This window comes from Streptomyces sp. CA2R106 (assembly GCF_037034245.1).
GTDB lineage: Bacteria > Actinomycetota > Actinomycetes > Streptomycetales > Streptomycetaceae > Actinacidiphila.
The window spans coordinates 1-57671 of sequence record NZ_JBAGKC010000029.1 but is presented as its reverse complement, the minus strand read 5'-3'; the positions used below and the strand labels follow the sequence as shown (position 1 = coordinate 57671).

Sequence of the window (57671 nt, the reverse complement as noted above, 5' to 3'; positions counted from 1 at the left end):
GGGGCCGCGGTGGTGTACGACCCGGCAGCCCGGCGCCGTACACCACCGAGGCCCGTACGGCCGGTACGCCGCCCGCCCTGGCCGCCACCGTTCGCACCCTGAGCCCCGCCCGCCCCAACTCCCGCACAGCATGCGGAAGAGGGCTCCCCATGCTTCCTCCACAACCTTCACGACATCGCCACGACCTGTGAAGCGCCAGGCCAGCACCCCGCAGGTGCCCTTGCACGACGGGCCGCTCCGCACCAGCGACTTCAAGAACTGTTGACACCCCCGAACCGGAAGCGCAACATGCCGTGACGCGGGAGAGCGCTCTCCGAACTCTTCACCGCGTTGTCGGCCGCACCGCGGGCACCCTCGGGCGGAGCGGCCGCGCGAGGACATCCACCGGAGCCGGGAGGACGAGGAGTTCCCATGGCACGCAGGTCCAGAAAGCTTCCAGGGCTGCTCATAGCGCTCGCGATGACCGCGGTGGGGGGTGCGGTGGCACTCACCGGAAACGCTTCCGCCGCACCGTCGTCGCACACCGCGGCGCACCACGCCGGCACGGCGGCGGCGATGGACATGCCGGTGTCCACGCAGACGTCGGGCGACGACCCCGACGGGGACGGCTACATCATGGCCGACCCGCCGGTCACCGGGGTGACGCCGTCGACGTACGACCCGCCGCACGCGTACTTCCACGAGTTCCAGGCGAAGTGCGCGCCGTCCCACACGCTGCCGGACGACCCGATCGTCTTCCCCGGGCAGCCGGGCAAGTCGCACGACCACACCTTCATGGGCAACGTCAGCACGAACGCCGACTCGACGACCGCCTCGCTGGAGGCGGCGAGCGGCACCACGTGCAACGCGCCCGGCGACAAGTCGGCCTACTGGATGCCGAGCATGTTCAACGGCGACCAGAAGATCCTGCCGATCGGCCCGCAGACGATCTACTACAAGTCGGGCGTCAACGACTACACCAGCGTCCGGCCGTTCCCCAAGGGGCTGCGGTTCGTGGTCGGCAACCCGATGCAGACCAAGGAGCAGTTCCAGAACCTCAAGGGCACGGTGGAGGGTTGGGAGTGCGGGAACAGCTACGGGAACTTCGACATCCCCGTCTCCTGTCCCGACACCCCTGACGTGCAGCTCAACATCCGCCTCCAGGCGCCCAGCTGCTGGGACGGCATCCACCTGGACACGCCGGACCACCAGAGCCACATGGCGTATCCGGTCCCGTCGGGCGCCAACCAGAACGTCTGCCCGGCCGACCACCCGGTGGCGCTGCCGATGATCGAGTTCAAGATGGCCTTCCCGGTCAACGGCGACATGTCGCAGGTCCACCTCGCAAGCGGGGCGGGCTTCTCCTTCCACTACGACTTCTTCGCCGACTGGGACGACGCCACGCTGGCCGCCATGGTCACCCACTGCATCAACGGCGGGTTGCAGTGCGACGACCACGGCTACGACCAGAGCCAGCCCGGCAAGGGCGCCGTGCTCGACAGCAACTACGAGTTGATCCCGTAACCCGTGCGCGGGTCTCTCCCGGAGGGCGCCGTTCCACGCCCTTCGGGAGAGCGCTCTCCCAGTGTTTCGTGCCGAGCTCGTACCAAAGCTCGTACCAAGGAGGAAGACACATGCAACGACCCTTCCGGAAGGGGCGGGCGCGACGCGCGGTCGCCCCGCTCGCGGCGACCGCGCTCGCCGTCGCCGGGCTCGCCGTGATCCAGGCGCCCGCCGCTCACGCGGCCGGGTCCGTGGTCAAGGTGACCGGCTCGCAGGGCCACTGGCAACTCACCGTCGACGGCGCCCCGTACGAGGTGAAGGGCCTGACGTGGGGGCCGGCCGCGACCGACGCGGCGCAGGACCTGCCGGACCTGGCGAAGGCGGGCGTCAACACGGTCCGCACCTGGGGCACCGACGCGACCAGCGCGCCGCTGTTCGACGCGGCCGCGGCCAACGGCATCAAGGTGATCGCCGGCTTCTGGCTCCAGCCCGGCGGCGGCCCGGGCTCGGGCGGCTGCGTCGACTACCTGACGGACGACACCTACAAGAACGACATGCTCGCCGAGTTCCCCAAGTGGGTGGACACCTACAAGGACAACCCGGGCGTGCTGATGTGGGACGTCGGCAACGAGTCGGTGCTCGGACTCCAGAACTGCTACAGCGGCGACGCGTTGGAGCAGCAGCGCGCCGCGTACGTCAGCTTCGTCGACCAGATCGCGCAGAAGATCCACGCCGTCGACCCCGACCACCCCGTGACCTCCACCGACGCGTGGACCGGCGCCTGGCCGTACTACAAGAAGTACGCGCCGGACCTGGACCTGTACGCCGTCAACTCCTACAAGGACGTCTGCAACGTCAAGTCGGCCTGGGAGGCGGGCGGCTACGACAAGCCGTACATCGTCACCGAGGGCGGCCCGGCCGGCTCCTGGGAGGTGCCGAACGACGCGAACGGCGTGCCCGACGAGCCGACCGACCAGCAGAAGGCCGACGGCTACACCACCGCCTGGAACTGCGTCACCAGCCACCAGGGCGTCGCACTCGGCGCCACCCTCTTCCACTACGGCACCGAGGACGACTTCGGCGGCATCTGGTTCAACCTGGTGCCCGACGGCCTCAAACGCCCGTCGTACTACGCGGTGAAGAAGGCGTACGGCGGTGACACGTCCGGGGACGACCAGCCGCCGCTGGTCTCGGACATGACCGTCAGCGGCGCCACCGACGGGGTGCCCGCCGGCGGTGACGTGACGATCAGCACCGACACCACGGACCCGGAGCACGAGCAGATCAGCTACCAGGTGCTCTACAGCAGCATCTACCTTGACAACAACGGCGCGCTCACCCCGGTGGCCGCCACCGTCAACGGCAACACCCTCACCGCCAAGGCACCCGACCGGCCGGGCGTGTGGAAGGTCTACGTCAAGGCCACCGACGGCCACGGCAACGTCAGTTACGGCGCGAAGTCGCTGAAGGTGGTGCCCCCGAAGGTGTCCGGCACCGATGTGGCGCTGAACAAGCCCGCCACGGCGTCCTCGTTCCAGACCGACCCGACCGGCGGCTGCCCCTGCACCGCGGCCGACGCGGTCGACGGCAACACCGCCACCCGCTGGTCCAGCGACTGGAGCGACCCGCAGTGGCTCCAGGTGGACCTGGGCCAGCACACCGCGTTCACGCATGTGCAGCTGTACTGGGAGGCGGCGTACGCGAAGGCGTACGACATCCAGACCTCGGACGACGGCGTCAACTGGACGACGGTGAAGTCGGTCACCGACGGTGACGGAGCGATCGACGACATCGATGTGAACGGTGCCGGGCGCTACGTCCGGGTGCTGGGCACCCAGCGCGGGACCGGATACGGCTACTCGCTGTACGAGTTCGGCGTGTACGCGTGAGACAGGGCGGCCGAGCGGTCGCCCGACGGCTCCGCGGGCGCGCTGCCCGCGGGGCCGTTGCCCGGTGGGCCGGTCGCGAGCGGCCCGGCTGATCTACAGTGCTGAGGTCAGGACCTGCCACCCGGTGATCTGTGAAGGACCAACGGACGATGTCGACCGAGACGTTCGAGTTCCAGGTGGAGGCGCGCCAGCTCCTCCAGTTGATGATCCACTCGATCTACTCCAACAAGGACGTGTTCCTGCGGGAACTCGTCTCCAACGCCTCCGACGCCCTCGACAAGCTGCGGCTCGAAGCCCTCCGCGACGACTCGCTCGGCGCGGACGTCTCCGACCTCCACATCGAGCTCGAGGCCGACCCGCAGGCCCGCACACTCACCGTGCGGGACAACGGCATCGGCATGTCGCGCGACGAGGTGGTCCAACTCATCGGCACGATCGCGAACTCGGGCACCGCGAAGTTCCTTCGGGAGCTGAAGGACACCGAGGGCGCCGCGGCCACGGAGGGCCTGATCGGCCAGTTCGGCGTGGGCTTCTACGCGAGCTTCATGGTGGCCGACGAGGTGACGCTGCTGACACGGCGCGCCGGCGAGTCCCAGGGCACCCGCTGGGTGTCCGACGGCGAGGGCACGTACACCGTGGAGACCGTCGAGGACGCGCCGCAGGGCACGTCGATCCTGCTGCGGCTCAAGCCGGAGGACGCCGAGGACCAGCTGCACGACTACACGTCGGCGTGGAAGCTCCGCGACATCGTCAAGCGGTACTCGGACTTCATCACCTGGCCGATCCGGATGGCCGCGCAGCCGGCGCCCGCGGCGGCGGAGTCCGGCGACGGTGACGGGGACGCCGAGACCGGCGACGGCGAGTCGGGCGGGGAGTCCGCGGCTGCCGCCGAGCCGGAAGTGCTCAACTCCATGAAGGCGCTGTGGGCCCGGTCGCGGGATGAGGTGACCGACGAGGAGTACCACGAGCTCTACAAGCACATCAGCCACGACTGGATCGACCCGCTGGAGGTCATCCGCCTCCAGGCCGAGGGCACCTTCGAGTACCAGGCGCTGCTGTTCATCCCCTCGCACGCCCCGCAGGACCTCTTCATGCAGGGCTACCAGCGCGGTGTGCAGCTGTATGTGAAGCGCGTGTTCATCATGGACGACTGCGAAGCGCTGATGCCGTCGTACCTGCGGTTCGTCAAGGGCGTCGTGGACGCGCAGGACCTGTCGCTCAACGTCTCACGCGAGATCCTCCAGCAGGACCGCCAGATCCAGCTGATGCACCGCCGCCTGGCGAAGAAGGTCCTGTCGACGGTGAAGGACATGATGTCCGCCGCGCCCGACCGGTACGCCACCCTGTGGCGCGAGTTCGGGCGGGTGCTCAAGGAGGGGCTGCTCGACGACACCGACAACCGCGAGGCGATCCTCGGGGTGTCCTCCTTCGCGACCACCCACGACAAGGACGCGCCGACCACCCTCGCGCAGTACGTCGAGCGCATGAAGGACGGCCAGGAGCACATCTTCTACCTCACCGGCGAGTCCCGGCAGGCCATCGAGAACTCGCCCCACATGGAGGCGTTCCAGGCCAAGGGCATCGAGGTGCTGCTGCTCACCGACCCCGTCGACGAGGTGTGGGTGGACGCCGTGCCCGAGTTCGACGGGAGGAAGTTCCGCTCGGTCGCCAAGGGCGAGGTGGACCTCGGCACCGAGGAGGAGAAGGCCGAGGCCGGCAGCGAACGGGAGAAGCAGCAGGAGGAGTTCGCCGGGCTGCTCACCTGGATGACGGCCGAACTCGGCGACAGCGTCAAGGAGGTGCGGCTGTCCTCGCGGCTGACCGTCTCGCCCGCCTGCATCGTGTCCGACACCAATGACATGACGCCCGCGCTGGAGAACATCTACCGCGCCATGGGCCAGGAGCTGCCCAAGGTGAAGCGCATCCTCGAACTCAACCCCAAGCACGCCCTGGTGACCGGCCTCAACCGAGCCCACGGCGAGCGGGCGGACGACCCGGCCCTCAAGGAGACGGCCGAGCTCGTCCACTCCATGGCGCTGCTGGCCGAGGGCGGCGAACTCGCCGACCCGGCCCGCTTCGTCAAGCTGATGGCCGACCGCCTCGAACGCACCCTCTGACCCCCGCGTCGCGCCGGGCCGCCGCCGAGGGCCGCCCTCACCCGCCCCAGGCGGCGCCCAGCGCGACCAGCCGCTCGCGGTATTCCACGCCTGCGCCGACGCGGTCGACGGCGGTCAGGAGTGCCAGCGGTCGCGGCCGTCGGAACCGGGGCCGCAGACCATGGCGGTGCCGTGGTCGGTGACACCGGTGGCTCCGCGCGGCGAGCAGAACGCGCCAGGATGCACCGCGCCAGCGCTGCCGCCGCCGGTGGTGGACGAGGAACCGCCCGTCGAGGTGCCGGCTGCGTGGGATGTGCTGCCACCGCCGGTCGAGCCCGACGAGTCGGAACTGCTGCCCGGCAGGCTGCTGTCACCGGCGTGGTCCGGATCGTCCTCAGGGTTCTTGTAGGTCGTGTCCTTTGCCGACGGGCAGTGGTCGCCTGTGTCGGACGCGCTCCACCTGCCCAGGTCGAGCCGGACGGTGGTGGTGGATGTGATCTCCTCGCCGCTGCCCGGGTCTTGGAAGCAGACCCGCCATTCGTCGCCGTTCTTGGCCGCCTCCGTGGCGGTGGGTGGGGTGACGTCGAGGTAGACGTCGTCGAGCGTGGCGCGGGTGAGGTCGATGTGGGCGTGTTCCAGGATCTTGACGGCCGCGTTGTAGGTGTGGCCCACGACCTTCGGCATGTCCGGCCACGGGAGCGGGCCGCCGTCCTTCGCCGGACAGGGCTCGTCGGTCTTGACCGCGGCGAAGTCGATGGTCTTCGCGGTCGGGTCCGCCTGCTGGAAGCACACGTTCCACCCGCCGCGGATGATGACGGTGCGGGCCTTGTCGGCGGCGTCGTGGTCGATGGTGGTGAATCCGGCGGACCGTGCCTGCTCCTCAGCCGTGTCCAGCGGCTCGCCCGTGTAGTCGACGGTCCGCACAGCCTGGGTCGTTGCCGCGGGCGCGGCGGCCCCCGGGGCGGCTTTCGGCTTGGCATCGGTCGTGCTGGCGCTCGTGTCGCTTGCCTGGCCCGTGAGCGCCGCACCGAGCGTCATGAGCGCGATGGCCCCGAACATGGCCCCCAGCTTCGCGAACCAGCGCCAGGGCGGCAGCACCCACACCAGCACCATTGCCGCGATCATGACGAGGCACCCGAGGACCGCGTTGACCGCGCTGAAGACGGCGATCAAGGCCAGTACGCCCAGCGTGGCGGGAGTCTTCCTCCACCAAGGCCGACGTGCCGCCGGGGAGTTGTACGGGTTCACAGGTGTCCTCGGTGCTCGGGGGGAGAGACGGGTTTCGCCATCGGCGGGTAGCCGACGAATCCTACCGAAAGTGTTCGCATCATCGCGTTGGGTAACGACGATCTTCCTTGACGCACCCCGCGGTGCGTGCCGCACGCTGCTTCCGCGCTCCCGTCGCCGGGCGCAGAGGCGGAGGCGGGGGTCCAGGGGGATTGTCGGTGGGGGTGATTAGCCTGGTGGGACGGATGGAGGGGGGGTCGGGGTGCTTGAGGTGGTGGAGGTGGAGCGGGGGCGGTTGGGGGCCGCGGTGGCGGGGTTGGCGGGTGGGGAGGCGCTGTTCGTGGTGGGGGAGCCGCCGGGGCGGGGGCGGGTGGTGTTCTGGGGCGCGGAGGGGGTGGCGGATGTGGGGGTGCCGCCGGAGTGGGTGGCGGTGGTGTGCCCGGACGGGGAGGGCGGGCTGCGGGAGGAAAAGGTGGTGGCGGTGGCCGTCGGGGTGGAGCAGGCGGTGCCGGTGCTGACCCGCTGCCGGGGGCTGGGGGCGAGCGGCCGGGCGTCGGAGGGGATGGCGTTCTGGGGCGCGGCGGCGACGCTGGGCCTAGGCCTGCTGGCCCGGGGGCGGGCGGTGGCCGGGGTGACGGCCGAGGGCCACGACGGGTGGCGGATGGGTCCGTTGGACCGCGCCGACGAGGAGCGGCTCGCCGCACTGGCCGCCGCGATGCCGCACCGGGCCAGGGCCGTACCGGTGGCGGACGGGGCGCCCGTGGCGGTGCCGAGCGCCGAGGTGACGCTGCGGGGGTTCCTCGACGCGATGGCCGACGCGTTGACGCGCAAGCCCGCGGCTCGGGAAGCGGCCGGCGGCGCACCGTACGCGTCGCGCCCGCCGCGGGCCGTACGGGAGCGCGGCGCGCCGCCGGAGCCCGAACGGCGGGAGCCGGCGCTGCGGGTGTCGCTCCGCGTCGAGGTGACCGGCGGGGCCGTCGGGGACGGCGGGGACGTGTCCTTCCGCGCCGTGGTCCAACTGCACAGTGCGGCCGACCCGTCGGTGCTCGCCGACGCCGCCGACCTGTGGGCCGGTACGGCCGCGGCGCCCGAACGGTTCGGCCCGTACCCGCGGTTGGACGCGCGGGCGCTGCTGCGGGAGGCGGCGCGCGGGTGGCCGCCGGCCGCGCGCCTGCTGGTGCCGACCGCGCCGACCGCCCTCGACCTGACCGACGGCGAGGCGCGGGAGCTGCTGGGCGCGGCCGCCGAGCGGCTCACGGCGGGCGGCATCGCGGTGCACTGGCCGAAGGACCTGGTCCGCGGCCTGACCGCGACCGGCGTACTGGAACCGGCGGACGCCGCGCGCCGCGCCACGACCTCCGCGGCCGCGTCCTTCCTGTCCGGCGGGCTGCTGGACTTCCGGTGGCGGGTGGCGCTCGGCGGCGAGGAGCTGACCGGCGCGGAGGTCGAGCACCTGGTCCGTACGCACCGCCCGGTCGTACGGCTGCGGGACAGGTGGGTGCCGCTGGAAGCGGAGCTGGTACGGCGGCTGCGGGCGGCCGCGCGCCGAGGCGGCACCCCGTCACTGACGCCGGTGGAGGCGCTGGGCGCGGCGCTGACCGGCAGCGTGGACGTGGAAGGGGAGCGGGTCGAGGTCACCGCGGGCGCGGCGCTGGAGGAGCTGCGCGCACGGATCGCCGACCCGGAGGCCCGCGCGTCCCGCGAGCCGCGCCACCCGCCGAAGGCCCTCGCGGCCACCCTGCGCGGCTACCAACTGCGCGGCCTGGACTGGCTGCACCGGATGACGTCCCTCGGTCTGGGTGCCTGCCTCGCCGACGACATGGGCCTGGGCAAGACCGTCACCCTCATCGCGCTCCACCTGCGCCGCCAGGAGCGCAAGGCCACCGCGGGCCCGACGCTGGTGGTCTGCCCGGCCACGCTGCTGGGCAACTGGGAGCGCGAGATCCGCCGGTTCGCGCCGACCGCGCCCGTCGCCCGCTTCCACGGCCGCGGACGTGAACAGGCCATCCAGGACGCGGTGGCCGCGGGCGGCTTCGTGCTGACCACGTACGGGACGATGCGCCGCGACGCGGAACTCCTCGCCGCGCGGCCCTGGTCGCTGGTCGTCGCCGACGAGGCCCAGCACGTCAAGAACCCGCACGCGCACACCGCGCGGGCCCTGCGCCGTATCCCGTCCCGCGGCCGGGTGGCGCTGACCGGCACCCCGGTGGAGAACAACCTGTCGGACCTGTGGGCGCTGCTCGACTGGACCACGCCCGGGCTGCTCGGCACCCTCGGCGCCTTCCGGGACCGCTACGCGCGGGCCGTGGAGGGCGACCGCGACCCGCGGGCCGCCCGCGAACTGGCATCGCTGGTACGGCCGTTCCTGCTGCGGCGGCGCAAGTCCGACCCGGGGGTCGCGCCGGAGCTGCCGCCGAAGACCGAGACCGACCGGCCGGTGCCGCTCACGAAGGAGCAGGCGGCGCTCTACGACGCGCTGGTCCGGGAGCTGATGGCCGAGATCGAGGGCGCGGACGGCATGGCCCGGCGCGGGCTGGTGATGAAGCTGCTGACCGGCCTGAAGCAGGTGTGCAACCACCCGGCGCAGTACCTGAAGGAGCCCGAGGGGGTGGGACTCGGCGGCAGGTCGGGGAAGTTGGCGCTGCTGGACGAGCTGCTGGACACGGTGCTCGCCGAGGACGGCTCGGTGCTGGTCTTCACGCAGTACGTGGCGATGGCGCGGCTGATCGAGCGGCACCTCGCCCGGCGCGGTGTGCGGGCGCTGCTGCTGCACGGCGGCACCCCGGTCGGCCGGCGGGAGGAGATGGTGGACGCCTTCCAGAGCGGCGCCGTACGGGTGCTGCTGCTCTCCTTGAAGGCGGCCGGGACCGGTCTGAACCTGACGCGCGCGGGCCATGTCGTGCACTACGACCGGTGGTGGAACCCGGCGGTGGAGGACCAGGCCACCGACCGCGCGCACCGGATCGGGCAGACCCGTGCGGTGCAGGTGCACAAGCTGGTCGCCGAGGGGACGGTGGAGGAGAAGGTCGCCGCGCTGCTGCGGCACAAGCGCGAACTCGCCGACGCCGTCCTGGGTTCGGGCGAGGCGGCGTTCAGCGAGCTGAGCGACGGGGAACTGGCCGAGCTGGTCGCGCTGTGCGGGCGGATGCCGCGCCGGAAAGGCTGAATTCATTCGAACGAGGGGTCGGCGAGGGGTCGGCGAGCGGCCGGTTCACTCGATCGAGTGTGGTTGCCGGTCATATGCGGGGGGAGAATTCCTGATGTGGCCGGGCGGTCATTCCGGGAGGGTGGAGGGGCATGATGGGGGCTTTGCTGGACCGTAAGTACGAGCGGCTTTTCGCGCTCTTGGACGTGAATGGCGACGGCGTCATCGCGGAGGACGACTTCGTGTTGATGGCCGGTCGTGTGCGCGCCGCGTTCGGCGAGGAGCGCAGCCTCGCCAAGGGCCGGCGGTATGCCGACGCGATGACGCACTACTGGCAGGCGCTGCGCGCTACCGCCGACACGGACGGCGACGGCGTGATCGACCGGGACGAGTTCCGCCGGGCCGTGCTGCACGTGAGCGCGGACTTCGACACCCTGATCGGCCCGCTCTACGAGGCGGGCTTCCACTTCGCCGACCGCGACGACGACGGGCTGGTCGGGCGGGACGAGTTCGCCGCGGTCATCGCCGCTGTCGGCGTGCCCGAGCGGCACGCGGCACAGACCTTCGACCTGCTGGCCGGCCCGGACGGCACGCTGACCCTGGAGCGGCTGATGGCCGCGGCCGCGCAGTACTACCGCGGCGACGGCTCGGCCGACGACGCCGGCGACCAGCTCTTCGGACCGCTGTGAACCCCTACCCCACGGTGACCCCGCCCGTGTGGATGCCGACGGCGCGGCTCGCGGACGGGCCGGGCCCACCGGGTGCGCCGGGCCGACCGGGCCCACCGTCCGGCGCGGGCGGGGCGGTCCCCGTGGACACCGTCCCGGTCGAGGCCGTCCCGGCGGGCGCGGTGCGGGCCGGACCGCTGACCGACGCTCTCTTCGACGGCGGCTTCGAGGCGGCGCACCGGCCGTGGACCGAGGTGCTGCGCCGAGAGGTATTCCGTTACCGCGACGGATTATCGCTTTCCGAGCGGGCGGAATCCGCCTATGAACGGCTGCGGGAGGTCAATGGCGCCATGGGTTCGGTCCCGGAATTCGTCGGTTCGACCACGCGATTGGTCGCGCTGCACGAATGGCTGGGCATGGTCGACGGCTCGCTCACCACACTCGCGACGATCCATTACAACCTCTTCCTGGGCAGCCTGCTCCGGCTGGACCCCGAAAATGCGGTCGACCCGGCGCCGTTCATCCGGCTCGACGACTACGGCGCGGTGCTGATCACGGAACTCGGCTACGGCAACAACGCGGCGGACCTGGAGACCACCGCGACCTACCGCCAGGAGACGGACGACTTCGTGCTGCACACCCCGACCGCGGGCGCGCAGAAGTTCATGCCCAACACCGGCCCCGCGGGCGGCCGCAAGAGCGGCCTGGTGGCGGCCAGGCTGATCGTCCGGGGCCAGAACTGCGGGGTGCACCTGTTCTTCGTACCGCTGCGCGACGCGCGGGGGCCGCTGCCCGGCATCCGCATACGCCCGCTGTCGGAGATCCCGGGGTCGTCGGTCGACCACGCCCTCACGTCGTTCGACCGGGTGGTGCTGGCGCGGTCGGCGCTGCTGGCGGGCGAGCACACGGAGTTGACCGCCGAGGGCGCCTTCCGCAGCGCCGTCGGCAGCCGGCGGCGCCGCTTCCTGCGGTCGATCCAGCGCGTCACCACCGGCAAGCTGTGCCTGAGCGGGGCGGCGGTGGGCGGCGCCCGGTCGGCCCTGGCCATCGCGGTGCGGTACGCCCACCACCGCCACACCTTCGCGCCGGTCGGCCGGACCGGGGTCCCGGTCTTCGCCTACCGCTGCCATCAGACGCGGCTGCTGGGCGCGGTGGCGCGGGCGTACGCGGCGACGTTCCTGCTGCGGGCGGCGGTGCGGGAGTGCGGCCGCCGGGACGACGGCGAGTTCGCGGAGGCCCGGACCGGCACCGGGGAACCGGGCGGTGGCACCGGGGCGGCCGACGCCGCCGAGGTGGACGTGCTCGTCGCCGCGGCGAAGGGCTGGACCACCTGGCAGGCCCGGGACATCGTGCTGGAGTGCCGTGAACGCTGCGGTGCGCAGGGGCTGTTGTCCGTCAACCGGATCGTCGACCTGATCACGCCCATCGAGAGCACCATCACCGCGGAAGGGGACAACCTCGTCATCTGGACCAAGGCCGCCGCGGACATGCTGACCGGGCGCGGCTACCGGCCGCCCGCCGAGACGGCCGTACCGGCCGAGCCCGCCGTACCGGCCGAGTCCGCCGTGCCTGCCGGGGCGGCCGATCGCGCCGGACCCGCGGCCGCGCCCACCGGCTCCCGCCGGCTGCTGGAGGTGCTGATACGCCACGAGCTGCGGTGCCTGCGGCGGGCCAGAGAGCGGCTCGGCCGCCCCAGCACCGGGCCGCTGGACCGCTGGAACCACGCGGTGAACCCGGGGCTCGAACTGGTCGACGCGTATGCGGCCCGGCGGGCGGCGGAAGCGTTCCTGGCGGCGGTCGACCAGGTCGGCGACACCGCCACGCGTACGGTGCTCGACCAGCTCTTCCAGCTGTTCGCGCTGCAACGCCTCGCGCCGCACGCGGGCCTGCTGCTGGCCGACGGCCACCTGTCCGCCGAGGACGTCCGCGAGCTCGGCCCGGCCGCCGACCGGATCAGCGCCTGGCTGGCGCCGCACGCGCTGACGCTCGTGGACGCCTTCGCCATTCCGGATGAGGTGCTCCAGGCGCCGATCGCGACGGAGGGGTTCGCCGCCGCCTACGACGACCCGGCCGGCCCCTGGCGGGAGGAGGACGCCGGCTGAAGCAGGCGGGGCCGGGCGAACGGGGGCCGGTGCAGTGCACGTCAGCCGGCGCCCGTGAGCCGGGGCACCTGGCCTGGGACGCGGGGCCGTGAAGCGCGGAGCCGGACCCGCGGCGCCGGACCCCCGGCGCCGTGAACCGCTGGTCGGAACTCGTGGGAGCCAGGAGGGGGAGGTCGGGCATGAGTGACCCGTTCGCGCGGGAGCCGTCGTGGGACCCGCGGCGCTTCCCGCCGGCGGCCAGGGCGCCGCGGGCCGTGCAGACGCTGCGGATGCTGCTCGACCCGCAGGGGTACGGACTGGCGCTGCGCGAGCGGTTGGGGCCGGTGTTCTCGCTGCGGGTCCACCCGTACCGGGCGGCGCTGGTGTGCTCGGCGGACATCGCGGCCAACCGGGCGGTGCTCACCGACCACGAGCGGTTCGCCGGCGGGGACGGCGCGGCGCTGCTGCGGCCGGCGGTCGGCGCGGGGTCGCTGATCTGCACACCGCCGCCCCGCCATCTGCCGCACCGCAAGCTGCTGCTGCCCCCTTTCCACGGTGATCGGGTCGTCCGCTGGGCGGCGCGGATGCGGGAGTTGGTGCGCGCCGGGCTGCCGGAGCTGCTGACCGGCGACGGCGTGGCGGTACGCCCCTGGGCGCAGCGGGTGGCCCTCGACGTCATCCTGCGGGTGGTGTTCGGCCTGACCGACCCCGGCCGGGTCGCGCTGTTCCGGCGGGCGCTGACCGCGTTCGCCGGGATGGACAACGTGGCGGTGCTGTTCCTGCCCAGGCCGTTGCAGCGCGACGCGGGCCGGTGGTCGCCGGGCGGCCGCTTCGCACGGCTGCGGGCGGCCGTCCAGGACCTGACGCGCACGGAGATCGCGGTGCGCCGGGCCGAGAGCCGCCGGCGCGGCGGCACCGCGCGGGAGGACGTGCTGTCGATGCTGCTCGAGGCCCGGGACGAGCAGGGCGCCGGGCTCGACGACGAGCAGGTGCTCGACGAGCTGACCGGCCTGGTGCTGGCCGGGTACGAGACCACCGCGACCACGATCGCCTGGACGCTGCACCTGCTCGCCCACCACCCCGCGGCGCGCAACGCGTTGATCGACGACCTCGACGCGGGCTCCGACCGCCTGCTGAAGGCGACGGTGAAGGAGTCGACCCGGCTGCGCCCCGCTGTCTACTACGCGATCCGCACCGCCGTCCGGGACACCCGGCTCGCGGGGTACCCGGTGCCTCGGCACGCGTTCGTCGCCGCGCTCTTCCCGCCGGTCCACCTCGACCGGCGGCTGTGGCCGCAGCCGCACCTGTTCCGGCCGGAGCGGCACTTGGCGGCGGACCCGGTGGCGTACTCGCTGACGCCGTTCGGGGGCGGGGTGCGCCGCTGCATCGGCGCACCGCTGGCGCAGTTGGAGGTGGAGACGGTGCTCCGGGAGGTGCTCGCCCGGGCCGTGCCCGCGCCGGCCGGCCCACCCGAGCCGGCCCGGCTGCTGTCGGTCACGCTCGTGCCCGCCCACGGAGCCCGGGTCCGCTTCCACCGCCGGCTGCGACCGGCGGTCCGGTAGGCGGCGACGGGCGGCGAGGGGTCGGCGAGGGAGCGGCGAGGGGGCGGCAGGGGCGGTGCCCGGCCGTCGGGCATCCCGTTCCGCCGTTCCAGGGGAAGCACGTTCGCGCTGGTCAGAGGGTGTTTCGACGTTCCATCGTCCCCAACCTGCCGCCAGGCGTGGCGGCTGGGACGGATCACGCCGCAGGCTCAGGTCGTCCAAGCGATCCACCGGCTCGAACCGCGAAAGAGGCCCACCCGATGTTCAGCATCCGCACCACCCGCACCCGTACCGCTCGTGCCGCCCGTACCCGTACCTCGGGTGTCCGGCTGGCCGGCGCCGCCGCGGCCGTCGTCGTCGCCGCGCTGTCGCTGACCGCCTGCTCGGACGACGGCACGGGCAGCCGGGCGGAGGGCGCCGCGAACGGCGTCTCCACCACGAAGACCGCGGACCCGGCGGTGACGCTCCCCGCGGACCAGGCGCGGACCCCGACCGCCCCCGCGGCCCAGGGAACCGACCCGGCCAAGGCCCCGGCCGCGGACGACACCAGCGGGAAGAGCACCGGCAGCGGGAACAGCGGGACCAGCGCCGGCAACGGGAACAGCGGGAACAGCAGCGGCACCGGCAAGGCGGTCACCTGCGAGGCGTCGAACACCAAGACGGTGGCCGCCCCGCTGACCCGCCCGGTGAACCACCTGCTCCTCACGGTCACCAACACCGGCACGCACACCTGCTACCTGTACGGCTACCCGGAGCTGGACTTCACCGGCGCCCAGGCGGTGCCGCCGGTCATCGACGACTCGCAGCCGCAGGCCGTGGTCACCCTCAACCCGGGCGAGTCCGGCTACGCCTCCGTCTCGCTGTCGGCCACCGACGGCAGCGGCAAGTACGGCTACACCGCGAAGACCCTGGACGTCCTCTTCCAGCCCCGCTCCCTCTCCGGCAGCGTCGGCGGCGCCGCCCACCCCGCGCTGCCGCCCAAGGGCGTCTACATCGACGACACCCTCACCACCACCTACTGGCAGCAGTCGATGGACGACGCCCTGAGCTGGTGACCGCGCGGGGTTCGCCCTCGGCAAGCAGCCGCGGACGACCCCCGGTCAACCCCCGCAGACCCCGCGGACTCCGCGGACCCCGTCCCCCCCCGCAGACCCGATCGGACAGGTGGCACCTCATGCGCAGCACCCGTAGGATCTCCCGTTTCGTGGCCGCGGTCGCCGGCGCGGTCTTCCACGTCGTCGTCCTGGGCGACGTGGGCGCCTCGGCCCTCGAGGCGGGCGTCCGCCGCCCGCACTGACCGAGGCACCCCTGTGGCTCAGGCGACGACGAGCCCCACCGGGCTCGTGGTCAGCCCCAGCGGCGTACTCCCCAGGAGCGCCAGGGACTTCGCGTCGATCGCGTCGATCGTCGCGGAGGCGTTGGTGGCGACCCAGACGGTGGAGCCGGTCGCGGTGACGGTGGTCGGGACGTGGGCGACGCCGACGGTGCCGACCACCCGGTTGCGGGCCGCGTCGAGCACGGAGACCGTGTCGTCCCTGGAGTTGGTGACGTAGAGCCGCGAGCCGTCGGGGCTGACGGCCACCTGCCAGGGGGTGCGGCCGACCCGGACAACGTCGAGCACCCGGTGGGTGCGGGTGTCGACCACCGAGAGGGTGTCGTGCCAGGTGTTGACGACGTAGACGCGGGTGCCGTCGGGGTGGACGGCGACGCCCTGGGCCTCGGCCTGGTCGGTGAGCAGGGCGCGCTGCCTGCCGGTGCCGGTGTCCACGACCGACAGGCCGTCGTAGCAGGAGACGTAGAGGGTGCGGCCGTCGGTGCCGGGGGCGACGGAGTGCGGGCTGTTGCCGGTCTGCCAGGTGGCGGTGACGGTGTCGGTGGCGGTGTCGAGGACCGACAGGGTGCGCGAGCCGCCGAACCCGCTGTCCGGGCCGGTGTTGGCGACGTAGAGGCTGCGGCCGTCGGGCGAGGTGGCCAGGCCGTGCGGGTAGGGGCCGACGCCGACGGTGCCGGTGACCAGGCCGGTGGTGGTGTCGTAGACGGAGACGGAGTTCTCGCCGGAGCTGCTGAAGTACAGCTTGGCGCCGCCGTCGGCGCTCGCCAGGCCGTACGGGCTCACGCCGGCCTTGACGCTGGCGACGAGTTGGCGGCTGGAGGCGTCGATCACCGCGAGGGTGAAGCTGACCACGCCGACGGTGTAGACGTGGGTGCCGGTGGTGGGGCCGACGGTGGGCACGGCCTCCTGGGTGCCGGGGAAGTCGGTGCCCTTGGTGCCGTGCGGGAAGTCCGAGCGGTGCGTGGTGGCGTTCTCGACGATGCGGCTGATGGCGTACGGGCGGGTGCGCGGGTGCGCGGACCCGGTGGCGGGCGCGGTGTCCGGCCCGTACGGCCCGCCGGACGCGGGCTGCTTCGCGGTGTCCTCGGCGGAGCGCTTCCCCTCCTGGTGCGGCGGGGTCTGGTCGGCGCCCGGCAAAGTGATCGGCGGCAGCGTGGCGACCTCGTTCTCGGCGGCCCAGAACTGCTTCTTGGTGTCGGGCAGCCGGGGGAAAGGGCGGGAGCCGGGCAGTCCGAGCGCGGAGGTCAAGTCGCCGAAGGTGGAGCGCCGCCAGGCGCTGATGTTGGTCTCGCGCACTCCGGTGATCCGCTCCAGGAAGCGCAGCACCGAGGTGTGGTCGAAGGGCTCGCCGGCGACGTAGCCGCCTTGCGTCCAGGGGGAGACGATCAGGCACGGCACGCGGACCCCGGCGCCGATGGGCAGCCCGCCGACGAACTCGTCCGGGGTGCCGGGCGGCGGCATCGGCGGGACCATGTGGTCGAACAGTCCGTCGTTCTCGTCGTAGTTGACGATGAAGACGGTCTTGCGCCACACGTCGGGGTTGGCCGCGACCGCGTCGAGCTGGCGGGCGAGGAAGTCGGCGCCGGCCGCCGGGGTGTAGTCGGGGTGCTCGCTCTGCTCGGAGGTCGGGATGATCCAGGAGACGGTCGGCAGGCGGTCGTTGACCGCGTCCCGCGCGAACTGGTCGGCCGGGCCGATGGTCAGGGCGTGCTCGTGGAGGGCGTCGCCGGGTCTCGCGTCCTGGTAGGCCTGGAACCACTCCAGCGGGTTGGTGCCGTAGTCGTCCTCCTGCTGGTAGACGTGCCAGGACACGCCGGCCGCGGTGAGGCGTTCGGGGTAGGTGGTCCAGCGGAAGGGGGCGGGGATGACATTGCTGATCACCGGGCCGCCGGCCAGGCCCGCGGGGTCGATGGTGCCGCTCCAGTGGTAGAGCCGGTTGGGCCAGGTCGGGCCGAGCAGCGAGCAGAAGTACGCGTCGCACAGCGTGAACGACTCGGCGAGCGCGAAGTGGAACGGGATGTCGTCGCGCTTGTAGTAGCCCATCGTGTAGGGGCCGTTGGCCTGGCCGTCGGCGGCGCGGTGGGCGGGCAGCCACTGGTCCATCCGGCCGCCGTTGACCGCCGCGTGCTGCACGGTCCAGGCGTGGCTGGTCGAGGGGATCGCCTGCGCACTGCTCGACCTGGTGTCGAGGTGGAAGGGCAGCAGGTAGCCGTCGGGGTTGACCGGGTCGGGCTGGTAGAAGACCGACCGCCCGGTGGACAGCGTCACCGCGTCCGGGTCGTCGAAGCCGCGGACACCGGGCATGGTGCCGAAGTAGTGGTCGAACGAGCGGTTCTCCAGCATGAGGACCACCACGTGCTCGATGGCGTCGAGCGAGCCCGGGTTCCCGGCCGGCTCGGCCATGGCGCGCCGCAGGTTCGGGGGCAGCAGCGTCATCGCCGCCGCCGCGCCGCCGGCGCCGAACGCGGACCTGAGCAGCCGTCTGCGCGAGAAGTCAGCCATGTTCCACACCTTCACCGTCGAAGATCGGGAACGGCCGTACGACACACCACCAGGCCGCCGAACGGCCGTGCACACAACGCGCTGTCGCCTCAATGGGCGGCCGCCTCGACGGGCGGCCGCCGGACCGGGGACGCCGGTATGTCCCCACGTCCCCACGTCGGTACGTCAGTAGACGGTGACGTCCCAGTGGTTGCCCTCGTCGCAGTAGAGGTTGCCGGACGCCGCCTGCCACTGCGGGTAGCCGTCACCGCGGTAGCCGATGTACGTGAAGCTGTTGTGCACGTAGGCGTCGATGCAGGTGTTGTGCGACAGGTCGACCTTGTAGCCGTTGTAGTGGCTGTAGGTGCCGGAGGCGTGCCCGACCTCGGTGCCGCCGGTGATGTTGAGGGCGCAGCCGCTGGCGTTCTTCAGGGTGACCATGGCGTCGACCGTGCCGGAGTTGATCTGGTCGAAGGAGGTGCAGGTGGAGTTGGAGCGGGTGGTGCAGTTGCCGCTCGAACTCCAGGTGATGCCCGCGGCGGACAGTTCGGCGGCCGCCGCGGCCTGGGTCATCTTGCTGCCGCTGGCCTGGGCGAGCGGCGCCGCGGCCAGGAGGGCGGCCGCCGCGACCAGCGTGGCGGCGGCGAGTCGGCGGGGGCGTACGGACACGGGCGCGGACGCGGGCACGGGGCCTCCTGGGGCGAGGGGGACGGGCGGGACGTACGGACCGGGCAGCTCTCAGGCTAGCCCGATCCGTGAACATGACAAGTACGTCGGGCCATCCGGCCGGTGTCCGGCCGCCACCCGGCCACCGTGCCGCCGCGCCGCCCGGCCGTTGTCCTGCCCGTCCGGTTGCCGCTACCGCGGCTCGACCCCGCCTGCCCGCGCCACGCCCCCCAGCCACGCCAGCGACGGCTTCGGGGTGCGGACGAAGGTCTGCCGGTCCACGGCGATCAGCCCGAAGGTCGGCCGGAAGCCGGACGCCCACTCGTAGTTGTCCAGCAGGCTCCAGTGCAGGTAGCCCTCCACCTGGACGCCGTCCGCGATGGCCGCGTGCAGCCCGGCGAGCGCGCCGCGGGTGTAGTCGATCCGGCGGGCGTCGTCGGCGGTGGCGATGCCGTTCTCGGTGACGAACACCGGGGTGCCGCCGGTCTTCTCCCACGCGCTGCGCACCCCGAGCTCCAGCGCCCGCGGGTAGAACTCCCACCCGGTCAGCGTGGTCTCCACGCCCTCGGGCACCTGGCGCGGGCCGTCGGGGCCGATGATCGTACGGGTGTAGGCCTGCACACCGACCCAGTCGTCGCCGCGCGCGGCCTCCAGGTACCAGTCGTCGCGGTGGTAGCCGTAGGCGTGCGCGATGTCCTCGCTGCCCGGCTCGGCCTGGAACGCCTGGGTGGCGACGGTCCACCCGGAGCGCACCCCGCCCACGCCGGACAGCACCTCGCGCGCCCGCTGGTGGCAGGCCAGCAGGGTGTCCGCGACCTGGAGGTCCGGCGCCGGCAGGCCGTACGCCACCAGGTTCGCCGGGTCCTCGCCGCCGGCGATCATCGCCGCGATGTTGGGCTCGTTGACGGTGCAGACCCACTTCACGTCGTCGCCCAGCACCGGCAGCGCCAGTTCGGTGAACCGCGCGAAGCGGTCCGCCGCCTTGGGGCTGCGCCACATGCCCTCCTGCGCGAACCAGCGCGGCACGGTGAAGTGCATCAGCGTCACCATCGGGGTGATGCCCAGCTCCAGCGCGGTGTCCACCATCCGCCGGTAGTGGTCGATCGAGGCGCGCGAGACCACGCCCTCCTCCGGCTCGATCCGGCTCCACTCGATGCTGAACCGGTACGTGTCCAGGCCCGCGTCACGCAGCAGCGCCATGTCCTCGCGGAACCGGTGGTAGCTGTCGCAGGCGTCCCCGGAGGGCTCCACGATGCTGGTGCCGGGCGCGTGCTCGCGCGGCCACCAGTCGTTGTTGATGTTGTTCCCCTCGATCTGGTGCGCGGCGGTCGCGGCGCCCCACAGGAAACGGTCCGGGAAGTGCAGCACGGAGAAAACCTCGTTCGTGTCGTGAAAGGTGACGACCGGTCAGCCGGTGTGCGACCAGAAGTCGGAGAGCAGGTCCGCGGTGGCGGCCGGGTTCTCCTGGTTGGGCAGATGGCCGGCGTCGGCGATGACCTCGTGGCGCGCGCCGAGGCGTTCGGCCATCGTGCGCTGCCACTCCTGCGGCCAGGCGTCGTCGTACGCGCCGTGGGCGACCAGGACGGGCAGTCCGGTGGCGGCCAGGTGAGGGGTGGAGTCGGCCGGGTCGGCGAGGACGCCGATGGCGCCCAGCAGGTGGTCCACGCTGGTGCGCAGCGACCGCTCGCGCAGGAACCGCTCGGTGGGGCTGAGCCGTTCCGGGGCGCGCCGGGCGGTCCTGGCCGCCTCGGGCCGGTCGAGGGTCCACAGGTCGGTCTGCTTGCCGGCCCCGCGCAGCCGCGCCTCTTCAACGGCCTTGCGGCCCGGCCAGCCGTGCGGGCCCGAGCAGAGCATGGCCAGGTCGGCGAAGACCGCCCGGCCGCCGCGGATCGCCGCCGCCCGGGCGACGGTGCCGCCGAAACTGTGGCCCAGCAGATGCGTGCGCTGATGCCCCGTCAACTCGGCGATGAGCGAGGCGACATGGAGGACGTCTCCGGAGAACGCGTCCAGCGTGTACGCCTCCTCACCGGCCGGCGCCGCCGAGTCGGCCTGCCCGCGCTGGCTGAACGCCCAGGCGTCGACGCCGCGTTCGGCGAGCAGCGGCAGCAGCGGGAGGAAGTCCTCCTTGGAGCCGGTGAACCCCGGCACCAGCAGCGCGGTGCCGCCGGCGGCGGGACCGGCGGGGCGCGCCCGCAGGGCGGTCAAAGTGCCGACGGGCGCGTCCAGTTCCAGCACCTCGACGGTGTCCGGCACCGGCAGGACGCTGAACGGGCGGCCCGGGCGGACCTGTCCGCCCGGCAGCGCGCTTCCCTGCCCGCTCATGCCGCGCCCTCCCCCGCGGCGCCGCCGCCGCTTCTCTCACCGCTGCCGGCGGCCGCCGCGAAGCGGCGCGCGGGCTGCGGGATGGAGTCCAGCAGCCGTGTCGTGTAGTCGTGTTCGGGGAAGCGCAGCACCTTGGCGGTCGGCCCCGACTCCACCACGCGCCCCTGGTGCAGCACCATGATCCTGTCGGTCACCACGCGCGCCGACAGCAGGTCGTGGGTGATGTACAGCAGCGAGACCCCGAAGTCGGCGCGCAGGTCCCGCAGCAGGGCCAGCACCCCGGCGCGCAGCGAGACGTCGAGCATCGAGACCGGTTCGTCGGCGATCAGCACCTGCGGGTCGCTCGCCAGCGCGCGGGCGATCACCACGCGCTGCCGCTGGCCGCCGGACAGTTCGTGCGGCAGCCGCGCGGCGAACTGCTCGACCGGCGTCAGCCCGACGATCTCCAGCAGTTCCAGCACCCGCTTCCTGGCCGCCGCGCCCTTGCGCCCGGTGAAGTTCACCACCGGCCGGGTGAGCGTGTACTCGACCGTGTGCAGCGGGTTGAGCGCGGCGTACGGGTCCTGGAAGACCATCTGGACGTCGGCGTGCAGGGTGTGCAGCTTCCGCCGCCGCAGCCGGTCGACCCGCAGGTCGCCGAAGGAGACGGTGCCGCTGGTCGGCTGCTCGACCCCGGTGATCAGCTTGGCCAGGGTGGACTTGCCCGAGCCGGACTGGCCGACCAGGGCCATCGACTCGCCCGGCTCCAGCCGGAAGGAGACGCCCTCCACCGCCGTCACGGGGGCGTCCCCGCGCCGCCGCCCCGGGTAGACCCGGCTGACGTCCGCCACGACGATCGCGTCCTGCGCGGCCGTACGCGTCCCCGTCCGCGTTCCCGTACGGCCGCCGGTACGACCGCCGTTACGGCCACCCGCGCCGGCCGCGGCGGCTGCCGTACCCGTATCCGTAGCTGCGCCCGCCGTACCCGTATCCGTACCCGCCGCCGTGTCCGTACCTGAATCCGCCGCGGGCAGCCCCGGCAGCTCCACCACCTCCGCGCGCGGGTCGGCGTAGTGCCCCAGCAGCGACCGCGTGTAGGGGTGCTGCGGCCGCTCGAAGACGTCCTTGGACGGCGCGTCCTCCACGATGACGCCGTCCTTCATCACCAGCACCCGCGCCGTGGACTCCAGCACCACGCCCAGGTCGTGGCTGATCAGGACCGCGGTGAAGCCCTCGCTCTCCTGGAGTTCGCGGATGGTGCGCATCACCGCGTGCTGGACCATCACGTCCAGCGCCGTGGTCGGCTCGTCGAAGACCATCAGCCGCGGCTCCAGGCACAGCGCGAGCGCGATCGACACGCGCTGCCGCATCCCGCCGGACAGCTCGCCCGGGTAGCGGTCGAGCACGGCGGCGGTCAGCTCGACCTTCTCCAGCAGCCCCACCGCCCGCGCCCGGCGGCGCGGCCGCGGCACATGGCCGTGCGCGGCGAAGATGTCACCGAAGTGGTGGCCGATGGTGCGCACCGGGTTCAGCGCGTTCATCCCGGACTGGAGCACCATGGCGAAGCCGCCGTGCCGCTGCAACCGCACCTGCTCGGTGTCGAGTTCGGCGATGTCGGTGCCGTCGAAGAGGATGCGGCCGGCGGAGATCCGCGCCGGGGGCTTGGCCAGCCGGGTCAGCGCGAAGCCCAGGGTGGACTTGCCCGACCCCGACTCGCCGACCAGGCCGACGAACTCGCCCTGCGCCAGCCGGAAGGACGCGTCCTTGACCGCGAGCGTCGGCTCGGCGCCGCGCGGCTCGTAGACGATGCTGAGGTTCCTGACGTCGAGCAGGCTCATCGCGTGCTCCCTTCCCGCAGCCGCGGGTTGCTCAGCCCGTCGACACCGAAGTTGACCAGGGTCATCGCGGTGGCCAGCAGCGCGACGCACAGACCGGGGGCGAACAGCAGCACCCACTGGCCGGTGAGGAGGGCGTTGGAGTTCTGCGCCCAGTAGAGCATCGAGCCCCAGCTGACCGTGAAGGGGTCGCCGAGCCCGAGGAAGGACAGCCCGGACTCCGACAGCACCGCGGCGGTCGCCGCGCCGAAGAAGGAGCCGGCGATCATCGAGGTCATGTTGGGGAGGATCTCCCGGAAGACCACGCGGGTCGCGCTCTCGCCGCTGAACAGCGCCGCGGTCACGAAGTCCCGGCTGCGCAGCGACTGGGTCTGCGCCCGCAGCACGCGCGCCCCCCACGCCCAGCCGGTGATCACGACCACCAGCACGACCATCTTCAGGCCGCCGTTCTGGAGGTAGGCGGCGATGATGATCATCAGCGGCAGGCCGGGGACCACCAGGAAGAGGTTGACGACGAAGTTGACCACGTCGCCGAGCCAGCCGCGCAGGTAGCCCCAGGACAGGCCGACGGCCACCGCCACCAGCGTGGCTAGACCGCCGGCGACGAAGCCGACCACGATCGACACCCGCGCCCCGTACAGCAGTTGGGACAGCACGTCCTCGCCGGCGCCGGTGGTGCCCAGCAGGTGTGCCGAGCTGCTGCCGGCGCCGGTGGCGAAGTCGTTCTCGTGCGGCGAGTACGGCGCCAGCACCGGCGCGAAGACCGCCACCAGGACGAAGAGCGCCAGGATCACCAGGCCCACCCGGGCCTTGCCGTTGCTCCACACGGTGCCGAAGGAGCGGCCGAAGACCTGGGCCGCGCGCATGGCGCCCGAACTCGACGGCGCCGCGGGCCCGGTCGGAAGCGCGGGGCCCGGCAGGTTCGTTGCAGGGGAGGTCATCTCGGTCACCGCCTGGTCCGGGGGTCCAGGACGCCGTAGAGGACGTCCACGATGAAGTTCGCGACCAGCACGCACACCGTGATCATCAGGAACAGCGCCTGCATCAGCGGGTAGTCGTGGTTGGTCACCGCGCTGTACAGCAGGTGGCCCACACCGGGGTAGTCGAAGACCTGCTCCACCAGCAGCGAGCCGCCGACCACCCCGCCCAGCGCCATGCCGAAGCCGGTGAGGTTGGGCAGCAGCGCGTTGCGTGCCGCGTACCGCAGGGCGACGGTGCGCCCGCGCAGGCCGTTGGCCTCGGCGAAGGTCACGTAGTCCTCGCCGATGGTGCCGATCATGGTGTTGCGCATGCCGAGAATCCAGCCGCCCAGCGAGGTCAGCAGGATCGTCAGCGCGGGCAGCACCGCGTGGTACAGCGAGTCCTGGACGAAGCCGAACGACAGGTTGGGCACCGCGTCCGCGGAGTACGCGCCCGAGGTCGGGAACCAGCCGAGCACGTATCCGGCGAAGAAGACCAGCAGCAGCGCGGTCCAGAAGTACGGGAAGGCCGCCAGGAACGCGCCGGACAGCGTCGGCAGCGAGTCCAGCCAGGTCCCGCGCCGCCAGGCCGCGGCCACGCCGATCAGCGAGCCGACGACGAACGCCAGCACCGTGACCAGGCCGACCAGCATCAGCGTCCAGGGCAGCGCCTGCGCCACCATGCTGGACACCGACTGCGGGAAGAAGGTGTACGACACCCCGAACCGCAGGTGGACCACCGTGTTGAGGTACTCCACGTACTGGTGCCACCAACTGCCGCTGGGCACGCCCAGTTGGGCCTCGATCGCGGCCCGGGTCGACGGCGACACCGGGCCGCTCTGCGAGAGCTTCGCCACCGCCGCGTCGGCCGGTGAGCCCGGCATCAGCCGGGGGAGCGCGTAGTTGAGCGTGACGGCGGCCCACAAGGTGAGCAGCAGCAGCCCGAACTTGCGCAGGATGTAGCGCATGAGGGGTTCTCCTCGTCCCTTCCGCGGTCGCCTACTTCGCCAACCGCAGATGCGTCATCACCAGCAGCGGGGTCGAACCCCAGGTCATCAACGACGCATACGGATTCTTCTGGCTGGGCCAGCCGGTGAACTTCTTGTCGCTGGACAGGCCCCACAGGCCGCCGTAGAAGAGCGAGATCTCGGGCAGCTGCCCGTACACCACGTTCTGCAACTGGTCGGCGAGGCGCTGTTGCGCGGCCGGGTCGGTGGTCGTGCGCAGCGTGTTGAGCAGCTTGTCGGTCGCCGCGTCGCCGTAGCGCTCGTAGTTGGACGCGGTGGAGGTGCCCACCGCCTTCTTGAACGCGGAGTTCAGCAGGTTGTTGTAGTCCTGGTAGAGCGAGCCCGAGCCGCCGACGGTGCCCAGCGCCAGGTCGAAGTCGCCGTTCTGGAGGTCCTGCTGGTACGCCGCGGGCTGCGGCTTGTCGAGCTTGACGGTGATGCCGACCGCGCGCAGCTGCTGGATGATCTCCTGGGCGCCCTGGAGCCAGTCCGACCAGCCGTCCGGCACCGTGAGGTCGACGCTCAGCGGCCTGCCGGACGCGTCCACCAGCTTGCCGCCGTGCTTGGTGTAGCCGGCCTTCGCGAACGCGGCGAGCGCGGCGGCGGTGTCCTGGGTCACCATGCCCTGGTCCGGGATGGCGGTGTTGAGCGACGCCTTCTCGTTCGGCAGCAGCAGCCCGGTCTGGCTGGCCGCCTGCACATAGCCCTGCTCCGCCTTGTCGGCGATCTGCTGGCGGTCCAGCGCGAGCGACAGCCCCTTGCGGAAGTCGATGTTCTTGAACGGCGCCTTGGTGAGGTTGGGCAGCAGCGAGACGATGCCGCCGGGCGGGAACCAGTAGCTGTTGTGCTGCTCGTCCGCCTTCACCCAGGTCTTGTCGACGTTCGGGAAGAAGGAGTACGCCCAGTCGAAGCCCTGGGTGGCGATCGCCAGGTCCGAGCTGGAGCCCGGCACGACGACCTTCTGCACCTCGACCTTGTCGGCCTGCCAGTAGCTCTTGTTCTTCGCCAGGGTGTACTGGTTGGGCGTGAAGCGCGCCAGCGTGTAGGGGCCGGTGACCACCGGGTTCGGATCGGTGTAGGTCACCGGGTCCTTGACCTTGCGCCAGATGTGCTCGGGCACGATGAGCGTCTGCTCGATCAGCTTCGCCGCGGGCACGTCGGAGTTCTTCAGGTGGAAGACCACGTCGTCGCCGTCGACCGACACCGAGCGGATGTGCTGCCAGACGCCGGCGGTGTCCAGCGCGGCATGGGTGCGCAGCAGCTGGAAGGTGTACGCGACGTCGGCCGCGGTGAACGCCTTGCCGTCCGACCAGCGCACGCCCTGCCGGATGTGGAAGTCGACGGTCCTGGCGTTCGGCAGGTCGTAGCCGGTGGCGAGGAACGGCGTCTCGGCGCCGTCGAGGTTGTTGACGACCCCGAGCGGCTCGTACATCCACGTCGTCAGGTTGCGCTTGTTCGGCGAGAACGGGTTGAAGTTCCGGAACAGCGCCGGTGAGCCGTTGTCCGCGCCGCCGACCAGCAAGGTGGTCGGGCCGACGTTCGAGGTGCCGGACTTCACCGAGACCGAGCAGCCGGTGGCGACGAGCATGGCGGCGACCCCGAACGCTGCGGCGGCTTTCAGCCGTCTCCCGCTGGCACGCGTCATGGTGGGGTGATCCTCTCCCTTGAGGCACCTCCGAGGAGGGAGGGCACAGGCCCCTGCCTGCGCTTTCCGCACTGTATGCGCATACATTTCGTTTCCGCAAGGTTCCTGTCCTGTGAACTGCGCACGGCCTCGGGCGGTTGCTCGCGGCCCTCCCGGGCGGACGGTGGCCGTCTTCCCGGGAGGTACCGTGTGTGCTGCGTGTATGCGCATACGGGGAGCAGGCGTGTTCGCGCGCACCGGAAGAGGAGCACCAAGTGGCCACTGCGCGGAAACCGGCGACCGGCACGACCGGGACGCCGACGGTCTACGACGTGGCCGAGCTGGCCGGTGTGTCGATCGCCACGGTCTCCCGGGTCTACCGCTCGCCCGACGCGGTCCGCGCGCCCACTCGGGAGAAGGTGCTCGCCGCCGCCCGCGACCTCGGCTACGTCCCCAGCGGCAGCGCCCGCGGCCTGGCCAGCCGGACCACCGGCATCCTCGGCCTGTGCATCCCCGACCACGCCGACCCCGAGACGGACACCCCGGGCGACGGTGACGAGGGCGCCGCGACCCTCTACGCCGACCACATCATCCGCGGCATGGAGCGCGCCGCCCGCAGCCGCGGCTACGCCCTGCTGGTCGCCGCCTCGCTGCGGGACGGCCCGTCGAGCCTGGTCGCCACGCTGGCCGGCCACGTCGACGGCTTCGCGATCATGTCCAGGACCGTGGCCGCGCGGGAGCTGGAGACGGTCTCCCGCCGGATGCCGGTGGTCATGCTGGCCGGGCCGCCGGAGCTGGACCACCTCGACAACGTCCAGGTCGACAACCGGGCCGGGCAGCGCGAGCTGACCCGCCATCTGGTCGAGGAACACGGCCTGCGCCGGCTGGAGTTCGTCGGCGGGCCCGCGGACTCGCCGGACGCCGAGGCCCGTTTCCTCGGGTACCGGGACGCGTGCCGGGACGCCGGGCTGCCGGTGCCGGAGGAGCCCGCGCTGCGCGGCGACCTGACGCGGACCGCGGGGCGGGACGCGGCGCGCGCGCTGATCGACGCTGCCGGGGGCGCCGTCGCGGGGCCGGACGCCGCTGCCGGGGGCGCCGAACGCGGGCTGCCTGACGCGCTGGTGCTCGCCAACGACCAGATGGCCGTAGGGGCGTTGGAGGAGTTCGCCGCCCACGGCATCCGCGTGCCCGAGGACATCGCGGTGACCGGCTTCGACGGCATTCCGCTCGGTGCGATGGCCCAGCCGCCGCTGACCACCGTCCGCCAGCCGAGTCGGCGGATCGGCGAGGAGGCGGTCGCGCTGCTGGTGGACCGGATCGGGGCGCCGCCGCGCGAGCCGCACGCCCTCATGCTCCCGGTCGCGCTGGTGCTGCGGGCGAGCTGCGGCTGCGCGGAGTCGGTGCCGGCGCCGCGCCGCGGTTGACGGGCGCCCCAAGTCCCCTTCGGTTGAGGGCCCGTCGGCCGGGACCCGGGGCGCCTGCGGCCGGGTACGCCGTCAGTCCGCCGTGGCGACGTCGGCGTCCTCGTACGCGGAGACCTGGGCGCCCGGGGCGAGTTCGTAGACCGCGTAGGAGAACCCGGCGGCCTGGATGCCGGACGCGGTCAGCTCGACGCCGTGCGCGGCGAGCACCCGCGGGGCCGGGCCGCTCGCGGGCCAGGGCGCGCCCGCCGGTTCGCGGCGCCCGTTGACCACCACCAGGTGGCTCTCGCCGCGCAGGTAGACGAACGGGTAGTCCCGGTGCAGCACCCGTACGGTGCCGCCGCTGCGGAGCGCGGGGGTCTGCTTGCGCAGCGCGATCAGCCGGTGGACGTGGTGCAGCAGGGAGCCCTCGTCGGCCCGCTCGGTGGCCACGTCGGGCCGGTCCGGCGCGGGGTCGACCGGCAGGTAGTACCGCTCGGCGCCGGCGGTGGAGAAACCGGCCCCCGCGGAGGCGTCCCACTGCATCGGGGTACGGGACCCCTGGCGCGCCTCGGCGTCGAGCTGGCTGCCCTCCTTGTCCGGCAGCCCGGGGACGTACCGCATGCCGATCTCGTCGCCGTAGTAGATGACCGGCAGCGTGGGCCAGGTGAGCAGGAAGGCGAAGGCGGGCGCGACCATGTCGCGGGTGCGCGGGCCGCAGGTCAGCCGGGAGAAGTCGTGGTTGGCGGTGGGCAGGGCGATGTGGCCGGCGCCGTCGATCGCCTTGTCCGCCTCCCGCCAGGCGTCGAGGAAGGTGCCCATCGAGCCGCCGCCGTCGGGGTCGAAGTAGCAGGGGCCGATGGCCGGCCACGAGCCCTGGCTGCCGGTGCCGTTGTCCCACAGGGAGCGCAGCGCGGTGCCGGTGAAGTGCAGGAAGAAGTCCGCGTGGAATCCGGCCGGCACCGACGTCTTGGGGTCGCCCCACTCCGACAGCAGGATGCGGCCGGGGTACTCCCGGTCGATCCAGTCGCGCATCTCGGCCCACAGCCGGCCGGTCTCGACCGACCCCGGGTCGTCCTTGACCAGCGAGGCGGCCATGTCGACGCGGAAGCCGGACACGCCCCGGTCGAACCAGTACGCCATGACCTCCCGCAGCGCGGCGCGGTTGGCCCGCGGGCCGGGCGCGTCCACCGGCTGCCGCCACGGCTCGGCCGGGTCCGGCCGGGCGTAGCCGAAGTTCAGGGCGGGCTGGATGGCGTAGAAGTTGGCGAGGTAGTAGCCGCCGCGCCCGGCGTGGTTGGGAATCCAGCCGCGCACCGGGGCGCCGACGCGGTCGGACCAGATGTACCGGTCGTCGTCGGGGTTTCGTATCGACTCCAGGAACCACGGGTGCTCGTGGGAGGTGTGCCCGGGCACCAGGTCGAACATGATCCGCATCCCGCGGGCGCGGGCGGCCTCGATCAGCGCGTCGGCGTCCTCGTTGCTGCCGTAGCGCGGCGCGATGGTCAGGTAGTCGCTGATGTCGTACCCGCCGTCCCCGAACGGCGAGGCGAAGCAGGGGCTCAGCCACAGCGTGTCCACGCCGAGCCAGGCCAGGTGGTCGAGGCGCTCGCGCACCCCGCGCAGGTCCCCGATGCCGTCGCCGTTGGAGTCGGCGAAGGCCGCCGGGTAGATCTGGTAGATCACGGCTTCGGAGAGCCATGCCGGCGGGCGCCGGTGGGCGCCGGCGCCCACCGTGCCGTGCGGTTGTCCGTCGAGAGCCACAGATGCCCTTTCCTCGAAGCGAGATGGTGATGGCGCTGTCACCATGTAAGCGCATACGCGCGGTGATCGGGGACACCGGCCGTATGACGTTCCCCCCAGGGCGCCGCGGCCCTTCCGGCCCGGCGGGGGCCGCGCCGGCGTCCGGCGGTGGTCCGCTGTTCACCAGGATTTCCCCTGCCGCCCCGTGCCCGCGGCAACCCGGCCCGCATAGGGTCTGCGGGCCGGCAGGAGATCATCAGGAGCAGCGGTGTGCGGTGGGGGCGCACGCCCGGGGGGACACGGCCGACGGTCGAGGGGACCGGGGCCGGATCTGACGGCACCCGCACGCAACGCACCACCGGCACTCGGGCAGCACCGGGAGCAGTCCGCCTCGTTGAGTGGTCGGCCGCCCGCGCCCGCGGGCCGGAGCGCGCACCGCCACCGCACCTGCTGCACGCCGGCACACACCGTATGCCGTAGGTCGATGCCGCACGGCATCGCATCTTTGGGGGGCTCCACGTGAAAGCTCGTACGCGCCGCGGTCTCGCGGCGCTCACCTCGGCCGCGTCGCTGGCCACCGGCCTGCTGTACGTGACCGCACAGCAGGCCGGGGCGATGACGGTCGCCGCCGGCACCGGCCAGATCTCGGTCGTCGACTCCTTCGGCGTGAACACCGCCGACGCCGACGCCAACGAGGCGTCGGAGGTGCCGAACCTGCCCGACACCGCTCGGCTCTCCGCCAACTGGGCCCCGGACGGCAGCCGTCTGGTGGCCGGCGGCCAGGACCCGACCCGGCTCACCAGCACCCGCCTGGTCGGGTCCCCCTCGCACGTCACCACCGAGTGGCCGCAGGGCGCCTCCGGCGCGCAGTACACCGACGCCGCCTTCTGGCTGGACGGCAGCGACATCGTCACCAGCACCGGCCAGGAACTCTTCTACGGCCCGTCCGACGCCTCCTACGGACAGCAGCCGCTGCTGACCGGCGACAACCAGCAGCCGGCCGGGACGTGCGACACCCACCCGAGCGCCAGCATCCTCGGCCCGCTCGCCTTCGAACGCGCCACCTGCGGTAAGACCGGCTCGGACATCTGGACGCTCGACCCGAGCACGAACGCCGTGCGGCGGATCGTCTCCGACGGCGCCGACCCCGCCTACTCCGCGGACGGCAGCCAGTTGGCCTTCACCCGGGTCGTCGACGGCTACCGCCAGATCTTCACCGCCGCCGCCGACGGCACCGGCGCCAAGCAGATCACCACCGACGCCGTCAACCACGTCGACCCCGCCTGGGACCCGGCCGGCGGGCGGATCGCCTATGGCGCCGCCACCTCCTCGTCCGCCTCGGCCGACGCCACGACCACCAGGATCGTCAACCTGGCCAACGGCATCAGCACCGTCTACAGCAACAGCGGCACCAAGCCGGCCTGGCAGCCGGTCCGCAACAACACCCTCGACCGGGTCTACGGCACCGGCGGCATCACCATCGACCAGGCCGCGTCCCGCTTCACCTTCGACACCACCGGCGCGACCCACGAGCCCGGCCTGATCACCGCGCACTCCGCGGTCCTGGTCGACAAGGCCAACGCCACCTACGCCACCCCCGCGATCTCGCTCGCCGCGGAGAAGCAGGGCCCGATCGTGCTGACCTCCAGCACCTCGCTGGACGCCACCGCCACCGCCGAACTCAAGCGCACCCTCCCCAAGGGCAGCACCGTCTACCTGGAGGGCAACACCTCGCAGTTGAGCGCCACGGTGCTCTCCCAGGTCACCGCGCTCGGCTACACCGCGCTGCGCATGGACGGCGCCGACCTGGCCTCCGTCTCGGCCCGTACGGCCGTCCAGATCACCAAGAAGCCCGACTGGGTCTTCGTCGCCGACGGCATGGACTACCACGACCCGGTCGCGGCCTCCACCGCCGCCGGCGCCCTCGGCTACCGCGGCCTCGGCGTGGTCCTGCTCACCAAGGGCACGACGATCCCCGCCGCCGTGAAGACCTACCTCAACTCCCTCGACCCGGACACGACCGGCCTGGTCTCGGTCGGCGCCAACGCCCGTACCGCGCTGGAGAACACCCCGCTCGCCGCACAGTGGCAGTTCTACGACGTCAGCGGCAGTTCCTACGAGCAGACCGCGGTCAACCTCGCCCAGTTCTGGTGGACCTCGCCCAACGTCGCGACCGTGGACGGCGGTTCCACCTGGTCCAACGCCGTCACCGGCAACGCGGTCACCGCCACCTACGGCCCGGCCCTCTGGTCGGCCGCCGACTCCCTGTCCCCGCTGACCGCCGGCTACCTCACCAAGGAGTCCGCGAGCATCCAGGAAGTCGTCGCCTTCGGCGGCAACGACTCCTACGCCCCCGCGGCCCGCACCTCCATCGGCAACGCCGTCGCCGTCAGCAGCGCCCAACTCACCACCGTCTGGTGGGCGGGCGGCGCCGCCCCTGCCGCCGCCTCTGCCAAGGCCGCGGCCAGGGCCCTGCCGACCCTCCGCGCTTCCACCACCACGGACCGCCTCACGCCCACCCTCCAGCCCCACGGCACGCACCGCTCCACCCCCACCGCCCGCACCCCCTGACGGGACCGGACACGACTGCGGGGGCGGTGCGCTTATGTGCGCACCGCCCCCGCGGCGGTCGAGGGGTTCAGGGATCAGTGGGTGATGCGGCGCTTGCGGCTCACATAGGCGAACACCGCGCCCGAGCCCACCAGGAGGGCGACGACCGCCAGGATCTCCGCGACACCGGACAGGCCGGTGTCCGCGAGGGTGCCCGAACCGGAGGCCTGCTGGGCCGGGTTGGAGGGCGCCGGGCCCGTGGTGGGCGCGGAGGTGGGAGCGGAGGACGTCGGCGGCGGTGAGGTCGGCGGCGGCGTCTTCGACGGGATGTAGACACCCGCGTCGATGGTGTGGTCGACGCCCCCGGCCTTCGCCGGCGCGGTCACCGGCGCGGTGCCGTCGCACAGCTTGCCGCTGGTGGGCGGGACCACGTTGGAGTCGTGGGCCCGGTCGGAGCCGGCCTTCGGGAGGGTGAAGCGCAGTTCGGCGGCCCCGGGAGTGCCCGGCACGTCGCTGGTGTCGGCGGTGCAGACGTCGAACTCCACGGTGTACTTGGCGCCCGGCGTCAACTGGTAGTCCGCGTCGGCCCCGCCGAAGTAGTACTCGCCGTCGGCGTCGGTCGTGGTCGTGGCGACCTGCTTGCCCTGGGCGTCGAGCAGGTTGATCGTCGCGCCCGGCAGCAGCACCTGGCCGGCGTCCTGGATGCCGTTGTGGTCGCCGTCGTACCAGACCACGTTGCCGATCTGGATCGGCGCGTTCGCCGTGGCGTACGCGATGTCGCCGAGGCCGCCCGCCTTGCCGAAGCCGTTCTCCTCCTGGCCGACGAACTGGTAGGCGTTGGCGCTGGTGTCGTTGCCCGGGCCGAGCCCCGTGGTCAGGTCGTAGTAGCCGGTGCCGGCCGTCTCGACGTGGGTCGCCGGGTCGAACTCGGTGCTGACGACGGACTGTTCGCGCGCGATGTGGGCGACGGCCCCGAGCGCGGTCTCCTGGTGCCCGCCGGCGAAGTAGTCACCGGGGAAGTACTCCACGACGCCGCTGTCCTCGTTGTCGTCGTTGGCGGCGGTGGCGTGGTTGGGGCAGTCGCCGGTGCCTTCCCAGGCGTACCCGCCGGAGCCGTCGGCGCACGCCATGTCGATGTCGCCGCCGGACATGCCGAACTCCGCCGTGTTGTTCAGCGGCCGCGGGTCCAGGCCCTTCGCGCTGAGCACGTCCATGAACCGGTCGCGGAAGCCCAGCACCATGGAGCCGTCGTTGGCGAAGGCCAGGCCGGACAGCTCCGGCTGCGGGTCGATGAAGGTGGTGCCCGACGCCGCCCGCTGGTCCCAGCTGGCCAGGTCGGTGTTCCACGGGTTCCAGTGGGTGGACGCGTCGGTCTGGACGCCGACGAAGACCTTCCCGCGCTCGGCGTCGAGCGGTTGCGTCAGCACCGTGGAGAACCGCTTGCCGTCGTAACGGGTGACGACCGCCTTCAGGTCGGAGCGCTGCTGGGTGCTCTCCGCGTCGCACACGCCGCCGACGTACAGCGTGTTGTCGCGGACGGCGAGGGCGAACGGCCGCCAGTCGCCGGCGCCGGCGCAGCCCGGGTCCGGGATCGGCACCGTCGCCTCGGGCGCGCCCGCGGTGCTGCCGGTCGCGTCGAAGCTCACCAGGGTGCGGGTCAGCAGGTTGACCGCGTAGAGCGTGGAGCCGTCCTCCGACAGGGCCAGCCCGCCGATGCTCTCCTTGCCCGGCGCCTGGGTGAACCCGGCGTCCTTGATCATGTTGCTGCTGTCGTGGGGCGTCACGGCGGCGCCGGGCACCTTCGCGAAGAGCTGCGCGCTGCCGCCGTCGACCGGCACGGTGTAGATCGCGTTGCCGCCGTCGGGCCCGTACGGGGCGTAGCGGCGGGCGAACGAGCTCTGGAAGAGCCGGCCGCGGTACCGGTCGTACGCCAGCCCGTAGGTGGTGCCGACCTCGGACTGCGTGTCCAGGGTGGTCGGGCAGGAGGAGTCGGTGGGGCAGGTGCCCCGCGCGGTGGTGCCGAAGGACACCAGCGCCTGGGTGTCGGTGCCGCCCGCGCCGTTCTGGACCGGCACGAAGTAGCGGGAGTCCGGCAGCGTGTAGTCGGCCGCGTCCCAGACTCCGGTGATGACCGAGGCGTCCTTGCCGCCGGTGAGGTCCACGAAGCTGGTGAAGCTGTCGAAGTGGTTCGCCGCGGTCGAGGCGGGCGCCGCCTGGAGGTAGTCGCTGTACGGTGACGGGACGCTGACGTCCACGCGGTAGCGGCCGCCGGTCAGCTTGGACGACGGCGCCACCACGACCTTCCCGGTCGCGTCCGTGGTCCCGGTGACATGGTGGCCGGAGGCGTCGGCCACGTCGACTTTCATGCCCCGCTGCGGTACGTCGGTGGTGGCGTTGATCACGCCGGTGCCGAGGAAGTCCCGCAGCACCTCGACGGTCAGTGTGCCGTCGGAGGTCGAGGCGCCGGCGGTGCCGGCGCCCGTCACGACTGCGCCGGTGGCGGTGCCCAGAAGCAGGAGGCCGGACAGCCCCACCCGCACCAGCCTGTGTAATGGCATGGCATTCCCTTTGGTCGTCCCCAGGTCGGTGCCGACGGTCGGCGCCGCCACAGTGATCTCACAGGCCACGCTACAAGTTGACGCACCGTCATGTCCTGGAAACGCTGAGTCTCCATGGCCCGGTTTCCGGTTCCTGTTAGCATCGCGCCGCGTGAGGAGCTTGCGGAGCAGCCGAGGTCTCCCGCGGGGTACGGCGGCCCGCCGCCGACGGCCGCGGTTACGCTGGGCGGCCGCCGCGCTCGCCCTGGTGGCGGCCGGGACGGCCGCTTTCGTCCTGGTCGGCGGTGGTGGCGGCGGTGGTGGCGGCGGCAAGAGCGGTGACTCCGGCCGGCGCGCGCTGACCGCGGACGAGGCGAACCGGCTGGCGATCACCCGCTTCCGCAACTACCAGGCGGGCGGCCGCGCGTTGACGATCACCGTGCCGAGCACCGGCGGCGGGCTCACCGTCACCGGGGCCGTCGACTACCGCGCGAAGGTCGGCTACGGGGTGGTGCGCGGCACCGGCCGCGACACCTCCAGCGACGGCCTGATCGAGTGGTCGTCCACCGCCGTCCTCATCCTGCCCATGACGAACGCCCCTGCTACGGCGCCGAGTTCGCCGCCGACCTCCGGCTGGTACCGCCGCCCGGTGACGACGGCCGGCAGCTCGCTGGACAGCGCGCTGACCATCGCGCTCGGCCTCGGCAGCGACCGGCCCGACAACGCGGAGCTGCTCCCCCAGAACGGCGCCGCCCGCCTCGGCCAGGACGAGGTGCGCGGCCACCGGGTCGTCGTCATGTCCGGCCCGAAGTCCGCGTCGGCGTCCGGCACTTCGGGCGCCGTACGGTACTGGGTCGGCTCGGACGGGACGATGTACCGGGTGCGGGCGGACCTGGCGTCCGAACCGCAGCCGGTGGTCGTCGACTTCGACACGCACCCTTACGTCGCGGTGCGACCGCTGCCCGGGGTCACACCGACGCCGTCCTCGTAGCGTCGTGCCTTCGTCGCCTCGTTCCTTCGTCGCCTGGTGACCCCGAACGCGGCGTCTTAGGCGTCGAGTTGAGCGGCTACGTCCGGGCTATCCGGCCTGGACCCGCGCCCCGGTGGCGAGCAGCGACAGGGGCGGCAGCGGGATGTCCGCGGTGGTCGGCAGCGCCGGCACGGCCGGTACGACGGTGGCGCCCGCGGTGGTGGCGTGCGGGAACTGCGGCTGCGGGCCGGGCGCGGCCACCTCGGTGAACGGGATGCCCGCGGGCGCCGTCGGCGCCTGCCATGTGCCGTACGGGGTCGCGGACTCGGCCGGCAGCGGACAGGACGCCGTGGTCGCGATCCGCGCGGGCACGGTCGTGTGCAGGGTGTTGCCGCGCAGGCAGTTGCCCTGCCCCCGGGTGGCGTTGGGGAACGTCCAGCCCACGTCGAGGCCGTTGCCGGTGAACGTGTTGTCCGTGATCCGGTTGCCGTTCGGCGGCAGGTCGGCGGTCGCGGTGATCACCAGCCCGGCGTCGGCGTTGCCGGTGATCCGGTTGCGGACGAACTGGTTGCCGCTGCCGCCGTCCACGCCGATGCCGATCCCCCAGCCGCCGTCGGCCTGTTCGGGTGTGCCCGGCTGCTGGTTGTCCGCGATCAGGTTCCCCGCCACGACGGCGCCGCGCTGCGGGAGCAGCTTCTCCTGGTGGTCGGAGTCCGTGGTCAGGCCGACCCGGTTGCCGACGAGGCGGTTGCCCACCACGTACATCTCGCCGCTGGCGTTGGTGCCCTCGTAGCCGACCGCGTTGAGCTCGGCGACGTTGTCCCGTACGACGACCTGGCACGGCTTGCACTGCCCGACGTAGATCCCGGAGTCGGCGCCGCCCGAGGCGTAGGAGTGCTCGATCACGCCGTTCTGCGCGGAGAAGGCGTAGATGCCGTAGAGCCCGTTGCGGGTCGCGGTCACGTAGGAGACCAGGAAGGAGCTGAGGAACTTCACCGGTTCGTCGCCGGTGTCGTAGCCGCCGCTCTGGCCGGGCAGCCCCGCCACCGCCCGCGCGGAACCGGTGACCAGCACCCCGTTCTGCGTGTTGTTCTCCACGGTGAGGTTCTCCACCGCGACCCCGGGCGCGGCCACGACGACGCCGTTGGCCTGCTGCAACCGGCCGTCGATGACGACCTTCTGCCGGTTCTCCCCGCGCAGCGTGACGCGCGCGGTGTCGATGCGCACCGACTCGTGGTAGACGCCGGGGGAGACCAGGACCAGGTCGCCGGAGCGGGCCAGGGACACCGCGTCCGAGATCGTCGGGGCGTCGGCCGGTACGTGGATCGCGACGTGCGCGCCGGCGGGCCGCCTGCCCTGGGGCGCGCTCTTGCCGCTGCTCTTGCCCTTGCCCGTGGAACCGCCGCCATGGGCACCGCCGCTGCTGCAACCGGCGAGGAGTGCCAGGGTGCCGCCCAGCAGCGCCGCGGCCACGCGAAGAGCTAATCGAGGCATGCGCTCAGTCTGGCATGGGCCGTCAACGCATCGCGGAGATAGCGGAATTGACGGTGTGTGAACGGGCGCCGCAGTCGTTGGGACATCGGCGGGCGCGGCGGCGGCGGGTATGGCACCCTGCACATCATGCGCCCGCCCGATCACCAGCCGTCACGCCGCAGGTTCCTCGACGCCACCGGGGCGATGGTGGCGCTCGGGCTCACCGCGGGGTGCACCTCGGACGCCGGCCACTCCGGTTCCGGCCGGGCGTCCGACGACGCCGAACCGCCGGACGCCCAGACCGCGTCCGCTACCACCCCGGCGCCCGTACCGGCCACCGGCACTCACCAGGCGGGCATCACCCTCCCGCAGCCCGCCCAGGGCAACCTGCTCGCCGTGGTCGCCGACCTCACCGCCGCGGCCGACCCCGGCCCGCTGCTGGCCGAACTCGGCTGCGCCGTCGCCGCGTTGACCGCCGGCACCGACGCCCGGCTGCTCGGCCTGCCCCCGGGCGACCTCACCGTGACGGTCGGCGTCGGCCCCCGGCTGGTCCGCACGGCCGGCGCGGCCCTGCCCGGCGGCACCGACCTGCCCCGCTTCTCCCGCGAGCGGGTCGCCGCCGGTGCCCGCGGTGGCGACCTGCTGCTCCAGATCTGCGCGAGCGACGCCCTGCTGCCCGCGGTCGCCGCCACCGCGCTGCTGGACCAGGCCGGCGGCCGCCTGAGCGAACGCTGGCGCCAGTCCGCGCACCGCGGCGCGAACATCCCCGTCGGCACGTCCCTCACCGCGCCGCGCAACCTGCTCGGCTTCATCGACGGGATCGTGGGGCCCCACACCGCCGAGGCGCAGCAGCGCAACCTGTGGCTGGCCGGCCCGTCCCAGGTCGCGGGCGGCACCATCGCGGTGGTGCGGCGGATGGCACTGGACCTGCCGCGGTTCGCCGCGCTGTCCGTCGCCGAGCAGGAAGCGGTGTTCGGCCGCCGCCGCACCTCAGGCGCCCCGCTGTCCGGCGGCGCCATCACCGCCGACCCGTCGCTGGGCGCCAAGACCCCCGACGGGCGCTACCTCATCCCCGCCGACGCCCACGTCCGCCGCGCCAACGCCAACGCGGTGGGCGCCGGCCTGATGCTGCGCCGCTCCTACAGCACCGACGCGCCCGCCGCCGGCCTGCTCTTCATCAGCTTCCAGAACGAGTTGCGGACCTTCACCAGCACCCTGGCCCGCATGGACGACTCCGACGCGCTGCTCGCCTTCACCACCACGACCGCGACCGGGACCTTCCTGATCCTCCCCGGCTTCACCCCCCACCGCCCCCTCGGCTCCACCCTCTTCCCCTGAGGCCGTGCGCACCGTCGGCCCGCCGCCCCCGGCGTCACCCGATCCAGCGGGCCGCGGCCTCGTAGGTCGTGTCCGGGGTGCGGTTGAAGGCGATGGCCGCGGCGGGTGCGTAACGCCTAATCAAGTTGACGACCTGCTCCAGGAGTTCGACCTGCTCGTCGGAGTGCCGCAGGCCGCCGCCGACGGTGACGCACTCCCACGGATGCGCGCGCAGCGCCTCCCCGACCACCGCGCCGACGTCATCGCTGCCGTCGAGCCCGATGAGGCACGTGCGCACGCCCACGCCGTGCGCGTCGAACTCCGCCAGCCCCGCCCGGATCGCCCGTGCCGCCGGCTCCGGGTCCCACGGCCCGGGCACCCGGTACGGATCGAGCCCGATCACCAGCACCCGCGGCACGTCGACACGGTCCATCCTCGGACGGTACGCCCCGGGGGAGGCGCTCGGGCGGCGCTGGGGCGGCGCCTGGCGTGTCGCGGGCGTTCGGCGGGCCCGGGCGGTTACTCGTACCGGGTGCAGACATTCCTCCCCTACCCGGACTTCGCGGCCACGGCGGGCGTGCTCGACCCGCGCCGCCTCGGCAAGCAGCGGGTCGAGGCCATCCAGGTGCTGCGGGGCCTGACCGTGCCCGGGTACGGCTGGCGCCACCACCCCGCGGTGCACATGTGGGCCGGGTACGAGGAGGCCCTGGTGCGCTATGGGTTGGAGATCTGCCGGGTGTGGACCGCCGCGGGGCGGGCCGACACCTGCGCGGACACCCTGCGGCACGACCTGCCGGCCCGGGCGCGCGCCACCCGCTCCATCCGCACCGCCGCCGAACTCGCCGAGGACGGCGACCTCCCGCCCTGGCTCGGCGACCCGGCCTTCCACCTCAGCCACCGCTCGGCCCTCGTCACCCGGGCCCCGGAGCACTACCGCCGCTACTTCCCCGACACCCCGACCGACCTCCCCTACATCTGGCCCTCCTCGGACCGTAAGCCCTCCGTCTGACCGGGGCGTCGGCGGGCGCCGAACGCAGCCCCACCTCGCCGCCCCGTCCGTGCCGGAACCCGTCCGTGATCCCGGGTCGGCTTCCAGCCGGCTACGAACCTCCATGACGAGTGTCCTGAGCTGCGCGATTGGGAGGAGGCGAGGACGGGTCAGTTGACGGTGAGTGCGGCCGTGTCGTCCGACGGGTTCGTGTCGAACGCCGGCTGCCCACCCGGGCTCCAGTCCATGGAGACGGAGCCCTGGGCGCCAGGGATCACCTGATCGACGCGCAGGGTGAGGGAGAAGTCCGTGACAGTGCCGGCCGTCGAGACGATGCTCTGGTTCGAGCAGCGGTACCCACTGCCCTGCTCTCGGCAGTTGGCGGAGGAGCCGACGGGCGACGTGCCCGGCGGCAGTTGGACGTCGACGGTGCCGACGATGTCGCCGCTGCGGTAGAAGATGGTCGCGGGACCGTTGTTGGTCATGGCGAAGTCCAGCGTGACGGTGTCGCCCTGGGCTGCGGTGGCGCTCGCGCCGGACACCGAGAAGTCCGCCGTGTTGGCGGCCTGCAGGTTGGTGATCCGGTAGTCGCCGTGCGTACCGCGCTCCGAGAGCGACACGACGCCGGACGGCGCGTCGTTGGCGGTTCCCGGCGTGATGGTCCTCAGCGTCAGCTGGCCGCCGGTGCCCTGGGTCCACTGGTGCCCTGAAGCGGACTGCTGGATGCCCGGATCACCGGCCGGCGCGATCATCGAGTCCAGGTAGGTGTAGTAAGCGGTCGACTCGACGTTCAGCCGGACGGCCGGCGCGAGCGCGGCCTTCTCTCCCGGCAGCACCTGTCCGGGGATGGTGCACAGCGCCATCTCCGCCACCATGGGGCCCTCGTCGGCGCTGTACTCGCAGTTGCCGAAGTGCTTGGCGAATCCGATCCCGGGGGACGCCCACAGCAGCACCTGCGTGCCGTCGGCGGCGCGGTCCCCGATGTTGGTGAAGCGCACCGGCTTGTTGACGGTCGACCCGACCGCGAGATCGGACAGGTTCGCCGGCTGGGCCTGGTCGAAGGCCGGGCCGCCGATCTCGACCGTGCCCTGGCCGCCGACGATCGACGCGTCGTCCGCGGTGCCGCCGATCGTGTACGCGGCGGACGATCCGACGGGAGCGCCGGCCTTCGCCCTCACGGTCATCTGGGTCTCGGCGCCGATCGTGCCGACACCGGTCAGGTCGTCGTAGTAGAACGACTCCCCGCAGCTGGCGACGTGCTGGACCACCGTGCAGTTGTCCGAGAACGTCACGTTCGCGATCTTGGAGAGCTGCGTCACGTCGATCGTCAGCGTGGCGCTGGTGCTCAGGCTCTTCGCCGTGGTCGTGAACGAGAGGTAGGGCATCGCGGTCTTCGACACCCCGGCCAGGGTGGCCGGGGAAACCGCGACCGGCGCGATCTGCCGAAGGGCGATGACCGGCTGGTCGTCTGCCTGCGCCGGGACGGTGCCGACCCCGGCGAGCGCGAGGCCCATCGCCACGCCGACGACTGCGGTCAGCACCGTGGCACGGCGATTCGGACTGTGTTTCACGCGGTCCCCCCACAGAGATTTCACAGGATGTGCGCGGGACAGGCTAGGCACGGCAGTTGGAGTTGACTACTCCGGCCGTGCGCCCGGCTGAGGCCAAATCCGGCTGATCCAGCATGAACAGCCTGTGGCTTTGCGGATATTTGACGAGCGCGTAACGGGGCCACCGGTTCGCGTTCCGCCGAACGTTCCTGCATGTGGCGTCCCCCCGGCGCCTGCAATCCGTGAAGGCGGCCGTTGCGCCGTCGTAGGAGCGTACCGAGCGGACGTCAGGCGCTTGCGCCGGTCAGCGCGCCCGGGCGGCTGTCGAGGGCGGCGCGGACCAGGGCCCGGCCCCGGGCGGCGGTACGGGCGCGCTCGTCGACGGGGTCGGGCGGTGGGGCGCCCACTCCTGCGCAGGTGCGGCAGATGCCTTCGTACGGGCTCGGTCGCGCGCAACTGCCGCACTCGTGCCAGCGGGGCTGCGGCGGCGGCGCGGTGATCGGCTCCGGCGGCGGGGGCAGCTTGCGGGTGAGGCGGTCGCGCAGGAAGGCCGACGCGCTGTGGACCCGTTCGGGCAGGCCGCTGAGCAGGGCGGGGGCGAGGTCACGCGGGCCGAAGCCGCGCTCCAGCCAAGGCGCCACCAGGGGCGCGAGCGTCATGGCCTCTGCCGGGCCGAGGCGCAGCCGCGGTTCCGCCGCGGTCACACGGTGGAGCAGGGCCGCCGCCTCGGTGCCCGTCGCGTCCGACGGCTCGGCCTGGGCCTCGGTCTGGGCGAGGGGCGCGGACGGGAGGCCCCGCTGTGCGGGGAGGGTGGGTTCTTTCCCACGGTCCTTTACGGGGTTGGCGCCGCGGTCATCGGCCGCCGGCCGACCGGAGCCCGGACGTACGGCACCCGGTCCCACCTGCGGGGAGTCGTACACGTGGGCCTGGCTGACGAAGGTGCCGTCCGGGCGGCGCACCCGCTCGACGCGGTAGTAGCCGAAGGCGGTCAGCTCGCGCAGGGCCTTCGCCACGGCCAGGCGGCCCTGGGGGCTGGTGTCGGCCATGCGGCGGCCGTCCTCGCGCCAGCCGTCGGGGCGGGAGAGGAGGTCGGCCAGCAGGCCGCGCGCGGTGTACGACAGCCGCCGGTCTTGCAGCGCCGTGTTGGGCAGGACCGTGAAACCGCGCGTATGGCGGCTACGATGGATCTGCATGGGGAGGTTTGGCTCCTTGTGCCGGACCCCGGAGCGTTGGCGCGCTGCCGGGGTCACTCTATTCAGTTCACTGGTGACAGAACGTACCACGTGATTCGCCCAAGATCGACTGCTCTTGGGCGCCTTGTCGACCGGTGAGTGCGGCTGCCGCTCCTGCCGTCCAGCGGCATGGTGAACCTGGACGTCGTGCACGGGCGGATCGTGTACGTCGAGATCCTCGACCGGCCACCGCTGGTTCGGCGTGAGGCGGAAGGGTGACCGCGGAGGGGTCATACCTCAGCGCGAGTTGTCCGAGGGCCCCTGCCGCCGGGCGAGCGAGAGCCCGCGGCGGGTCCGGTCGACTTCGGTGACGGCGACCGTCATCCGGAGTTGGTCGAGGAGGCCAGGGCCGATCCGGGAGGCTGGGTCTACGAGATCGACGGGACATGGTCGACGATCCGAACGGGGACGTGCCCCCTGAGGCCATCATCGGAGCCTGGCAGGTCAACACACGGGGGAAGATCTACGGCGACTTCCGGCCGAATCCGAACTACCGGCCGGGACCGGAAGGCCCGTAGCCCGGCATCGGTGCGCGCGCCGGAAGACCCGGACCTCCACGCGGCGGACGTATGACAACTACTCGTCGTCCAGCCGCTGGAGGATGTGCTCGAAGTCGCCTTCGTCGAGTACGCCACCGGGTCCAAGCCCTCACCGGCACTGGGCAGGAAGGACGCCACGAACCTGTTCGTCCGCAGTCGGCCCGGGGGATGACGACGGCGCAAGGGTCAGTCCCCCTCGTCGGGGTCTGCATCCTGACGGGCACAGCGTTGCGAGGGCCGCCTCTGACAAGGGAGCCGGTATCTCCTTCTCGATGTGGCGGACGGCGACGGCTCACCGTTCGACGTCGGGCGGCGCGGGGCACCTCGCGGAGAAGGAACTGCGGCGATCGACCGGCGCCGGGGACCGAGCGGGCCGCGGGACCGTCGCAGGCGTCGGCCGGCCAGGGCAATGCGCACCGCGGAGACGATGGCCGGCAGCAGCGCGGCGCACCGGGTGGCTGCGCTCGTGCCCCTGACCGCTCCCACGACAGCCGCCACCACGTAGAGGGCGGTGAGGATCGAGCCGGCTGCTGGTGCCCTGCGTCTTGCGGGGAGTGTGATCGTGGGGCTCACGGGATGAGGAGGTGCCTCCTGCCGCGGGACATCGTGGTCTTCGACGCGTTCTGGAGGGCGGCGTCGCTTGGAGTGGGAGGAGTGCATTGCCACCTCGGTGCACGGAGAGGTAACCCCGGACGGGAGAAGAAGCCTGGCTCGCTGCCTCCGGAGCACCCTTCAGGGCGCCAGGGGCGTGAAGCGGCTCTTGGTGGACGGCTCACAGCCGGCGCTCCTGGGCGCCGTGGGGCCCAGGAGCACCGCGTCGATGCGTCCGCCCCGGCGGACCGCGGCGTCGGCTTCGGAGCCCCGCCTGCCATGGCGAGAGTGGGCCTGCCCAGGCGGGACTTCGCCGAATGCGGTGACTGCGTCAGCCCCGGTCGGATTCGAGGCGTTCCGCGAGGCGTTCCGCGAGGCGTTCCGCGAGGCGGGGAAGGATGCGCAGCGCGTTGTCCCCCGCGACGCGACGCGCGGCGCCGGCGCCGAGCAGTTGTGTCAGGTCGTGCTCTCCGGTCCGCGTGTGGTCGAACAGTTTGTCGGCGTAGATCCAGTCGGTTCCGAAGAGCATGCGGTCCGTGCCGACGGCGTCGACCATCGTATTGACCTGGACCTGGGAATCAGCCACTGCGACGTCGTAGTAGACCGAACGCAGGTATGCGGGGATCGGGCGGCGGACGAGTTCCTGGTAGGCCTCGACGACACGGGGCGCGGCGGCGAGTCGGTGACCGAGGTAGGGCACCGCGCCGCCGCCGTGCGACAGAATCCAGTTGATGCGCGGGTAGCGGTCCAGCACACCGTTGAAGACGAGCGTCATGAAGACGCGCGTGGTGTCGAACACGTACTCGCCTATCCAGTGCTGCCAGGGCAGTTCCGGGGTCTGCTTCGGCTCGACCGGGTGGAGCAGGACGGTGGCTTCCCGCCTGTCGAGGGCGGCGTAAACCGGCTCCCACTTCGGGTCACCCACGTAGGCCCCGTCCACCTGCGACACCAGGTACACCCCGTCGAGGCCGAGGTCGTCGTAGATGTGGTCCACTTCGGCCAGGGCGGCGTCCACGTCCGGCAGCGGAACCGCGCCGAACACACCGAAACGCTTCGGATGGCGCCGGACGACGTCGGCGCCGATGTCGTTGACATTCCTGGCCAGTTCGTTGGCTTCCCGCTGGTCTCCGAAGTAGACCCCGGTCTCGGCCAGGCAGGACAGCACCCCGACATCGATCCCCCAGTCGTCCATGAAGCGGAGGTGGGCCTCCGGGGTCCACGGCGCGAGGTCGACTCCGCCGGTCCAGTTGATGCCATGGCGAATCAGGGTGTCGATGTAGGGCTGCGGCAGGAAGTGCGTGTGCACGTCGATCGTGAGCATGACTGCTCCTCAGGTTTTCTGGGTCAACCTACCCAGAAAACGTACCGCCGTGATTCTGGGATGGCAACACCAAAAAAGTCGGTAGACTGGACCACGGCACGGGAGGTGACGCCGCGTGGAGTCCGAACGGTGGACCGCGAAGGGAACTGCTACTCGATCCCGCATCGTCGACGCGGCTGCGAAGCTGATCTATGAGCGCGGCCTCACGTCGGTGGGGATCAACGACGTCCGGGCGGCGAGCTCCACCAGCCATGGCCAGATCACCCACTACTTCCCCGACGGACGGGCCGAGTTGCTGAGGGCCGTCGTGGAACGGCAGGTCAGGCAGGCACTGGACGACCAGGGCCCCGAGCTCAACGCACTGGACTCCTGGGAGGCGTGGCAGCGGTGGCGCGCCCACTTGATCGCGGTGCATTCGGCTCGCGGCGGGGCCGGAGGGTGCCCGCTGGGCTCACTGGTCGCACAGATGGCGCAGAGCGATCCCGCCGCCGCGCAATTGATGGAGGCAGGGTTCGACGCGTGGGGCGACGCGCTGGCACGCGGGATCGACACCATGCGCCGCAACGGGGACCTTGCGCCGGATACGGACGCGCGGCTGCTTGCGGCATCCCTGCTGTCCATCGTGCAGGGAGGTCTCGTGCTCATGCAGGCGTCCCGGTCGGTCGAGAAGCTGGCACGGGCACTGGACACCGCCCTCCAGGTGCTGCGCGCGCACGCGTCTGGCACCGGGTGAACCGTCCTCGGTCCGCCCTGCGCTGCGCGCTTCCGAGGAGACCGGCCACCGCTGGGACCGCCCGGCACGGAGTGGAGACCGGAGGCCGCGAACTCGCGGACGCGTGGCCGGGGAACGAGCCCCCGTGCCGGTGATCCGTAGGCCGTGACCCGGGGAGACACCCGCACCCCTGCGCGACCTGCCCATGGCACTGGGCGATGCGACGCGGCTACCCGATCAAGGGACCCGGTGCAGCCGCCCCTGCGGTAGCGGGACCCATCCACCCGGCCGGACACCGCACCGCCACCGGCTCGCGGGCAGTGGGATTTGAATCCACGGCCTCTTCGTCCCGAACGCCGACGAACCCGGGTCGCTGCCTGGCCGTTTGGCGTTGCCACAGGTCAGAGGGTTGGGCTGGGTGGGACTAGGGCGGCTTCGCTGGGGCTCGGGGAGCGGTTCGGCTCCCAAATGGCTCCCAGAAATACGGCGACCTGACCTGCTTCGTCGCTCCTGACAGAAGTGAACCTCACGGGCTGATCCAGCGGCAGAGCTTCACGACCACGACGCGGTCGCGCAAGAGCGGCTCCCATCTCCCGTCGCTGCGTAGGGAACCCCAACGCCACTACGGTGGGTCCACACAGGGGACTGAGGGTCCTGGATAAATTACTAATGCTGGGGACGCGCATGAGGGAGTTGCAGTATCTGGCGACAGCCAAGTTCGACGATTTCTACGGAACGTCGCGATCAAGCATCATGTCGCGGTCCATCGACTTAGAAGTAAAGGGTCTCGGCATGGGGGCCCGTCTCGCCCTCGGTGAGGGCGGCGCAGCAGTGCCTAGCGAGGCGCAACGGCTGGAGGAGATCGTAGGTCACCTGAGAGAAGTGTGTTGGTCTCACACCAAGACCCCAGCTTCCTGTGCTGGGTTAGGAACGGATGCTTGGCTGGAGTTCGAGGGATGGTTCCGATACGGGGCGGCCTTGAGCGACGTAGGACTCAACGATCAAGGTGTGTTTGCCTACGCATCCCTGGAGGACGGACCCTGCCCGAGAGGGGAGCCATGCGCCAACATCAGACTTTTGCTGTGCGGTTCGAGGCAGCATGTACGTGGACATCGGGATCATCCGCCGACACGGATGGGATCAGGATCCGATTGGCTGCACGACCTGGCGGCCGAACTGGCCCAGCGCGAGAACCTCGGAGACTTCTCCCTTCCCGAGGCATTGCTCTCCACCAGCCAAGGCGATCAGAGTTTCGCCGCTCGCTCTGCTTTTGACATGGTTTCCCACCACTACCGGTCACAGGGATACCTCAAGGGCCACGCCCGCGTGCTGTGTAACTTCCCGCCGGCGGGAGCACTGTCGCACCGGCTCATCGTGGCAACCCCGCTGTACGTTGAAGTGGGCAGACAGCCGGTCGCGAACCAACAGGCCATACGCGGCCTAACGAGCAGTCGAGCGTGGTGGCGACGTCTACTGCCTTCGGGGCGGTAGCGATAGATCTCCGTCTGCCGTTGTGGTTGATGCCTGCTCCGATACCACGCGGCCACGCGGACTGGTCAACGTCAGCCGACTCGGTTGTTTCCGACTCAGCTGTCAGCGCATGCCCCTACCGTTGTGTGAGGGGTGGGGTCGCCGCGATCCCCGACGGAGGGGGAAGGACACGTGCGCAGGGTTCCACCGGAGATGTTCCGCTTCGCCACGGGAGAGCGTGCTGATCTGTACGGCGCGATCCTGGGTGCCTTCGGTGCGGCCAATGAGCGCTTGGAGACGGCGCTTGTGCTGGACGACGTCCGGGGACGGCTGCGCACGGCAGGCTGGCTGGATGCGATATCCGACGAGGATCTCCACGGCGCGCTGAAGGCACTCCGGGAGTGGGGGCTGCTGGATGTCGTCCAGAACCATGCGGAGAACTACCGCACGGCGGAGGAGTACGAACGGCGAAACCTGCAGTACTCGCTGACCCGGCGCGGCGAGGCAGCCCTGGCCGGGGTCCGGCACGCGTTGGAGGTGCTCACGGCGACAGGGGCGTTGCAGACCGCTGTCCTGGAGGCGATCACCGATCGGCTGGACGAGCTGTACATCCTGCTCAAGGAGCCGACGTCGCCGGACCGCCGGATCTTCAGCACCCTTCAGGAGCTGGAGGGGCACCTGGAAACGCTGCTGGACAACACGAAGGCCTTCAACGGCGAATTGCAGCGGCTGCTCCGAGCCGAAGGTGCGGACCTCAACGTCTTCCGCGAGGTGAAGGCCGCCACGGTGGCCTACCTCCAGGAGTTCCTCGTCAACCTGGAGCAGCGCAGCCACGGTGTCGCCTCGGCCGTCTCCCGCGTGGAAGAGCGCGGAGTCGCCGTCCTGCACGAGCGAGCGCTGCGCGGGGCCGAGCTTCCGCCGGTCGCCGGCGATGATGCCGGCCCGATCTGGCTCGAGCGCCGCCGGGCGCGCTGGGCGGGGCTTCGGGCCTGGTTCCTGCCCGAAGACGGAGCACGACCACGCGTGGACCGCCTCCATGATGTCGCCCGCCGCGCCATCGTCTCGCTGCTCCAGGTCCTCGACCGGATCACCGAGTCGCGCCGGCGCTCCTCCAGCGCCGCCCAGGACTTCAGGGAGCTGGCACGCTGGTTCGCGGACGCCCCGGGGGACGAGGATCTGCACAGGCTGTGGACGCTGGCATTCGGGTTGGGGTCGGCACGCCATGCGCACCTGGCGCACCCGGACCCGGAGTTGGTCCCCTCCTCACGCACGTGGGTGGAGGCCCCTCCTGTCGAGGTCTCGGCGCTGCTGCGAACGAGCGGGCGCACGGAGCGCTTCACCCGAACGGGCAAGGTGCGGGACGTCGCGTCGGTCAAGGCCGGGCGGGCCCACAAGGCGCGACAGGAGAGAGCCGAACTCCAGCGGGCGTGGGGCACGTTGAGAACCGACGGTCCGGTGCGGCTCTCCGACTTCGGAGAACTGGACGACGCCGCGTTCGCCCGGCTCCTCGACCTCCTCGGCAGGGCGCTGTCCGCCCGCCCCGACGCCTCGGGAACTCGACGGGCCAGCACGTCCGACGGCCAGGTGGAAATCAGCCTGATCGAGGTCGACGACGGCCGGACCGCCCGGCTCAGAACGTCCAAAGGCGTCCTGACCGGACCGGACCACGTGGTGAGCATCACCGCCGCCGGTGCTGCCGAGGCCCCGTACGGGCAGAGCCGACTTCGGGAGGCCACGGGATGAGCACTCTCGCCAACCAACTCGTGGTCGCGGAGCGGGAGGAGGTCAGCCGGGGGATCCGGCTGCTGCTGGCACAGCCGCTGATCACCGAACGTGCCGACCCGGCAGGCTTCGACATCGTCCGGCGGCGCAAGGAGCCCCTGGCGAAGTGGTTCGACTACACCTGTGGTTGGAGTCTCGTGGTGGAACCCCGGCGGGGGTACGCCCGGCTGGCCAAGGTCCGCTCCTCGGCTGACGGTTCCCGCCCCGCCCGGCGCCTGCGCTCCGGCCGGGCCCCGTTCGACCGCAGGCGGTACGTGCTGTTGTGCGTCACGGCGGCCGAGTTGCTGGCGGTGCCGGTGACGACCATCGGCCTGCTCGCCGACCGCGTCGTCCAGGCCACCGCCGCGGATCCGGCGCTGCCGCCGTTCGACACGGCCGGCCGCGCGGAGCGGATGGCCTTCGCGGACGTACTGAAGCTGCTGGAGTCCTACGGTGTGTTGACCGCGCTGGACGGCGCGACCGAGTCCTTCGTGGAGTCGGCTGACGCGAAGGTGCTCTACCGGGTCGACGCGACGCTGCTCATGCGGTTGGCGGCCGCACCCATCGGGGCGTCCCGGCTCTCGGTTCCGTCTGCCGAAGGGCCCTTGCGTTTTGAGGAGTTGCTGTCGGGTCTGGTGCGGGAACGCCGTTACGGCGGAGGATCGATCACCGACGACGCGGGCGAGTCGCCGGCGGTCTCCGAGGCGCAGCGCAATCTGTGGCTGCGCCACTCCGTCCTGCGCCGCCTTTTCGACGACCCCGTTGTCTACCGGGACGATCTCACCGACGATGAACGGGCCTACCTCGCCTCCCCGACCGGACGCCAGATCCTGCGCAGATCCGTTGAGCAGGCGGGCTTCGTCCTGGAGGAGCGGACGGAGGGTTTCCTCCTCGTCGACCCGGACTTCCTGGCGACCGACGCCAAGTTCCCCGACGACTCCTCCACCGCCAAGGTTGCCGCGCTGCTCCTCCTGGAGCAGATCCAGGATCTGCCGGGCGGGGCGACTCCGGAACAACTCGTCGAGATCGGCTCCCGGCTGCTGCGGAAGTTCCCGCGCTGGGCCAAGGCGTACCAGTCGGCGGACGGGGCCGAGCGACTTGCCGACGACGCGGTGTCGGTCCTGCGCGACTTCGGCCTCGCCCACCACGTCGGCGACCGCACGCTGCTGCGACCAGCGGCCTTCCGCTACCGCCTCACCGGCGCCACCTCGACGACCGAGGACGGTGCTGGTGACTCCGCCGATCCTGCCGCCGCCGTCACGGCCGAGGAGGTCGCCCCGTGAGCGTCACGGACCTGCCCGCGAGGAGTGCGGCAACCCTGCCTGAGCAGGAGGCCCCCTCACCACGGCGTCGCTGGCAGCCGTACCGCGCCGGCATCCTCAACGTCTGGCGCTACTACGACGAGACGTTCACCTTCCACCAGGGGCGCCTCCTGCTGCGCGGCCAGAACGGCACCGGCAAGTCGAAGGCCCTGGAGTTGCTGCTGCCCTTCCTCTTCGATGCCAACCTGCGGCCCAACCGCCTGTCCACCTTCGGCGGGTCGGAGCGGACCATGCACTGGAACCTCATGGGAGAGGGGGCGACCGGCAAGACACGCGTCGGCTATGTGTGGATGGAGTTCGGCTACCCCTCTGACGGCGGCGGTGACGGCAGCGACACCCGATGGTTCACCTGCGGGGCGCGTCTGCAGGCGAGCACTCACACCACGGGCACACACGCCGACTACTTCACCACGGACCGGAGGATCGCCCGCCCCGACGGCATCCTCCTGGTCAACGAAGCGGGCCAGCCCCTGACCAAGGCGGCACTCGCAGCCGCGCTGGACGGAAACGGCGAGATCCATCCCTCGGCCGACTCCTATCGGACGGCGGTCCGCCGCACGCTCTTCGCCGGTATGAGCGAGCAGCGGTACGAGGCCCTGATCACCGCCCTGCTGCAACTGCGCCAGCCCAAACTCTCCGAACGGCTCGATCCGTCCCTGCTGTCCACGCTTCTGTCACGGGCACTGCCGCCGCTGGGCGAGGGAGAGATCTCCGAACTCGCCGAGGGTTTCGAACGACTGGACCGCCAGCGCGACCATCTCAAGGACCTGGACAACGAGGTCGACGCCGCCGGCAGCATCGCCGCCCAGCAACGCGGCTACGCCCAACGCGTGTTGCGCGCGCACGCCGCCACGCTGATCTCCGCGACCACCGAGATGGACAACCTCACCCGCCTCGCCCGGGAGAGCGCCGAGCAGCACGCGCAGGCCGTGCAGGCGCAGCAGGCCGGCGCCGATCAGCGGGATGAGTGCGAGCGGCGCACCCGAAGGTTGGAAGCGGCCATCGAGGGCCTGATGAACCACGACGCATACCGGCAGGGCAAGGAGTTGGACACCCTCCACCGTCGTACCGAACGCGCTGCGGGGACCGCAAAGGCGCAGCGCGCCACGGCCGACGACAAACGGCGGCTGGCGGAAGAGGACCGGCAGCGCGCCGACCGTGCCGCCGACAGCGCACGATCGGCGACCGCCCACGCTCAGGACGCGTCCCAAGACGCCCGGAGAGCAGCTCGCGACGCCGGCCTTGAGTCGGTCCACCGCGAGGCGGAGGCGATGCTCGACGCCCCGCTCACCGCCACGGACTCCTCAGGCGTCGCGGGTGAAACGGGCGGGGCGGTCGAGAAGCGAATCCGGTCGGCCCGCCAACTGCTGCGGGGTGCGGTCAACTCCCGGCAGGGACAGATCGCGGAAGTCGTCACCGCCGCTGAACGGCACGAGCAGACCGTGCGCGAGCGAGCCGCCGCCGAGGGGGCACTGGACCAGGCGCGCACCGGCCTGGCGGAGGCGGTGACACGACGCGACGAGGCAGCAAACGCCTACGAGGAAGGTCTCGTCCGGCAGGCGGAGCTGTTGACGGAGTGGGCCTCCGCATGCGTCGAACTGCGCTTCGATGACGTCGAGGAGCTGGCTTCCCGTGCGGCGGTCGAGGCCGATGTGATGGCGGCCGTGGAGTCCTGCGTCCGCACTGCTGACCGGGACATCACCGAGGCCCGGACGCGGGCTGAGGCGGCTCGCGGAACGGCACTGGCCGAGCGTGCCGAGCTCGTGACCGCCCTCGACCTTCTCCACCGGGAAACCGACGTGCTGCCCGCAGCTCCGCCGACCCGAACCGCTGACCGTTCCACGATGATCGGAGCGCCGTTGTGGCGGCTCGTCGCTTTCCACGACGCCGTTCCCGGCAGCGTTCAATCCAGCGTGGAGGCGGCTTTGGAGGCATCCGGCCTGCTGGACGCCTGGGTGAATCCCTACGGGGACGTCGCGCTACCCGGCCACGACACCCAGGCCGACGCCGCCTGGGCGGTGCCGGCTCCAGGAGCGTCGCTGCTGGACGTGCTGCGTCCCGAATCCGATGTCGCGGTACCTGCCGACATCGTGCACCGGCTTCTGGCCGGCATCGCCTTCGGCTCGCATCTTCCGAGCGAGCACGCGGCGGCGATCGGCGCCGACGGAAGCTGGCGACTGGCCTCCGCGACCGGCACATGGAGCAAACCGGAGCCGGCCCACATCGGCTCCGTCGCCCGGGAAAGGGCCAGGCGCCGCCGTATCGCCGAGCTCACCGAGCGACTCTCTGAAGTGAACGGCACCATCGCGGCGCTCGACGCGCAGCTGCGTGAACTGCGTGATCGACGGGACCGGTTGGAGGCCGACCTCGCCGTCCGCCCCCGATACAGCGAACTGGATGCCAAGCGACGAGCCTGGGACCGGGCAGAGGAAGGCGTCGGGGTCCGGGACGACGCCGTGCGGGGTGCGGTCGGCGTCCTGGCCGACCGTGAGGCGGAGGTCGCGAGGTCCCTGCGCACCCTCAGCCGGCTGGCCGCCGAGCACCTGCTGCCCACCGGCCGGGATCACCTGAGGAAGCTGTCCGCCGCAGTGGACGTCTTCCGGGACACGGCCGACGCCTGGATGGACGCTCACCTCCACGCGACAACGGCTGCGGAGCGGGCAGCCTCGGAAAGCGGCCGAGCAGCCCGTTCGCTCGGCACCGCGAGGGAGCACGCAGCCGACGCCGAGGCCGCCGAGACGGAGGCGCAGGAGCTCGCCGCGGCCTTGGAGGCAGCGGAGAGCACCGTCGGGCAGGATTTCCGCGCCATCGCCGCCCGTATCGGCGAACACCGCCAGGAGCTCAGCCGCACCCACGAGGAGATCAAGGCGAAGAACACCGAACTCCTGCGCCTGGCACAGCTCATCGGGGGACTGAAGGAGAAGATGGCGCAGGACGCCGGCGAGCGCGACAAGGCTGTGGGTGCCAGGGATGAGGCCGCACGGCGATTCCGGCATCTCAGCGCCCTCGGCCTTGCAGAGGACGCGGGGCTGGCCATCAACCTGGCAGCCCAGGACGGCACTCGCGCCACACTGGAGGCGGCACGGTCGGTGGCGGCGAAGTGGCCGGACCTCCCGCACGGGCCACGCAATCTCGGCGATGCCCTGAACCGGCTCTCCGAAGCGATCCACAAAGCCCGCGAGTCCGTCGGACGCCGCGCCGACCTCGACCTGGAGTCCGACGAGGACGTGCAGCTCTTCACCGCCTCCATGGACGGTGTACGCATCGGTGCGGCAGGACTGCTCAAGACCCTCACGCAGGAACGCGACAGCAGCCGGGACGACATCACGGTCGCTGAACGGCGCCTCTTCGACCAGACGCTCACCGGAGACACCCGACGCCACCTGGCCGACCGCATCCGCGGGGCCAACGACCTCGTCGACCGCATGAACGGTCATCTCGAGCACGTGCGCACCGCCTCCAACGTCGCGGTGCAACTGGTGTGGCAGGTCCACCCCGACCTCCCGCCAGGCACCCGGACCGCCCGGGAACTCCTCCTCAAGGACCCCGCAAGGATCACGGACGCCGACCGGGAGGCGCTGCACGCCTTCTTCCGTGCCCGCATCGAAGAGGCCAAGGCCAAGGACACAGCAGCCAGTTGGGAGGAGCAGCTCGCCGAAGTCCTCGACTACACCGCCTGGCACCAGTTCGTGGTCAAGCTCGACCGCACGAACGGTTCAGGCTGGCAGCTCCTTACCAAGAAGCTGCACGGAGCGCTCTCGGGCGGTGAGAAGGCGATCGCCCTGCACCTTCCGCTCTTCGCCGCGGTGGCGTCCCACTACGAGGCCGTACCGAACGCACCCCGCCCCATCCTGCTGGACGAGGTCTTCGTCGGCGTCGACACCGCCAACCGCGGCCAGGTGTTCGCCCTGCTCAGCGCGCTCGACCTCGACCTGATCCTTACCTCGGATCACGAGTGGTGCACGTACCGGGAGCTGTCCGGTATCGCAGTGCACCAGCTGATCACCGGAGCCGACGACGGTGACGACGCGGTCACCAGCGTGCGCTTCGTATGGAACGGCCACGGGATGGAAGCGGAAGAGCCGGACGGGCCGGGCGCGTTGGAGGACGCGGGTGCATTTCCGGGATGACCGACCTTGCCGGCTTGGACCGCCCCGCCCTGCGGCCTCTGTGGCAGGCGCTGCACGAGCGCCTGTCCTCCGGGCGCCCCGTCAGCCGGGTGCGTATCGGCCCACTCGACGACGAGCAGCGCGAGGCACTGGCGGATCTGCTCGGCCTTGACCGTCTCCCCGGAGTCACGCCTTCGGTCGCGCTCGCGCGGTTGGAGGAGGCGGTTGCCGACGCGGGCGGCCGTACGGTTCGAGACATCGTCGCCGGCCTCGTAGGCCCCCTCGACGACCGCGCCGCCGTGCGACAGCGCCGTAAGGACGAGCGGGACGAACTGTGGGCATGGCTGGAGGGACACGAGACGGTACGGTCGCAACCCGCCCTCGGGGAATGGGTCGCCCATTGCCGCAACGGTGGCCTCATCGACGGCTCGGTGCCGCGGACCCGGGATCTCCTGTCCTCCGCCCTGGCCGTACTGGCGGCCCTCCCGGCCGAGGCGGAACCCCTCCCCGTCTTCGCCGCGCGAATGGTGAGCGGGGATTCGCACGCCCTGGACGACGGGACCCGTCTGTCCTCGCTCGTCCTACGGGCACTGTCCGCCATGCACGGCGCCGAGATGCCGCGCAACGCGCAGCAGCGGCGCGGGATGTGGGCCCGAGCAGGCGTCGCCGACGACGACCTGTCCGGCACCGTTCTCGCCGCCGGCCTCCGTCTTGTCGGTGACGGGCTGCTCAGCCGGATCACCGGCGCCTGTAGCCAGGCGGGACACGCGGCGTCGCTCACCCTCGCCCAACTCCGGGACCCGGGTGACCTCCAACTCCACGCAGGGCCGGTGCACATCACGGAGAACCCCAGCGTGATGGCCCTGGCCCTGCGCCGCTTCGATACCGCCTGCCCACCCCTCGTCTGCACGTCAGGCTGGCCCAACAGCGCAGCCGTCCACCTCCTGCGTCTGCTCGCTGACCATGGGGCCGCGCTGCGCTACCACGGGGACTTCGACGGCGAGGGCATACGTATCGCGGCCTACGTCCTGGACAAGACCCCCGCCACCCCCTGGCGCATGACGGCCGCCGACTACTGCGACGCCCTCACCCGAACCGCCCACGGCCCCGCAGTCGGACGCCTGACCGTTGCCCCCTGGGACCCAGCCCTCACGGAGGCGATGGTGGAGCACGGCACTGCCGTGCTCGAAGAGATGGTCGCCGACCTCCTCCTCGACGACCTGGCATCCGCCGGCGCCTCCAGCCACGGGACGCGAGGAACACGCGTCTGACGCATCGAGCACACGGCGGGGCGAGCCGAGTGGTTCGGCCTGAACGCGGGCGGTGTGGTCGCGTCTGACGATCCCGATAGCTCGGGACGCCAGGCCCCGGCAGCGGCGACCCCCCGGACTCTGCGTCCCGGCCGAGGCCCCGATCCTCCCCTGACCTGAGGGGACTTGGGAACCGCAGGTCAGGGGGTGGGCGGGTGTTGGTCTGAGCGAGTCTGGGGAGGTGGTTTTTTGTGATCATCGCCTAATTTCTCCCGAAGGGCTAGGCCCCTCGCACGGGCTATCCGGCCTCGCTGACGGGAGACTCGGACTCCAGCTGCTCCACAGACTTCGAACCGGCGCTCTCGCCCGCCGTGTCCGCCATGAGCGCGGTGTGGCGAGGTTGCCGGAGTAGGGCGCGTTCTTCGTCCGGGATGTTCATCGACTCGGCCAGCACGGCTGCGAGCGCGGCCACCGAAGCGTCGTCTACCTCGGAGTCGAAGACCCAACGGATGTTGTTCTCCGCCGTGATGAGGTCGATCACCGGGCGACCGCTTCCGTCCCGCGCGGTCGGGGCCCGGACGTATCGCACCCGGTCGACCGGGATGTCCTGGCCGATCTCGCCCTGCCCGAGGAAAGCATTCGTCCGAGCCGTGATGATCCGGCGGTCCGTGACGGCGACCAGGGTCCTCGCCGACGCTTTGTCGATCGCCGGCGCCACCTTCTCCTTGGCTCCGTCGAGGAGCGCGCCGATGCGGGCGGGGGCGTCGAGTCCGAGTGCGCGCAGGGTCTCGCCGTTCTTCAGGAACCATCGCAGGATGCGCAGATACCGCTCCGGATCCGATGCCTTGGGTGCGCAGAGGACGCCGGGAGCCTCGAGCGGCGGGGCCGGCGTACGAAGGGCGTCGGCGAGAGGCTGGATCGCCTCCAGAAGCTGGGCGCTGGTGAGCCGGCCCTTCTTCGTGTCCTTCCGCTTTCCCAGCAGCGGCATGGTCGTGCGTCCGGGCAACTCGGCGATGATCCGCAGCTCCCGCGTGAGCGAGTCGACGAGACCCGTCGTGTCGGCAAGGGCGGAGCTGATCTCCTCGCCGGTCTCGCGTTCGATGATCCCGACGAGCCGTGCCTCGTCGGCTTCTTCGCGTCCGGCGGCTCTCGCGCGCGCGGCGTGGAGTGTCTGGTAGCCAGTCCAAGCCTTGAGCGAGGACAGGAGGGCGTAGGCGTCGAAGATGATCGGCGTGGCGTTCGTCTCCAGATACTGACGGCGACCGGGTATGTCGAGCTGGCCCAGCTGCCGGACATGTTCGCCGACCTTCAGCCGATACGTCTCGCGCTGCGTACGCAAGGTGTCCTCTTTGGCCGCGACCTTTTCCCACTCGGTTGTCGTGACGGACCCGAGCTCGCGCGCGCGGCTGACCGTTCGATCAACGGTGTCGACGAGCGCCGTCAGCTCGGCCCACTGTCCGTGGCGCATAGTCGTGAGGACCTCGTTCGTCAGCGCGATGCTGGTCCTGACGAGACTCCCGACTTGGCTCAGCATCATCTGGAGCGCGACCATCGCCAATGTAGGTCCGATCGTGACGGCGACCTCCGCTGCGCTCACCGCGGTCACGGGGATCAGACGGGCCTGATGAACAATCCGGCCGTTGACGAACACCCCTCCCAGGTTCGCTCCGTCCTTGACCGCGAGTGTTCCTCCGGCGCTCAGATACGCCCGCGTGATGTCGCTGAGCCGGTAGACGCCCTCCACTCCGGCGAACGTGTTCGCGAGGCTGCCACCCACGGTCGCCATACTGCCGATCGAGGTGAGAGCCTCCGAGATCCGCGTGCGGTCGTCGACCGACAGGAGCCCGATGTCGACCGGATCGAGCTCGAGTTCCGCAACGAGCTCCGCGGGGACCTCGCCGAGGGCAACGGCGACCCCGGGCCGCACCTCCACAAGGACCGTCGACGACGCCGGATCACTGTCCGCGCGGGGCGCCGATGAGCCCCCAGAGCGTGGGACGGAGCCGCCACTGCTGCTTCCCCCTGGCTGGCATGGCTCCGACGAGTCGGAAGAGTCTTGCATGCGATTCCCCCCAGATGGTGTGCGACAACCTGACGTCGGAGGCACCCCCAGTGCCGAAGAGTACGACAGGCGCCCCGCAGTGGGGGACGTTTCCCGCACGCTGGCGGAGATCAAACGGTGGGGAGAACGTCAGCCGTGGCCACTGCCGGGACTGACCGGGCCGTAGGGATCTCAGTGTCTGAGGCCGGCGAAGGGAAGCGTGCTCCAGTGCTTCTCGAACTCGGCCAGCAGAGCATTCTCCTCACCACGGGGGCCAAGCGTCTGTCTCCCACAGGACCAGCAAGGCCGTGGAGTCTTGCAGCTATCAGATGTATTGCCCCCGTGACTGGTTCCACCGGCACCATTCGGACGCACTGCCTGAGCCGACCGGGGAGGGCCCCGGCGGGCTGCGGCGCTCGGCGTCGGAGGCCCTGATCACTACGTAGATCCCTCCGTCGTC

37 protein-coding genes and 1 pseudogene are annotated in these 57671 nt (G+C 71.8%); 20 read left to right on the top strand and 18 right to left on the bottom strand.

The features are described from left to right. Positions 1-411: 411 nt before the first annotated feature. From WA788_RS29420 to htpG, 3 genes are all read left to right on the top strand, one after another. A complete protein-coding gene (locus WA788_RS29420; protein WP_335982405.1) occupies positions 412-1503 on the top strand; it encodes a DUF1996 domain-containing protein in 1092 nt (363 codons plus the stop codon). 110 nt (positions 1504-1613) lie between these two features. Continuing rightward, complete coding sequence (locus WA788_RS29415) at positions 1614-3371, top strand: discoidin domain-containing protein (RefSeq protein ID WP_335982403.1); 1758 nt, start codon at positions 1614-1616, stop codon at positions 3369-3371. A gap of 149 nt (positions 3372-3520) precedes the next feature. Then, a complete protein-coding gene (gene htpG / locus WA788_RS29410) occupies positions 3521-5488 on the top strand; it encodes a molecular chaperone HtpG (protein WP_335982401.1) in 1968 nt (655 codons plus the stop codon). Positions 5489-5602: 114 nt separating this feature from the next. Here htpG and WA788_RS29405 read toward each other — a convergent pair whose 3' ends face one another. Beyond that, complete coding sequence (locus tag WA788_RS29405; RefSeq protein WP_335982400.1) at positions 5603-6640, bottom strand: PASTA domain-containing protein; 1038 nt, start codon at positions 6638-6640, stop codon at positions 5603-5605. 316 nt (positions 6641-6956) lie between these two features. Here WA788_RS29405 and WA788_RS29400 point away from each other — a divergent pair, with 316 nt between their 5' ends. From WA788_RS29400 to WA788_RS29375, 6 genes are all read left to right on the top strand, one after another. Beyond that, entirely contained in the window at positions 6957-9860 is a 2904-nt protein-coding gene (locus WA788_RS29400) for a DEAD/DEAH box helicase (protein WP_335982398.1), read from the top strand. Positions 9861-9994: 134 nt separating this feature from the next. Continuing rightward, entirely contained in the window at positions 9995-10528 is a 534-nt protein-coding gene (locus tag WA788_RS29395; protein WP_335982473.1) for an EF-hand domain-containing protein, read from the top strand. Positions 10529-10650: 122 nt separating this feature from the next. Further along, a complete protein-coding gene (locus WA788_RS29390; protein WP_335982397.1) occupies positions 10651-12609 on the top strand; it encodes an acyl-CoA dehydrogenase family protein in 1959 nt (652 codons plus the stop codon). A 179-nt stretch (positions 12610-12788) separates the two neighbouring features. Further along, complete coding sequence (locus tag WA788_RS29385; RefSeq protein ID WP_335982396.1) at positions 12789-14150, top strand: cytochrome P450; 1362 nt, start codon at positions 12789-12791, stop codon at positions 14148-14150. A 239-nt stretch (positions 14151-14389) separates the two neighbouring features. Further along, complete coding sequence (locus WA788_RS29380; protein WP_335982395.1) at positions 14390-15184, top strand: DUF4232 domain-containing protein; 795 nt, start codon at positions 14390-14392, stop codon at positions 15182-15184. Positions 15185-15303: 119 nt separating this feature from the next. After that, positions 15304-15426 carry a hypothetical protein gene (locus tag WA788_RS29375; RefSeq protein WP_335982393.1) on the top strand — a complete coding sequence of 41 codons (123 nt, stop codon included), beginning with the start codon at positions 15304-15306 and terminating at the stop codon, positions 15424-15426. A gap of 18 nt (positions 15427-15444) precedes the next feature. Here WA788_RS29375 and WA788_RS29370 read toward each other — a convergent pair whose 3' ends face one another. The 9 genes and pseudogenes from WA788_RS29370 to WA788_RS29330 all read right to left on the bottom strand — a co-directional run bounded on the left by WA788_RS29370 (position 15445) and on the right by WA788_RS29330 (position 26356). Then, complete coding sequence (locus WA788_RS29370) at positions 15445-16245, bottom strand: YncE family protein (protein WP_335982471.1); 801 nt, start codon at positions 16243-16245, stop codon at positions 15445-15447. Between the two features lie 309 nt (positions 16246-16554). Further along, positions 16555-17964, bottom strand: a pseudogene (locus tag WA788_RS29365) (alkaline phosphatase family protein); the annotation flags it as partial. 165 nt (positions 17965-18129) lie between these two features. After that, complete coding sequence (locus WA788_RS29360; RefSeq protein ID WP_435127856.1) at positions 18130-18612, bottom strand: hypothetical protein; 483 nt, start codon at positions 18610-18612, stop codon at positions 18130-18132. A gap of 189 nt (positions 18613-18801) precedes the next feature. After that, complete coding sequence (locus WA788_RS29355; RefSeq protein ID WP_335982392.1) at positions 18802-19977, bottom strand: glycoside hydrolase family 1 protein; 1176 nt, start codon at positions 19975-19977, stop codon at positions 18802-18804. 39 nt (positions 19978-20016) lie between these two features. Then, positions 20017-20931 carry an alpha/beta fold hydrolase gene (locus WA788_RS29350; protein ID WP_335982391.1) on the bottom strand — a complete coding sequence of 305 codons (915 nt, stop codon included), beginning with the start codon at positions 20929-20931 and terminating at the stop codon, positions 20017-20019. After that, a complete protein-coding gene (locus tag WA788_RS29345) occupies positions 20928-22748 on the bottom strand; it encodes an ABC transporter ATP-binding protein (RefSeq protein WP_335982389.1) in 1821 nt (606 codons plus the stop codon). Before WA788_RS29345 ends, WA788_RS29350 begins: the two co-directional genes overlap by 4 nt. After that, positions 22745-23686, bottom strand: coding sequence for an ABC transporter permease (locus WA788_RS29340; RefSeq protein WP_335982387.1), 942 nt, complete (start codon positions 23684-23686; stop codon positions 22745-22747). The genes WA788_RS29345 and WA788_RS29340 overlap by 4 nt, the downstream gene beginning before the upstream one ends. A 5-nt stretch (positions 23687-23691) precedes the next feature. Next, positions 23692-24672 (bottom strand): ABC transporter permease, encoded by a 981-nt coding sequence (locus tag WA788_RS29335; protein ID WP_335982385.1) that lies wholly within the window; start codon positions 24670-24672, stop codon positions 23692-23694. Between the two features lie 31 nt (positions 24673-24703). Beyond that, positions 24704-26356 (bottom strand): ABC transporter substrate-binding protein, encoded by a 1653-nt coding sequence (locus WA788_RS29330; RefSeq protein ID WP_335982382.1) that lies wholly within the window; start codon positions 26354-26356, stop codon positions 24704-24706. Positions 26357-26610: 254 nt separating this feature from the next. On the opposite strand from WA788_RS29330, the gene WA788_RS29325 reads away from it, so the two are divergent. Then, positions 26611-27759, top strand: coding sequence for a LacI family DNA-binding transcriptional regulator (locus WA788_RS29325; RefSeq protein WP_335982381.1), 1149 nt, complete (start codon positions 26611-26613; stop codon positions 27757-27759). 72 nt (positions 27760-27831) lie between these two features. Here the strand turns inward: WA788_RS29325 and WA788_RS29320 are convergent, their stop codons facing one another. After that, positions 27832-29499 carry an alpha-amylase family glycosyl hydrolase gene (locus tag WA788_RS29320; protein WP_335982379.1) on the bottom strand — a complete coding sequence of 556 codons (1668 nt, stop codon included), beginning with the start codon at positions 29497-29499 and terminating at the stop codon, positions 27832-27834. Between the two features lie 498 nt (positions 29500-29997). Here WA788_RS29320 and WA788_RS29315 point away from each other — a divergent pair, with 498 nt between their 5' ends. Further along, positions 29998-32049 carry a hypothetical protein gene (locus WA788_RS29315; protein WP_335982377.1) on the top strand — a complete coding sequence of 684 codons (2052 nt, stop codon included), beginning with the start codon at positions 29998-30000 and terminating at the stop codon, positions 32047-32049. Between the two features lie 74 nt (positions 32050-32123). Here WA788_RS29315 and WA788_RS29310 read toward each other — a convergent pair whose 3' ends face one another. Continuing rightward, complete coding sequence (locus WA788_RS29310; protein ID WP_335982375.1) at positions 32124-34586, bottom strand: SdrD B-like domain-containing protein; 2463 nt, start codon at positions 34584-34586, stop codon at positions 32124-32126. 244 nt (positions 34587-34830) lie between these two features. On the opposite strand from WA788_RS29310, the gene WA788_RS29305 reads away from it, so the two are divergent. Then, on the top strand, positions 34831-35556 hold the full coding sequence (locus WA788_RS29305; RefSeq protein ID WP_443034113.1) for a hypothetical protein: 726 nt from the start codon (positions 34831-34833) through the stop codon (positions 35554-35556). A gap of 87 nt (positions 35557-35643) precedes the next feature. On the opposite strand, the gene WA788_RS29300 is transcribed toward WA788_RS29305, so the two are convergent. Then, positions 35644-37029, bottom strand: coding sequence for a right-handed parallel beta-helix repeat-containing protein (locus tag WA788_RS29300; protein ID WP_335982372.1), 1386 nt, complete (start codon positions 37027-37029; stop codon positions 35644-35646). A gap of 126 nt (positions 37030-37155) precedes the next feature. Here WA788_RS29300 and WA788_RS29295 point away from each other — a divergent pair, with 126 nt between their 5' ends. Next, positions 37156-38346 carry a Dyp-type peroxidase gene (locus WA788_RS29295; protein ID WP_335982370.1) on the top strand — a complete coding sequence of 397 codons (1191 nt, stop codon included), beginning with the start codon at positions 37156-37158 and terminating at the stop codon, positions 38344-38346. Positions 38347-38380: 34 nt separating this feature from the next. Here WA788_RS29295 and WA788_RS29290 read toward each other — a convergent pair whose 3' ends face one another. After that, positions 38381-38758 carry a hypothetical protein gene (locus WA788_RS29290; protein WP_335982368.1) on the bottom strand — a complete coding sequence of 126 codons (378 nt, stop codon included), beginning with the start codon at positions 38756-38758 and terminating at the stop codon, positions 38381-38383. Positions 38759-38857: 99 nt separating this feature from the next. Between WA788_RS29290 and WA788_RS29285 the strand changes: the two genes are divergently transcribed. Further along, positions 38858-39334, top strand: coding sequence for an MSMEG_6728 family protein (locus WA788_RS29285; RefSeq protein WP_335982366.1), 477 nt, complete (start codon positions 38858-38860; stop codon positions 39332-39334). Positions 39335-39483: 149 nt separating this feature from the next. Here WA788_RS29285 and WA788_RS29280 read toward each other — a convergent pair whose 3' ends face one another. The 3 genes from WA788_RS29280 to WA788_RS29270 all read right to left on the bottom strand — a co-directional run bounded on the left by WA788_RS29280 (position 39484) and on the right by WA788_RS29270 (position 44546). Next, positions 39484-40854: a hypothetical protein gene (locus WA788_RS29280; RefSeq protein WP_335982364.1), complete on the bottom strand. Its 1371-nt coding sequence runs from the start codon at positions 40852-40854 to the stop codon at positions 39484-39486. 296 nt (positions 40855-41150) lie between these two features. After that, positions 41151-42056, bottom strand: a complete 906-nt coding sequence (locus tag WA788_RS29275) for a hypothetical protein (RefSeq protein ID WP_335982362.1) — start codon at positions 42054-42056, stop codon at positions 41151-41153. Positions 42057-43556: 1500 nt separating this feature from the next. Next, entirely contained in the window at positions 43557-44546 is a 990-nt protein-coding gene (locus tag WA788_RS29270; protein WP_335982360.1) for an amidohydrolase family protein, read from the bottom strand. 115 nt (positions 44547-44661) lie between these two features. Here WA788_RS29270 and WA788_RS29265 point away from each other — a divergent pair, with 115 nt between their 5' ends. The 6 genes from WA788_RS29265 to WA788_RS29240 all read left to right on the top strand — a co-directional run bounded on the left by WA788_RS29265 (position 44662) and on the right by WA788_RS29240 (position 55191). Then, positions 44662-45279, top strand: coding sequence for a TetR/AcrR family transcriptional regulator (locus WA788_RS29265; RefSeq protein WP_335982358.1), 618 nt, complete (start codon positions 44662-44664; stop codon positions 45277-45279). A 648-nt stretch (positions 45280-45927) separates the two neighbouring features. Continuing rightward, positions 45928-46749: an SAVMC3_10250 family protein gene (locus tag WA788_RS29260; protein ID WP_335982356.1), complete on the top strand. Its 822-nt coding sequence runs from the start codon at positions 45928-45930 to the stop codon at positions 46747-46749. A 192-nt stretch (positions 46750-46941) separates the two neighbouring features. Then, positions 46942-48471 (top strand): TIGR02677 family protein, encoded by a 1530-nt coding sequence (locus tag WA788_RS29255; RefSeq protein WP_335982354.1) that lies wholly within the window; start codon positions 46942-46944, stop codon positions 48469-48471. Then, positions 48468-49772 (top strand): TIGR02678 family protein, encoded by a 1305-nt coding sequence (locus WA788_RS29250; protein WP_335982352.1) that lies wholly within the window; start codon positions 48468-48470, stop codon positions 49770-49772. The genes WA788_RS29255 and WA788_RS29250 overlap by 4 nt, the downstream gene beginning before the upstream one ends. Continuing rightward, positions 49769-53941: a TIGR02680 family protein gene (locus tag WA788_RS29245; protein WP_335982350.1), complete on the top strand. Its 4173-nt coding sequence runs from the start codon at positions 49769-49771 to the stop codon at positions 53939-53941. The genes WA788_RS29250 and WA788_RS29245 overlap by 4 nt, the downstream gene beginning before the upstream one ends. Then, positions 53938-55191, top strand: coding sequence for a TIGR02679 family protein (locus tag WA788_RS29240; protein WP_335982348.1), 1254 nt, complete (start codon positions 53938-53940; stop codon positions 55189-55191). The genes WA788_RS29245 and WA788_RS29240 overlap by 4 nt, the downstream gene beginning before the upstream one ends. Before the next feature lie 277 nt (positions 55192-55468). Here WA788_RS29240 and WA788_RS29235 read toward each other — a convergent pair whose 3' ends face one another. Then, positions 55469-57103 (bottom strand): hypothetical protein, encoded by a 1635-nt coding sequence (locus tag WA788_RS29235; protein WP_335982346.1) that lies wholly within the window; start codon positions 57101-57103, stop codon positions 55469-55471. Positions 57104-57671: the final 568 nt, after the last annotated feature.

Bases quoted from the DNA above. Each gene is read 5' to 3' on its own strand.
- WA788_RS29255 (WP_335982354.1), top strand. From the start codon at position 46,942: ATGTTCCGCTTCGCCACGGGAGAGCGTGCTGATCTGTACGGCGCGATC.
- WA788_RS29415 (WP_335982403.1), top strand. From the start codon at position 1,614: ATGCAACGACCCTTCCGGAAGGGGCGGGCGCGACGCGCGGTCGCCCCG.
- WA788_RS29345 (WP_335982389.1), bottom strand. From the start codon at position 22,748: ATGAGCCTGCTCGACGTCAGGAACCTCAGCATCGTCTACGAGCCGCGC.
- WA788_RS29420 (WP_335982405.1), top strand. From the start codon at position 412: ATGGCACGCAGGTCCAGAAAGCTTCCAGGGCTGCTCATAGCGCTCGCG.
- WA788_RS29340 (WP_335982387.1), bottom strand. From the start codon at position 23,686: ATGACCTCCCCTGCAACGAACCTGCCGGGCCCCGCGCTTCCGACCGGG.
- WA788_RS29270 (WP_335982360.1), bottom strand. From the start codon at position 44,546: ATGCTCACGATCGACGTGCACACGCACTTCCTGCCGCAGCCCTACATC.
- WA788_RS29240 (WP_335982348.1), top strand. From the start codon at position 53,938: ATGACCGACCTTGCCGGCTTGGACCGCCCCGCCCTGCGGCCTCTGTGG.
- WA788_RS29250 (WP_335982352.1), top strand. From the start codon at position 48,468: ATGAGCACTCTCGCCAACCAACTCGTGGTCGCGGAGCGGGAGGAGGTC.
- WA788_RS29380 (WP_335982395.1), top strand. From the start codon at position 14,390: ATGTTCAGCATCCGCACCACCCGCACCCGTACCGCTCGTGCCGCCCGT.
- WA788_RS29335 (WP_335982385.1), bottom strand. From the start codon at position 24,672: ATGCGCTACATCCTGCGCAAGTTCGGGCTGCTGCTGCTCACCTTGTGG.
- htpG (WP_335982401.1), top strand. From the start codon at position 3,521: ATGTCGACCGAGACGTTCGAGTTCCAGGTGGAGGCGCGCCAGCTCCTC.
- WA788_RS29300 (WP_335982372.1), bottom strand. From the start codon at position 37,029: ATGCCTCGATTAGCTCTTCGCGTGGCCGCGGCGCTGCTGGGCGGCACC.
- WA788_RS29395 (WP_335982473.1), top strand. From the start codon at position 9,995: ATGGGGGCTTTGCTGGACCGTAAGTACGAGCGGCTTTTCGCGCTCTTG.
- WA788_RS29310 (WP_335982375.1), bottom strand. From the start codon at position 34,586: ATGCCATTACACAGGCTGGTGCGGGTGGGGCTGTCCGGCCTCCTGCTT.
- WA788_RS29330 (WP_335982382.1), bottom strand. From the start codon at position 26,356: ATGACGCGTGCCAGCGGGAGACGGCTGAAAGCCGCCGCAGCGTTCGGG.
- WA788_RS29350 (WP_335982391.1), bottom strand. From the start codon at position 20,931: ATGAGCGGGCAGGGAAGCGCGCTGCCGGGCGGACAGGTCCGCCCGGGC.
- WA788_RS29290 (WP_335982368.1), bottom strand. From the start codon at position 38,758: ATGGACCGTGTCGACGTGCCGCGGGTGCTGGTGATCGGGCTCGATCCG.
- WA788_RS29385 (WP_335982396.1), top strand. From the start codon at position 12,789: ATGAGTGACCCGTTCGCGCGGGAGCCGTCGTGGGACCCGCGGCGCTTC.
- WA788_RS29260 (WP_335982356.1), top strand. From the start codon at position 45,928: ATGCTGGGGACGCGCATGAGGGAGTTGCAGTATCTGGCGACAGCCAAG.
- WA788_RS29295 (WP_335982370.1), top strand. From the start codon at position 37,156: ATGCGCCCGCCCGATCACCAGCCGTCACGCCGCAGGTTCCTCGACGCC.
- WA788_RS29375 (WP_335982393.1), top strand. From the start codon at position 15,304: ATGCGCAGCACCCGTAGGATCTCCCGTTTCGTGGCCGCGGTCGCCGGC.
- WA788_RS29275 (WP_335982362.1), bottom strand. From the start codon at position 42,056: ATGCAGATCCATCGTAGCCGCCATACGCGCGGTTTCACGGTCCTGCCC.